The sequence below is a fragment of the Streptomyces sp. NPDC001796 genome (assembly GCF_042892355.1).
Taxonomy (GTDB): domain Bacteria; phylum Actinomycetota; class Actinomycetes; order Streptomycetales; family Streptomycetaceae; genus Streptomyces.
In genome coordinates this window covers 171,699-228,215 of record NZ_JBIAUC010000003.1, presented here as the reverse complement: position 1 = coordinate 228,215, position 56,517 = coordinate 171,699, and the positions used below count along the sequence as shown (strand labels likewise).

The window sequence follows — 56,517 nt, the reverse complement described above, 5'->3', positions numbered from 1 at the left end:
TGCCGGGGCCCGCGGTGAACGTCGTCACCACGATCTCGTCGAAGGACAGCGCGAACGCGAGCAGCCCGCCCGCGAACAGCGCCGAGCGCACCAGCGGGAACGTCACGTCGACGAAGGCGCGGAACGTGTCGGCCCCCAGGTCCATCGCCGCCTCCTCGTAGGAGCCGGAGGTGCGGCGCAGCCGTGCGACCACGTTGTTGAAGACGACGACGATGCAGAAGGTGGCGTGCCCGACGATCACGGTGAACAGACCGAGACCGACGCCGAGCGGCTGAAGGACCGTGTTGAACGCCGAGTTGAGCGCGATGCCGGTGACGATGCCGGGCAGCGCGATCGGCAGGACGACCACGAACGAGATGCTGCCGCGGCCGAAGAAGCGGTGCCGGGCCACCGCGAACGCGATGAGCGTGCCCAGCACCAGGGCGATGGCCGTGGCGCCCAGGCCCGCCTTCACCGAGACCCACAGCGCGCTGCGGGCGCCCGCGTTCTCCCAGGCCACCGACCACCAGTGGAACGTCCACCCGGGCGGGGGCCAGCTCGCGCTGCGGTCCGGGTTGAAGGAGTTGACCAGGACGAGCGCGAGCGGGACGTAGACGACCGCGAAGCCGAGCCCGGCGGCGATGCGCAACGCGATGCGCGCGGAACGGGACAGTTGCATGACAGCGGACCTGTTCTAGAGGCTGCTGAGCGCGCCGGTGCGGCGCATCGCCAGCAGGTACAGCACGATGACCACCACCGGTACCGTGCCCAGCGCGGCGGCCATGGGCAGGTTGAGCTCGATGTTGGAGTAGACGAGATTGCCGATCAGCTGGGTCTTGCCGCCGACGATCTGCACGGTGATGTAGTCGCCGAGGCTGAGCGAGAAGGTGAAGACCGAGCCGGCGGCGACGGACGGCAGCACCATCGGCAGGACGACCGAGCGGAAGGTGCGGCCGGGCCGCGCCCCCAGGTCGGCGGAGGCATCCAGCAGGTTCGCGGGCAGCTGCGCCAGCGCCGTGTGGATGGGCAGGATCATGTACGGCAGCCACAGGTACGTCAGCGTGATGATCGCTGCCGGGAGGCCGAACCCGGGTCCGCTCAGCCCGAACGGTTTCAGCATCCAGTCGGCGAGCCCGCCCTCGGACAGGATCAGCCGCCACGCGTACACCTTGACCAGGTAACTCGCCCACAGCGGGGTGAGGATGGCGACGACCAGCAGCGGTCGCCACCTTGGCTTCGCGACGCGTGCCGTGTAGAAGGCGAGCGGGAAGGCGATCACCGCGCACAGGACGGTGACCGCCAGGGCCACGACGATGCTGCGCCAGATGACCTCGCGAAAGACGGGGGTCGTCAGCAGCGCGTGGAAGTTGTCGGTCGACCAGACCTTCACCACCTCGGAGGTGAAGGAGTCCGTCGTCCAGAAAGCAGAGACGAACAGCACTGCGAGCGAGCCGAGGTAGAGCACGGCCAGCCACAGCAGGGGGGCGGTGAGCAGCAGGGACAGCCGCAGCCGCGGGCGGCGGTGCAGCATCCCGGCGAGCCGCCGGACGGGGGCCCGTCCGGCGGCCTGCGCGGTGGCGGTCATCGTCGTGCCTCAGCCCTTGATCTCGGTCCAGGCCTGGACCCACTTGGCGTACGGCACGCACTTGACGTCGCTGCGGCCGTCGAGGCACTGCTCGATGGGCGTGTTCCAGAAGGCGATGTTCTTCCAGTACGCCGTGTCGGCCGCGTGGAAGGTGGTGCAGAAGGACTTGTCGCTGGTCTGCTCGCACGCCTTGGCGTTGGCGGGGGCCTCACCGAAGTACTCGGCGACCTGCGCGTTGACCTTGGGGGAGATGATCCAGTTCATCCACTGGTAGGCGCAGTTGGGGTGCTTGGCCTTGGAGTAGAGCATCCAGGTGTCGGACCAGCCGGTCGAACCCTCCTTGGGCACGATGGCGTTGACCTTGGCGCCTTCGCTCTTCGCCAGGTTGGCGATGACCTGCCAGGTGGTGCCGACCACGGTGTCCCCGCTCTTGAAGGCGGAGACCTCCTTGAGGTAGTCGCCCCAGTACTCGCCGACGTTCGCGTTCTGCTTCTTCAGCAGGTCGACCGCCGCGTCGAACTGCTTCTGGTCGAGCGCGTACGGGTCCTTGATCTTCAGTTCGGGCTTGGTGGCCTTCAGGTACAGCGCCGCGTCGGCGATGTAGATCGGGGAGTCGTACGCCGTCACGTGCCCCTTGTACTTGGCGGCGTCGTCGAAGACGGCGGACCAGGAGGTCGGCGCGGGCTTGACCTTCTCCGTGTTGTACATGAGCAGGTTGGCGCCGCGGCCGTGCGGGATGCCGTAAGCCTTGCCCTTGACGGAGTTCCACGCCTGCAGCTTCAGGTCGCTGAAGACGTCCTTGTAGTTCGGTACGAGGTCGGTGTTGACCGGGGCGGCGTCACCGGAGGCGATCAGGCGCAGGGAGGCGTCGCCGGAGGCGGAGACGGCGTCGTACTCGCCGGTCTTCATCAGCTTGACCATCTCGTCGGAGCTGGCCGCCACCTTGGAGTGGACCTGACAGCCCGTCTGCTTCTCGAAGTCGCCGACCCAGTTCACCTTGGGGTCGTTGGAGCCGTCCTCGACATAGCCGGCCCAGGCGACGAGGTTGACCTGTCCCTCGTTCTTGCCCAGCTTCGACTGTGCCTTCAGATCGGGCGGGTTGAGGCCGGTGGACGAGGAGGAGCCGCCCGAGCCGGAGCCGGACGAGCCGCAGGCGGTGGCCGCGAGCAGCACCGCGGCACTGGCGGCGACCTGGAGGGTTCGGGTGAGACGCACGACGTTCTCCATACGTGACGGTGACCTGGCGTGGGGGATGGTCAGCGGGCGGCGGGGACCTGGACGGCGTGGCGGCGGTGCCACGTCAGGCGCACCCGGGTGCCTCGGTAGGCGGCGACGTCCTCGGAGGAGGTCTCCAGGTTCTGCTGGAGCGCGGTGAGGCGGCCGCCCGCGTCGAGGTCGACGAGGAAGCGGGTGGCGTCGCCGAGGTAGACCACTTCGGCGACGGTGCCGGTGGCGGTGGAGTGCTCGGGCTCGTCGGCGAGGGACGACTCCTTCAGCACCCGGATCTTCTCGGGCCGGATGCTGTAGGTGCCCGGGGCGCCGGTGACGCGCTCGGCGGCCTCGCCCTGCAAGAGGTTCGAGGTGCCGACGAAGGAGGCGACGAAGGCGGTCGCGGGGCGCTCGTAGATCTCGGCGGGGGTGCCGACCTGTTCGATGCGGCCCTGGTTGAAGACGGCGATGCGGTCGCTCATCGTCAGGGCCTCCTCCTGGTCGTGGGTGACGAACACGAAGGTGATCCCTACCTCGCGCTGGAGGGCCTTGAGCTCGACCTGCATCTGCTCGCGCAGCTTGAGGTCCAGGGCGCCGAGCGGCTCGTCGAGCAGCAGCAGGCGGGGGCGGCCGACGAGGGCGCGGGCGAGTGCGACCCGCTGCCGCTGGCCGCCGGAGAGCTGGCTCGGCCGCCGTTTGCCGAAGCCTTCGAGGCGTACGTCGGCGAGCGCCTTGCGGGCCCGCCGGAGCCGTTCGGCCTTGGACACCTTGCGGACCTTGAGGCCGTAGGCGACGTTCTGCTCGACGGTCATGTGCGGGAAGAGAGCGTAGTCCTGGAAGACGGTGTGGACGTCCCGCTCGAAGGGGGCGAGGCCGGTGACGTCCTGGCCGGCCAGCTCGACGGTGCCGGAGGTGGGACTCTCGAAGCCCGCGATCATGCGCAGGACGGTCGTCTTGCCGGAGCCGGACGGGCCGAGCATCGAGAAGAACTCCCCGTCGGATATCTCCAGGTCGACCCCGGCCACGGCGGTGGTGCCGCCGAACTCCTTCCGCAGACCCTGCAGCCGGATCGCGCTGCCCTCCATGGACGGGAACCTTTCTGAAGCACTCTTCCGTTCTTACCGTGAGCAGTAAAGATATGAAATCATAGTTCAAAGCTCAAGTCCCCCTTAGGGTAAAGGTTGAGTCAACGCACAAGGTGGTGGCCGTGAAGCAGAACAGGGACGGCGCCGCCCGGAGAGCCGTGTTCGCTCCGGTGGACACCCGGGCGCGCGTGGAGACGGTCGTCCGCCGGCTCGGTGACGCCATCGAGCTCGGGCTGCTCGCCGACGGCGAGCAGCTGCCCGGGGAGACGGAGCTGGCGGGGCAGCTCGGTGTGTCCACCGTGACCCTGCGGGAGGCGCTGATGGCGCTGCGGCAGCAGGGGCTGGTCACCACCCGGCGGGGGCGCGGCGGCGGCAGCTTCGTCTCGCTGCCCGCGGACCCGGCCGAGGAGCGGATCAGACAGCGGCTGGCCTGCTGGAGCACGGAGGAGCTGCGCGACCTCGGTGACCACTGGGCGGCCGTCTCCGGCGCCGCCGCCCGGCTCGCGGCCGAGCGCACCGAACCGGCCGACCTTCAGCACCTGCGGCGCACCCTGGAGGAGTTCGCGACGGCCGTGGACGCGGCGGCACGCAGCCGCCTGTACGGCCGGTTCCATGTGGAGCTGGCCGCCGCCGCGCAGTCGGCCCGGCTCACCCGGGAGCAGATCGCGCTCCAGACGGAGGTCGGGGCACTGCTGTGCCTGGTCCTCGGGGACGACGCCTGCCGCGAGGAGGTGGCCGCCCGCCACCGCTCTCTCGTCCGCGCCGTACAGGAGGGGGCCCGGGACGCGGCCAGGGAACTGGCCGAGCGGTGCGTCCAGGAATCGACGGCACGGCTCATCGCCCTGCGCCTGAACCTCTGAAGCCCCGTCGACACCGGCCGCGTGCACGGGAGATCACTCCGTACACGAGGGTCAGGTGCCGTGGGAGGCTGCCACCCCACAGCCGCCGTACGGCAGGACCGCTCATTGCTCCACCACCGATCTCCCACAGGTCTCGGTCCGTCGCCCCAGTCCATGCACTCGGCTGCTCCATGGCCGGCGACGGTATCGGGACGCCGTGTGAGTGCGGCGTGAGCGTCCGCACTCACAGCCGTTTCACCGGCCATGGGGTGAGCTTTCCGACGCTCACCGGCGCAACAGGCCCCGGAGGGAAGGTCAGGAGGTCGAGGGAGGTGCGAAGCGGCAGGGGGGTCACGGGCGTTGAGGCCGTCGGCCGGGAGCGGCATGGCGGGATGACGGTGCCGGTGGGGCGTACGCGGCTGCGTCCATGACGGGCGAGAAGGGCGAGCCCCGGCGCCGTCGGTGACCTGAACACCGACGGGGCCGGGGCTCCGGAGAAGCCCTACGCCGGCAACTCGGGGACCACGCTGAGGTGGTTCGCCGTGCGCCGGACTCGGCGCGGGCGCCGGGCGGCCGGTGCCGGGCGGCGGGCCTCACGCAGCACCAGGGTCAGCCGGGAGTACCCCATGTCCTGCAGGGTCTTGGGGGTCTCCCCCACCACCCGGCAGTCGGTGCCCCAGCGCGGGTCGGGGTGGAGCAACGGCCGTACCGCCCCGTCGTGCTCCACGGCGTGCGGTCCGGCCGCGCGGATCCAGTGCGGCAGGCCGTCCCGGTAGGCGGCCTCCATGATCGGATCCTGCGCGATGTCCCGGCGGATGGACTGCAGCCCGTGGTCGTGCCCGTGCCGCTCCACGGCCGCGGCGAAGTGCGCGAGCATGGGCAGGCACCAGCTCGACTCGTGCTCGCCGAGGATCGTGCCCGCGTCCGGATGGAAGAGCACGAACCGCAGGAAGTTGTCGCAGGGCATGGCCGTCGGATGGGATGCCACCCCGCTGAACAGTGACCTGAAGGCGCTGTTGGCGAGCACCACGTCCCAGCGGTGGTCGAAGACGACGGACGGGAAGGGGACGGCCTCGAGGAGCGTGGCATAGTCCTGCAGATACGCCCGTGCTTCCGGACTCTCGGGGAGGGACCGCGGCTGCGACCGCTGCCCTCCTGCCTGAAACGCCATCGGGAGGTCACCCCTCTTGCCCTTGCGCCCTTCACGTGGCGCCCTGATCCTGGTACCCCGCATCCGGCGTGTCAACTATCGTGGCATTCGGCGTCCGTTGACGGCTGAATCTCGCCACAGTTGTGGCGAGACCTGGATGTCAGTTCGAGGGAACGGCTACTCTCCGGTTGGTTCCGGGCAAGCGAGAACAACGATCTGAGCGAGACGTAGGAGACCTGTCGGTGACGGATGGCTTCGAGGTGCCGGGAGCCGCGGCGCCGGGTCTGCTGCCGGCCGTCGTGGCCCGTGTCACCGCCCTCGCCGACCGGCTGGGCGTGCCGCACGAGCGGATCTTCGACGTCGCTCGGCTGTCCGTCGAGTCCGGCGTCCCGGAGCCGGTGGTGAAGGCCCTGCTGAGCGGAGTGCCCGCCGGGGAGCCGGACCTGCAGGCGCGTTTTCTGCAGCGGCTGGACCTGCTGCGCCGCACCCGGCTCAAACCCAACGGGCGCAAGTACACCCAGCAGGAGATCGCCGACGGCGCGGGCATGTCGCGGCAGCAGGCGGGTGCCCTCATCAATGGCGACCGGCGCCCCACCATGGAGCACTGCGACGCCATCCAGCGCTTCTTCGGCGTGCATGCCGGGTTCCTCACAGCCGAGGACCCGGAGGCGCTCGCGAACGCCCTCCAGCGCTCCGAGCAGGAGCTCCTCCAGCAGCTCGCCGACCGCGAGCGTGCGGCCGAGGCCGCCGACGACCCGCTGGAGCGGCTGTTGCAGGACCACGGCGTCCGCGGCATAGCCTGGCGGGCGGCCCAGCTGCCCACCGACCAGCACCGGGACAAGGTCGCCGAGTGGCTGGACATGCTCCTGGAGAGCGTCAAGCGGCCCGAGTCGTGATCCGGGGGAGAACCGTGGGCATCGGAAGGGAAATGCGCCGCCTGTGCGGCGAGTTGGTCGCGGAGCTGTCGCTCCCGGCGCCGGCGGCACCCGCCGATCTGTACGCCGCGCTGTGCGACGCCATGAGCAGACGCCGCGGCCGTCCCGTCCAGTTCCGCACGGCTCCCTTCCCGCCGGGCACGGCCAGCGGCCTCTGGCTCGACATGGCCGACCAGGACCTCGTCGTCATCGAGGAGCGCACGGCCCCCGACCACCAGTTGGTGATCCTCGGACACGAGCTGTGGCACATGAACGCCGGGCACCACGGCCACCATGTGGAGGGCGCCGCGGTCGCCGCGAGGCTGCTGAGCGACACGGCGGATCTGCGGGCCACCGTGCACAAGGTCGCCGCGCGTACGCACTTCGACCTGGCCGACGAGAAGGACGCCGAGAGCTTCGGGCTGCTGCTGGCGAGCAAGTGCCGTACCTGGCTGGTCGGTTCGTCCCTGCGCGGGCCCGTCAAACGGGACGACCTGGCGGGGCGGATCGAGGCGTCGCTCGGTTACCGCGGACCGCGCGGCTGAGGGGCGCGGACGCCGATTCCATGGACGGTTCCAGCTATTACGTTCCGGCCGCGGCCATGGGCCTCGCGCTCACCTTCAAGGCGCCCGCACTGTCCCGTTCGTGGCGCGATCCGCTGCTCAGGTCGGTGTGCGCGCTGATGGCGCTGGCCGGCCTGGTGTTCTTCTTCGCCGCGCCCCCGACCATCGCGAAGGTCAACGACCTCACCGGCATCACCAATGTCTCGGCACCCCTGGTGTACTGCCTGCTGAGCGCGTTCAGCGCGTCCTGCCTGGTCCTCGTCGTCAACTGGCGCGGCGGCCCGCCGGAGGAGACCCGGCGCACCACCCGGAGGATCATCATCGGGTACGGGGGCGTCGTCGTCGCCCTGGTGACGCTGTTCACGCTCGGCGACGCCCCGGTGGAGCGGCTGGTCGACTTCGACACGTACTACGCGCGCACCCCGTACATCCGCGAGATGATCGTGCTGTACCTGCTGGCGCTCACCGTGGCGGGCGTCGCGATGAACTTCATGTGCGGGCGCTGGGCCCTGCAGGTGCGCGGCTGGCTGCGCGTCGGACTGCTGATCATCGTGACCGGCTATCTGTTCAACCTGGCCTATCTGACGACCAAGTTCACCGCCGTCGTCGCCCGCTGGTACGGCCACGACCTGGACTATCTCAGCAGTGACGCGGCGCCGGTGCTGGCGTCCGCGGGGGCGCAGATCAGCGCGGTCGGCTTCTGTCTTCCGCTGGCCTGCCAGCGCGTGGGGGACAGCTGGAGCACCTGGGCGACCTACCGCCGGCTCGGGCCGCTGTGGCGCGAGCTGCGACCGGTGTCCGCGCACGCGGACCACGGGGTGCGCATCTCCTGGTGGTCGCCGGTCGAACTCCAGGTCACCCAGCGGGAGTCCGACATCCACGACGGCATGCTCGGTCTGTACCCCTACTTCGACCCCGAGGTGCGCTCCCGCGCCTACGACGCCGCCCTGGCGGCCGGCTCCGACCCCGTCCACGCGCAGGCCGAGGCCGACGCGGCGATGGTGGCGGCGGCCGTGCGTGCGAGGGCCGCCGATCCGGAGGGCAGGGTGATCAGCTCGGCGGGATCGGACAGCGCCCCCGCCGCGCCCGTGGAGGTCCCCCGCGACCTCGTGCGGATGTCGGTCGCCCTGCGTCAGTCACCCGTCGTCGCGGCCGCCCGGGGGCCGGCCGGGACCAGGCCAGGAAGCGACTTCCATGAGCGAACCCGCTAGCACCTCCCCGGACGCGAGACCGCGTCGTGCCGTCGTGATCGGCGGTGGCATGGCCGGCATGCTGGCCGCCGCGGCCCTGCGCGCCCACGCCGACGTCACCGTCGTCGAGCGGGATGTGCTGCCCGAGGGCCCCGCACCGCGCAAGGGGCTGCCGCAGGCCCGGCATGTGCACGTGATCTGGTCCGGGGGCGCCCGCGCCATGGAACAGCTGCTGCCGGGGGTGACCGAGGCGTGGCTCGCGGCGGGCGCCCGGCGCGTCCCGCTGCCCACGGGACTCGTGTCGCTGCAGCCGCGGGGCTGGTTCCGCCGCTGGCCCGAGATGCAGTTCATGATCGCGTGCAGCCGTGATCTGCTCGACTGGGTGGTGCGTGAGCGCGTCACCGGGAGCGAGCGGGTGACGGTGGTCCAGCGGACCGAACTGCTGTCCCTGGAAGGCGACGCGTCGCGGGTGACGGGCGTACGGGTACGGACGGCCGACGGCGAGGAGCGGGTGCTGGCGGCCGACCTCGTCGTGGACGCCGCGGGACGCGGTTCGCGCGCGGCGGCCTGGCTGAAGGAACTGGGCGTGCCCGCGGCGCCGCTGGAGGAGGTGGACTCGGGGCTCGTCTACTCCAGCCGGATCTTCCGGGCGCCCCCGGGCACGGAGGAGTTCCCGCTGGTCAACGTGCAGTCGGACGCGACGGTGCCGGTGCCGGGGCGGACCACGACCATCGAGCCGATCGAGGGCGGACGGTGGCTGGTGACGCTGTCGGGCACGCGCGGCGGCGAACCGCCTTCCACCGCCGAGGAGTTCGAGACGTTCGCCCGCGACAGCGTACGGCACCCGGTGGTGGGGGAGCTGATCGCGCACGCGGAGCCGATGTCGGACCCGGTCGTCACCCGCAGCACGGTCAACCGCCGGCGGTTCTACGAGAAGGTCGAGGGCTGGCCCGAGGGGTTCGTGGCGATCGGCGACTCGGTGGCCACGTACAACCCGGTCTACGGGCACGGGCTCTCGGTCGCCGCGCAGGGTGCCGTGGCGCTGGGCGAGCTGGTGGCCCGGCACGGGCCGGCCGCGCCGGGGCTCGCGCGGCGGGTGCAGCGGGCGGTGGCCCGTCCGGTGGCGACGGCCTGGGAGTTCGCCACCAGCACGGACATCCACTACCCGGGCGCGATCGGCAAGGCACCGAGCCTCGCCAACCGCGTCCTCGGCGCGTACGTCAACCGGCTGATGCGCACCGCGACCGGCCGTCCGCTGGTCGCCAAGGCGTTCTTCGACGTGGTCACCCTGTCGAAGCCGATGAGCGAACTGGTCCGGCCGGCGGTCGTGATCGCCGTCCTGCGCGGCCCCCGCCGCCCGCTCCTGACGGCGCCGCCGCTGACCGCGGACGAGTGGAAGGCGGTCACGGGGTCGGCGGAAGGCCCGCAGGACAGCGGGACCCGCGAGAGCGCGGCCTAGTGCCCCTCTCTCACCGTCGCCCCCGTCGCAGCCGATTGCCGGGGCGCCCGCCGCGCCTCCGCCATGGCCCTGCACGCCGCCCAGCAGGACGGCGTGCACTCTCAGCCCGATCGAAGTGGCCCCACGGCCGGGGCGCTCACTTGAGTTCGATCACCAGGCCGAAGTCATTGCCCGGGTGCCAGCCCGTGCTGATCTTCGGGCTGTGGTGGGTGTCGTCGCCCCAGCCGTAGAAGTGCGACCAGGTCACGTCGTCGCCGTACCAGTGGTCGTAGTCCGTCTCCGCGTACGCCTGGACGGCCTTGCCGTCGCGCTTGGTGTCCCACAGGTAAAAGGCGCCGGAGGCGTACGACTTGCCGTTGACCTTCTTCGTGCACTCCATGTACTTCGCGGCGCCGCCGGTGATGTGGATCTCCTTCCAGCCGGAGCACTTGTTGGCCGCGGCCTCCACGTTCGCGGCGGACTGGGCAGAGCGGGCGGACGGTGCGCCGGTCGCTGCCGGGGCGGCGGCGAGGCCACCCACCAGGGCCAGTCCGGCGGCTACGAGGGCGATGCGCTTGCGTGACACCACTGTGGATCCTTTCCGTCGGCCGGCGGACGGTCCCCCGGTGGGTCCCTCGTGGTCCGTCGGCACGACACCACCGTGCCCGGCCGCCCGGTCCCGCCCCAGCGATGTTTGGGCACATGACGTCCATACGGGACCCCACCCCCTGTGACCTGCCGGGATGTCGCCGAGGGTGGGGGAACGGCGGGACGGCTCCGCGGGTCCTGGGGAACGGGCAGAGCGGGTGGCGGTAGCGACCGGACGCCAGGCGGACGGTCGCGCGCAATTCCCTGCACCGCACGGGCCCCGCCGCCTAGGATGCGGTGCCATGACCTGGCGACATTGATCCCGCAGCCATGCCTCCCGAGGGCCGCCTCGGACGCCCTGCTCCCGGCGTCCGAACTGTCCCTGCGGGAAGGCCTCATGACACTCTCACCTGCACGTGTGCCCGCCACCGAGGTCCGGCGGCTGACCACGAAGCTGTACTGCTACGCGTTCCTCGACGACTTCGTCCTGCTCTACCCGGTGTACGCGCTGCTCTTCAGCGACACCGGTCTGTCGCTGTGGCAGATCTCCTCTCTCTTCGCCCTCTGGTCGGCCACCGGCGTACTCCTGGAAATTCCTTCCGGCGCCTGGGCCGACGCCCTCTCCCGTCGGCTGCTGCTGTGGCTCGGCCCGCTCCTCGCCGCCGTCGCCTTCGCCCTGTGGGTGCTCGTCCCGTCGTACGGGGCCTTCGCCCTCGGCTTCGTCCTCTGGGGCGCCGGCGGATCTATGCGTTCCGGGGCGCAGGAGGCGCTCGTGTACGACGAGTTGGGCCGGCTCGGCGCCGCCGAGCGGTACGCCCGCGTCATGGGCCGGGTCCGCGCGGCCGGGCTGGTGGCCGTGATGGCGTCGATGGCGCTCGCCGGCCCGGTGTTCGCCCTGGGCGGCTATCCGGCCGTCGGCGCGGCGAGCGTGCTGTCCTGCCTGCTCGCCGCGGCGACGGCGGCCCGGCTGCCGGAACACCGGGCGCCGGCCGCACGGAGCGGCGACTGGGCCAAGACACTCCGGGCGGGGCTCGCCGAGGCCCGAGCCGACCGGTCCGTACGCGGAGCCCTGCTGCTCGTCCCGGCCGTGGGCGCCGTGTGGGGCGCGCTCGACGAGTACACCCCGCTCCTGGTACGGAGCACCGGCGTGCCCGACGCAGCCGTCCCCTACCTGCTCCTCCTCCTCTGGGCCGGGGGCACGACCGGTGGCCTGTCGGCCGGGGCGTGCGCACGCCTGGGCCGGGCAGGACTCTCCGGGCTCCTCGCGGGCACCGCGCTCGCCCTGGCCGTCGGCGCAGCGTTGCGAACACCGGCCGGCCTCGTCCTCGTGGCCCTCGCCTTCGGTGGCTTCCAACTGGCCACGGTGCTGGCCGACGCCCGGCTCCAGGCGCGTATCGACGACGGGCACCGGGCCACCCTGACCTCGGTGGCAGGCCTTGGCACCGACGTGGCCACGATGGCGGTGTACGGCGCGTACGCGGCGGTCAGCTCGGCCACCACGCACAGCACCGCCTTCGTATGGGCCGCGCTGCCCTACCTTGTGACGGCCGTACTGGTGGCGGCCGGCGGCCGCGCTTCAACCAGATGATCGTCACGTCGCGCTGCGCTCGCCCGCCTCCCGTACGTCTGTGCCCGGCACCCGGTTCCCGGGCCCGCCGGGGCGGCCGGCCCGCAGCAGCGCCCGCCAGTGGTCGCGGCTCCACTCCGCCGGGGGTGTGGCACTGGTGAACTCCTCGACCAGGGCCAGGAAGCGCGCGGGGTCCGTGTGGAACGGGAAGTGGCCCGCGCCCTCGAAGATCTCCAGACGGCTGCCGGGCATCGCCTCGTGCGCCCGGTGGGCGTGCCGCACGGGCACCACACCGTCCCGGTCGCCCCAGATCAGCAGGGTGGGCATGCCCTCGGTCAGGTAACAGCGGTCGAGCATGGTGACCGCCTGGCCGCGCCAGTCCACCACGGCCCGCAGCGTGCGGATGAAGACGCTGCGGGACGTCGCGTCCGGCAGCGCGTCCACCAGGGTCAGCAACTCGGCCGCGTCCTGGCCGAGATCGGTGTCCAGCAGGCGCATCAGGTGGGCGAACAGGCCGACGTTGAGCCGCATACCGGGCAGGCGGAGCGCGGAGAGCAGCAGATGCGCTCCGGGCAGGGAGGCGGCCCGCAGCACCGGGGTGACCTCCCGGCCCACTCCCCCGGCGCCGACCAGAATCAACCGCTCGGTGCGCTCGGGGAACTGGTAGGCGAACTGCATGGCGACGCCGCCGCCCAGCGAGTGCCCCACCAGGGTCGCCGACTCGATGCCAAGAGTGGTGAGCAGATCGCGTACCCCGTTCGCGTACGCGGCCACGGAGTAGTCGGCGCGCGGTCTGTCGGAGGCTCCGTGGCCGAGCAGGTCCGGCGCGAGCACGGTATGCGTGCGGGCCAGGTCGGGGATCAGGTCGGCCCAGGTCGCCGAGGAGTCGCCGATGCCGTGGATGAGGACGAGCGCCGGGCCTTGACCGGCCAGACGGTAGGCGCGCCGGTAACCGTGCACGATCCGGTGGCGCGGGCGCAGTTCCTCCTCGCCCACGGGGCGCAGCCCGGGGGCGTGCCTCGAGCGCCCGCCCGGGACGTCCTCCACCGCCCGCCTCCCTTCCGCCGGCCGCCGCGAAGGCGTGTGAAAGCCCTTGCTCCCCAGCGTAGGGGGCGTGTTCCCCGCTGGATTTCGGCCAGGTTTCGCCTCGGCTAAGCGGGCGAACCCGCAGGGAGACGAACGGGATTGTCAGTGGCGGACGGCAAGCTTGGGAGGTGCGCCCGAGGTGCGCGCGGCGGCCGTCCGCGTACCGCCGGCGCGTGCCGTGCACGAACCGCCGCGCGACGCCCCGTCGCACGGCCGACACCGGGGAGAGCCGACCGATGCCGACCGCCGTCCTCACCGACCGCCAGCGCGCCGCCGTCCAGGCCTATCTGCGTCTCCTGCACACCGTACGAGCCGCCTTCGACGGCCCGCCGGACGCGCCGCGACCACCCGTGGTTCCGACCGCCGCGCTGGCCGAGGCGGACCGGGCCCTGGCGGAGGCGGGGCTCACGGGCACCGAGGAGGAGTTCTTCCGCCTGCTCGGCGACTGGTGCCCCCGATGACCGGATGGACGTCTCGGACGACGACTCAGAAGTGGTGCACGACGACGGCCGTCGCCAGCAGTCCCCCGCGTACGGTCCAGCGACCGTCGAAGGCCTCGACGCGGCGGCCGTCGACCAGCGGGCCCGGCACCAGGAGCCGTGCCCGGAAGCCGCCGGAGGCCTCCTGGGAGGCCCGGGAGCCGGACGGCTGCGAAGCGGGTCGGGAGTCCGGCGAGTCCGTCGCCCGGGGGGTGGCGCCCGGGTCGATCTCCACGTCGGCCTCGAGAAAGTCGAGCCACTTGCCGGTCAGGGGGAACCACGCCTTGTAGACCGACTCCTTGGCGCTGAACAGCAGCCGGTCCCAGTGGACGGAAGGACGGCTGTGGGCAAGGCCCCGCAGCCGGGTCCGCTCGGTGGGCAGTGCCACCGCGTCCAGTACGCCGTCCGGCAGCCGGTCGTGGGGTTCGGCGTCGATGCCGAGCGAGGCGAGTTCGCCGGCCCGGACCAGTGCGGCGGCACAGTAGCCGTCGCAGTGCGTCATGCTGCCGATCAGCCCGTCGGGCCAGCGCGGTGCTCCGCGCTCGCCGGGCAGCACCGGCTGCGGCGGGACTCCGAGCTTCTCCATGGCGTGCCGCGCGCAGGCCCGTACGGCGGTGAACTCCCGGCGCCGCTTGTCCACCGCCCGTGCTATGACCGCTTCTTCCTCGGGGTAGAGGCGGACGCCCTCGCCGAGCGCGTCACGCCCGTGCGCCTCCACGACCGCGACCGGCCCCGGAAGCAGTTCCTCGATCACCTGCTTGGTCCTCCATCGGCAGAATGCGCCGCAGTTCCCCGGGCGGCTGCGGGCGCGGGCCCCATTCACGGGGGTAACCCAGGGACACCTCTTCGAAGCGGACGCCCTCGTGGTGGGTGGTCCGTGGGATGTGCAGATGGCCGTAGACCATGCACGCCACCGGGAAGCGGCGGTGCCAGTCGGTGGTCAGGCGGGTACCGCACCACATGGCGAACTCGGGATAGCGCAGGATGTCCGTCGGGTGCCGGTGAAGCGGGTAGTGGTTCACCAGCACCACGGGGAGATCGCCGGGGATCCCCGTCAGCCTGCGTTCGGTTTCGGCCACCCGGGCCCGGCACCATGCCTCGCGGCTGGGATAGGGGTCGGGATGCAGCAGGCGCTCGTCGATGCACACGATGCCGGTGCCGTGCGCGTAGGCGAGTCCCTCCTCCTTGGTCGTGCATCCCTCGGGCAGGAACGAGTAGTCGTACAGGAGGAACAGCGGGGCGACGACCGCCGGACCGCCCGGCCCCTCCCAGACCGGGTAGGGGTCCTCGGGTGTCGTCACGCCCAGCTCCCGGCACACGGCCACCAGGTGCTCGTACCGCTCGACGCCGCGCAGCGTGACGGTGTCCCCCTGATGGGTCCACAGCTCGTGGTTGCCCGGTGCCCAGATCACCCTGCTGAAGCGGCCGGCGAGCAGTTCCAGTGCCCAGCGGATGTCGGCGACGGTCTCGGCCACGTCACCGGCGACCAGCAGCCAGTCCTCGTCCGACGTGGGCCGCATGCGCTCGACGAGGGCGCGGTTCTCGGCGTACCCGACGTGCAGGTCGCTGATGGCGAGCAGGCGTCCACGGCCGTCCGTCGACTCCACTCTCGCCCCTTTCGAGATCCGAATTGGCTCCACAAGACCACATCGGGCCGCGGACGGACAAGAGCGACCCGCGGCAGGTGCCCGGCCGTGGCCGAAACAGCGTGCACCAGGTGCTCAGCCGTCCCGGAACACACGCCTCGACGCCTGATCAAGAGCCGGGGAAAATCCGTAACACGCGCGTAGCAGTGGTGGCGCCCGGAAGGGCCTATGATCGCCCCAGCACATCCGTCGCGGACGCCGCAGAAGCGTACGCGGGTTCGGTGCACCTCCCTCTCCCCTGGCCGGGCACGGCCTGCTTCGCCCTGCCCGCACAACCGTGAAAGGCGGCCTGCATGGTCTCTCGCGTACGCGTCTGGCTCAACCGCACGTACGCGGAGAACGTGTTCTTCATGGATCAGCTGCGGAGAAATCCCAGCGACCGGGCCGTCGAGATCCACGCCACGCACGGTGACCCGGACTCGCCGGTGCTGGCCGCCGCTGACACCGCCGATCTGGAGCCGGAGGGCCTGTCCCCGGCCGCGTACGTGGAGTACGCCCTCGACCAGTGCGCACGGCGTGGCATCGATGTCTTCGTGCCCCGCCTGCACCAGTCGGCGATCGTGGCGCACCGCGCCGAGTTCGAGGCGGTGGGTACGGCGCTGCTGGCCCCGCCGCCGGAAGCCGTGGCCGTCTTCGAGGACAAGGTGATCGCCTACGAGGCCGTGCAGGCGATCGGTGTGCCCGTGCCACCGTGGTTCCGGGTGCGGTCGGCGGACGAACTCGTCGCCGCGGTGGAGCAGTTGGAGGCCGACGGGCACAAGGCGTGCTTCAAGCCGGCGTCCGGTGCGGGCGGGGTGGGCTTCCGGGTCGTCACGCGCGCCCCCTTCTCACTCGTGCACCTCAGCGGCTTCCCCAGCCCCTACGTGCCGCTGGACCTGGTCGTGGAGACGCTGGAGCAGGCCGACGAGCCGGTCGACTGGCTGGTGATGCCGCGCCTGGAGCAGCCGGAGGTGTCGGTGGACTGCCTCACCGGGCCGGACAACCGGGTGCGGCTGGCCATCGGCCGCACCAAGAACGGGCGTCGGCGCGGCTTCACGCAGCACGAGCAGTGGCTGGAGCCGGCGCGGCGGATCGCGGAGGGGTTCGGGCTGCACTACCTGTCCAACATCCAGTTCCGGATGTTCGGCGAGCGGCCGGTGCTCATGGATGTCAACACACGCCCGGCCGGCGGCCTGCATCAGCTGTCCCTGTGCGGCGTCAACGCGCCCTGGGCGGCTGTGCAGTTGGCGCTCGGGGAGGATCCCGGGGAGATCTCGCCGCCGTTCCTCGGGCAGGACTACACGGTGGTGTCGGGGCCGCGTCCCCTGCGACCGGCGTCGCTGCCGCAGCAGCGGGTCGAGCAGGCGGAGCCGTTGCTGCCGGCGGTTCCTGCGCCCGTCGAGGCAGTCGAAGCAGCGGCGGGGGCACTGCCGCTCTAGTGCCCCGACGGGCGACGTTCGCCCCGTAACGCCCGGCGCCGGCTCAGCGCACTGCGCGCGGGCCGGGTTTTCTCCACTCAGCGGTCTGGACCAATTCCGTCATTCTCCTTGACACGCCGATTGGTCCATACCAACTTGGGTTGCGCATCGTTTCGCATGTCCCTGCCACTCCCGAACACCCCACGTCCTTCAGGGAGATCGCGTGCGCAACCCACTCAGGCGTTCCAGACGCCGACTCCTCGCTCTGCTCGGGTCCGCCGCTCTGGCGGTCGGTGGAGCCATCGCCCTGCCGGGCACGGCCCAGGCGGCCAACATTCTGACCAACCCCGGCTTCGAATCCGGTTCCCTCTCCCCCTGGTCCTGCACCGGGAACCTCGGCTCGGTCGTCTCCTCGCCCGTGCACGGGGGTTCCAAGGCCCTTCAGGGTGCAGTGAGTTCGAGTGACAACGCCCAGTGCAGCCAGACCGTGGCGGTGAACCCGAACACGACGTACACGCTCCAAGGCTGGGTGCGGGGCAGCTACGTCTACCTCGGCGTCGACGGCGGCCCCTCCACGTGGACGACGTCCCCGTCGGCCTACAGCCAGCTGTCGGTGTCCTTCACCACGGGTGCCTCGCAGACCAGTGCCACGATCTACGCTCACGGCTGGTACGCCCAGGGTTCCTACTACGCCGACGACATCACCCTCGACGGCCCCGGCGGAGGCGGCGGCTCGGACACACAGGCGCCGACCGCCCCCAGTGGGCTGACCTCCACGGGCAAGTCGTCGTCGAGCGTGTCGCTGAAGTGGAACGCCTCGACGGACAACGTCGGTGTGACGGCGTACGACGTCTACAGCGGCTCCAGCCAGGTGCTCAGCGTCTCCGGTACGACCGCCACGGTCGGCGGGCTGTCGCCCAGCACCTCCTACACCTTCACCGTGAAGGCGCGGGACGCGGCCGGGAACACCTCCGCGGCCTCCAACTCCGTGACCGTCACCACGGACGCGGGCACCGGCGGCGGCACCGGCTTCAAGCAGGCCGCGCCCTATCTGTACGAGGGCTGGGGCGACCCGCCGAGCCCGACGACGGTGATGAGCGCGACGGGCATCAAGTGGTTCACCATGGCGTTCGTGCTGGACTCCGGAGGCTGCAACCCCGCCTGGGACGGCAGCAGGCCGCTGACCGGCGGGGTCGACCAGAGCGCCATCAACGCCATACGCTCCGCCGGCGGTGACATCGTCCCGTCGTTCGGCGGCTGGCAGGGCAGCAAGCTGGGCGCCAACTGCTCCTCGGCGAGCGCGCTGGCCGGGGCTCTGCAGAAGGTGATCGACGCGTACTCGCTCAAGGCGATCGACATGGACATCGAGAACACCGACGAGTTCGAGAACGAGGCCGTCCAGGCGAAGATCCTCACCGCCCTGAAGACGGTCAAGGCCAACAACCCCGGCCTGAGGACCATCGTCACCTTCGGGACGTCCACCACCGGCCCGACGTACTACGGCAACCGCCTCATAGAGCAGGCGCAGTCGCTCGGGGCCAACATAGACGTCTTCACCATCATGCCCTTCGACTTCGGCGGCGGCTCCGACATGTACGGCAACACCGTGAACGCAGCAGAAGGCCTGAAGGCCAAGCTGAAGTCGACCTTCGGCTGGGACGACGCCACCGCGTACTCCCACATCGGCATATCCGGCATGAACGGCCTGTCCGACCAGCAGGAGAACACGACTCCGGCGATCTGGACCCAGATCAAGGACTGGGCCAACTCGCACCACATCGCCCGCCTCGCCTTCTGGTCGGTCAACCGCGACCGGCCGTGCCCGGGCGGGGGCGTGGTGAGCAACTGCTCCGGCATCAGCCAGAACAACTGGCAGTTCACCTCGATCACGGCGGGCTTCACCGGCTGAGCGAGGAAGCCGGGAACGGGAAAGGGGGGTGCCCGGCACGTCGGGCACCCCCCTGACCGTCAGAAGCGGCCCGAGCCCCGGTACAGCTCCAGCTCGCCGTCCAACTCGACCGCGAGGACGGTGGCGTACGGGTCCAGGTCGGCCGCGGACGGCGGGTCGATCCACAGCACGCCGACCGCCTCGTGCAGTCCGCCGACGACCCGGTGGCCGAGTTCGGTGCCGGTGCCGAGCACCGTGACCTTGCGGACCGGCGTGGCCAGACCCCGGACGCCCGTCTCGGCGCGCGGGATGTCGAACAGGGTCAGGTAGAGGGTGCGGCGGTCGGCGGAGAGGGTGCTGGGGCCGTAGTGGTGACCGGCCGGGAGACCGCGCACCGTTCCGTACACCGCCTCCGCATGCCTGCGGATCCACTCCCCCAGGCCTTCCAGACGCTCCACCTGGGGCTGCGGGATGGTGCCGTCCTCCATCGGGCCGACGTCCAGGAGCAGGTTGCCGCCTGAGCCGATGGTCTCGGTGAAGTAGTGGATCAGCTGGGCCAACGACTTGTGGTTGTGGTCGTGGTGCTGGTACCCCCACGAGTCGTTGATCGTCAGGCACAGCTCCCAGGGTCCGTCCGGCGGCACGATCGGGGCGCCCTGCTCCGGCGTCGCGTAGTCACCCTCGCCGAGCATGCGGGCGTTGAAGACGACGTGCGGGACGTACGACCGGATGAGCGCGGCGAGTTCGGGGATGCGCCACTGCTCCTCGCTGCGGTCCCACTCGCCGTCGAACCACATCAGGTCCGGACGGTATCGGGAGGCCAACTCCTTGATCTGGCCGTCCCGGTAGGCGATGAACCGTTCCCAGGCCTCGAGGTCCTCGTCCTCGGCCGCCACCTCGGAGTAGCGGTTGTCCTCGAGTTCCGGCGGGCGGCCCGGCTTGCGCGTGGAGGCGTAGTCGGGGTGGTTCCAGTCGGAGTGGGAGTAGTAGAGGCCGACCTTGAGCCCCTTCTCGCGCAGGGCCTCGGCGTACGGGCCGATGTAGTCCTTGCCCAGGTTGAGGTCGCCGTACCGCGTGTCCCACAGGGCCACTCCGTCATGGTGACGGCTCGTCAGCCTTGGCGCCGGCGCGGGCGAACAGGTCCGCCCACGCCTTCGGGTCGTAGTTGGCACCGGTGAAACGCTCGAGCTGGGACATGTACCGGTCGTGCGGCACGATGTCGTCGTAGAACGACCAGGACTCCTGGACGCCGTCGACGGCGTAGATGCCCCAGTGCACGAAGATCCCCAACTTGGCGTCGGTGAACCAGGGTTGCATGGCCACGCGTCAGCCCCTCCGCAGACGGAGCGTCACGATCTGGAAGGGCCGCAGGGCGACCGGGACACCACCGTCGACGAGCTCCGCGTCCTCCAGCGGACGCTCCAGCAGGTCCGTCACCTGGGCGCCGGCGAGCGGGAAGCCCGTGCGCAGCACGCCCTCGGCACGGCCGCCGCGCGACTCGTAGAGCCGTACGACGACGTCACCGGACTCGTCGTCGGCGAGCTTCACCGCCTCCACGGTGACGCCCTCGCCGTCCACGGAGACGACCGGCTCCGGCGCGCCCGCCGCCTCGGCCACCCGGAGGGGGAGATTGAGGGCGTAGCCCTCGGCGACCGCGTCATCGATGGTCGCGCCCGGGAGGAGGGAGTACGTGAAACGGTGACGGCCCTGGTCTGCGCCCGGGTCCGGGACGCGCGGGGCGCGGACCAGGCTGAGCCGGACCGTGGTGGTCGTACCGCCGTCATCGCGGACCGTGCGGGAGACGTCATGGCCGTAGGTCGAGTCGTTGATGACCGCGACACCGTAGCCGGGCTCGGCGATGTGCACCCAGCGGTGGCCGGAGACCTCGAAACGGGCCGCCTCCCAGCTGGTGTTGGTGTGGGTGGGCCGCTGGATGTGCCCGAACTGGATCTCCGCGGAGGAGTACGGGGCGCGGATGTCGACCGGGAAGCCGGCCTTGAGGAACTTCTCCGCCTCGTGCCAGTCGATGTCCGTCTCGAAGTCGATGCGGGGACTGCCGGCGCGGAGCGTGATCGTCTGCGTGATCTTCGATCCCTTGCCGAAGCTCCGCTCCACGCGGATCGCGCCGAGCAGCGGGTCCTCCTCGACGACCGTGACGGAGTCGGCGTCCAGCAGATCCGTGTAGCGGTTCCTGTAGTGCTTGTCGACGTCCCAGGCGTCCCAGTAGTTGGGGAGGTCGGTGTGCAGGCGGAGCAGATTGCCCTTGTCGGCGAGGACCTCACGGCCACCGGCCCGCAGGTCGCGTACGGACGCCACCGTGCCGTCCTCCGCCACTTCCACGCGCACGAGGCCGTTGTCGAGCACGCGGCCGCTCACCGTGACCGGCTGCGGCGGGTCGGCGACGGCGACGGGCGCGCTGCCGTTCGCCGGCACCTCGGCGTAGGCCGGTGCGCCCGCGGCCGTGCGGATGACCTCGGCGCGGTCGAAGGGGCTGGTGTTGAAGACACGGGTGCCGCCGGCGCCCAGCGCGGCCACCGCCTCCGCCGTCAGCTCCTCCAGCTCCTGGGCGACGCGGGCGTACTCGGCCTCGGCCTCGCGGTGCACCCAGGCGATCGACGAGCCCGGCAGGATGTCGTGGAACTGGTGCAGCAGGACCGTCTTCCACAGCCGGTCGAGCTTCGCGTACGGGTAGGCGTAGCCCGGCGCGTGCAGCGCGGCCGTCGTCGCCCACAGCTCGGCCTCGCGCAGCCGGTGTTCGCTGCGCCGGTTGCCCTGTTTGGTGCGGGCCTGGGAGGTGTAGGTGGCCCGGTGCAGCTCCAGATACAGCTCTCCCACCCACACCGGGGCGTCCGGGTACTCCTCGCGGGCCTTGGCGAAGAACGCGTCGGGGTGTTCGACCTCGACCCTGGCGGAGCCCTCCAGGTCCTTCAGCCGCCGCGCCCGTTCCATGATCTCGCGGGTGGGGCCGCCGCCGCCGTCGCCCCAGCCGAAGGGGGCCAGCGAGCGCGTCGCGCCGCCCTTCTCCTGGTAGTTGCGCACCGCCCGGGCCATCTCCTCGCCGCTGAAGCGGGCGTTGTAGGTGTCGACCGGCGGGAAGTGGGTGAAGATGCGGGTGCCGTCGATGCCCTCCCACCAGAAGGTGTGGTGGGGGAACCTGTTGGTCTGGTTCCAGGAGATCTTCTGGGTGAGGAACCACTCGTTGCCGGCCAGCCTGGCGAGCTGCGGGTAGGCCGCGGTGTAGCCGAAGGAGTCCGGCAGCCACACGCCCTTCGTCTCGATGCCGAAGTGCTCGATGAAGAACCGCTTGCCGTGGATGAGCTGGCGGGCCAGGGCCTCGCCGCCGGGCAGGTTGCCGTCGGCCTCCACCCACATGCCGCCGACCGGAGCCCACTGTCCCTTCTTCACCGACTCCTGGATGCGGGCCCACACGTGCGGGTAGTTGTCGCGCACCCACTCGTACTGCTGGGCCTGGGAGCACGCGAAGACGAACTCCTCGTACTCGTCGGCCAGGGACGTGACGTTGGAGAAGGTGCGGGAGGTCTTGCGCTTGGTCTCGCGGATCGGCCACAGCCAGGCGGAGTCGATGTGCGCGTGGCCGACGCCGGAGACGATGTGCGCGCTGGCGTGCGCGGGCTTGGCGAGGGCGGGCTGCAGCAGCTCGCGCACGGAGGCGGCCGAGCCGGAGATGTCGTCCAGGTCGAGCAGGTCCATCGCCCGGTCGAGAGCGTGCATGATCTCGTGCCGGCGCGGGTCGTGCTCGCCGAGCTCCAGCATCAGCTCACGCAGCACCTGGATGTCGAGGTCGAGGTGCCAGACGTCCTCGTCGAGGATGGCGATGTCGGCGCGCTGGAAGGTGTAGAGCGGCTTGTCCCCGGCTGTGAGCACGTCGCCGAGCGGGGTGGGGGCCGCGAAGTCGTTCGCGAGGATGTCCGGGTTGGAGGCGGCCTCGACGAGATAGTCGATCTCCTCGCCGCCGACGGCCGGATTGGCGATCGGCACGTACTGGTTGAGCGGGTTGACGGCCTTCAGCGGCCGGCCGTCGGTCAGGTGCACCAGGGCCTCCGCCTGGTTGCCGGGCCAGTCGCCCACGAAGCCGAGGTCGATGACGGCCTCGACGCGCCGGCCGGCCCACTCCGAGGGCACCTGCCCGCGCATGCGGAACCAGGTGGTGCCCCACGGCGGGCCCCAGGGGGTGCCCATCGCGAAGGGCGCGTACGACGCGCCGGCGGCCTCGGCGAACGGGACCGGCTCCCCCGGGGCCTGCCAGGCCTCCACCTCGAGGGGAACCGTGGCGGCGTAGATCGCGGTCTTGATGCGCTGGTCGTGCAGGCGCTGGACGCGCTCCTCGATCCGGCGGCGTTCGTCGTGCATGCGGTGTCTCCAGGGTGAGCGGGAGGCTGGGGAGGGAGGCGAGAGAGGGAGGCGAGACGGGAGAAAGCGCTTGCTCCCAGGGTGCTCACTTAAGGTACGCGAGCCCAGGATGGACCGCCGTGTAGCCCTCGACCAGCCTGCGGGCCACGTTCACGGAATCGACCAGCGGATGCAGGGCGAACGCCTTCACCGCCGTCGCCCGGTCGCCGGACTCGGCGGCGGCGAGCACCTCGCGCTCCACCGCCTTGACCGCGCAGACCAGTCCGGTGGCGTGGCCCGGCAGCGGGTCGACGGCGACCGGGTGTGCTCCGTTCGCGTCGACCAGGCACGGGACCTCGATCACGGCCTCGGTGTCGAGGACGGACAGGGTGCCGCGGTTGCGGACGTTGAGGATCAGGGTCGTGCGCTCGTCCCGCGCGATGGCCCGCATCAGGGCGAGGGCGACTTTCTCGTAGCCGCCGGACAGGTCGTCGGCCTCGCGCTCGCCGGCCCCCGCGGTCTCGCGGTTCTCGGCCATGTAGGTGGCCTCGCGCTCGGCACGGGTGCGTTCCCAGGCCTGTAGGGCGGAGGCGTCCGGCCGCGCGACCTGTTCGTAGAAGTGGGCCTGCTGGTCGCGCAGGAAGGCGCCGCGGGTCTTCTCGGCGTGCTGGTAGGCGCGGACGGCCTCGCGGTTGAAGTAGTAGTAGTGCAGATACTCGTTGGGGATCGCACCCAGCGACTGCAGCCACTCCGTCCCGAAGAGCTTGCCCTCCTCGAAGGAACCGAGCAGGTCGGGGTCGGCGAGCAGGCGCGGGAGTTCGTCGCGGCCGGCTACGCGCAGGCCGCGGACCCAGCCGAGGTGGTTGAGGCCGACGTAGTCGATCCAGGCCTCCCTCGGGTTCACGCCGAGCACACGGGCGATACGGCGGCCGAGGCCGACCGGTGAGTCGCAGATGCCGATGACGCGGTCGCCGAGGTGGCGGGACATGGCCTCCGTGACGAGGCCCGCCGGGTTGGTGAAGTTGATGACCCAGGCGTCGGGGGCGAGCCGGGCCACCCGCCGGGCGATGTCGACGGCCACCGGGACCGTGCGCAGCCCGTAGGCGATGCCCCCGGCGCCGACCGTCTCCTGGCCGAGGACGCCCTCCGCGAGGGCCACGCGCTCGTCGTTCGCCCTGCCCTCGAGCCCGCCGACGCGGATCGCGGAGAAGACGAAGTCGGCGCCGCGCAGGGCTTCGTCGAGATCGGTCGTGGCGGTCACCTCGGGCGCGTCGGGCACCCCCGCGGCCTGCTCGGCCAGGACCCGGGTCACGGCCGAGAGCCGGCCCGCGTCCAGGTCGTGCAGCACGACGCGGGTGACGCGGCCCTCGGCGCGGTCCGTCAGGAGCGCCCCGTACACGAGCGGGACACGGAAGCCGCCACCGCCCAGAATCGTCAGCTTCACGCTTGCACCTTTCCTGCCACGATCACCTCGACGCCCGCCTCGTCCAGCAAGGAGCGGGTCGCCGCGTTCACCGGCGCGTCCGACACCAGCACATCCAGGTCCTCGGGACCGCAGACCTTCGCCATACCCGTGCCCGGGAACTTGGCCGAGTCGGCGAGCAGGACGACCCTGTCGCTCGCCTTGATCATGGCTCGCTTGACCGGTACCTCGACGACCGTCGTGTCCATCACCTGCCCGCCGGGCCGGACCCCGCTGGTGCCGAGGAAGAGCCAGTCCGCGTGGAGCTGGCGCAGGTTGTCCTCGGTCAGGAAGCCGACCAGCGAGCGGTACTCGCGTCGGACCATGCCACCGAGCAGCACCAGCTCGATGCCCTCGTCGTCGGCGAGCTCCTCGTAGACGACGAGGTTGCTGGTGATCACGGTGAGCCGGCGGCCGTGCAGCTGGCGGGCCAGGCGGTAGGCGGTGGTGCCGATGTCGAGCAGCACCGACTGTCCGTCCGTGATCAACTCGGCGGCGTGCGCGGCTATCGCGTCCTTCTCGGACACGCGCACCTCAGCGACCTCGGCGAAGGGCTGGTCGCCCTCCTCGACGACCGCGCCGCCGTGCACCCGCGTGAGCAGACCGTCCTCCTCCAGCTTGACGAGGTCGCGCCGGACGGTGGCCGGGCTCACTCCGAGCTGCTCGGAGAGATCGGTCACTGACGCGGGCCCGCCGGAGCGCAGGACCCGCAGGATGAGTTGGTGTCGTCGTTCTGCCAGCACGTCACGAACACTACTCGTCATCTTCAAGCATTTCTATGCTCACTTCTGCTTGAGTATTGACCAATCTCGTCGAGGAGCGCACGATTCCGTGCACCGAGTTTGAGCAGTTCTGACGAGAGGACCGACGCGGTGGACGACGACCGGCCCGAGGTGCTGTTGACCGGGCTGCTCTTCTACGACCTCGTCCTCACGGGCCTGGGCAAAGCACCGACGCCGGGCGAGGAGATCTGGACGGCGGGCATGGGCTGCGGGCCGGGAGGCATCGCGAACCTCGCGGTGGCCGCCGCCCGCTTCGGCCTGAGGACCTCTCTGGCCACGGTCTTCGGCGACGACTTCTACGGCGCGTACTGCCGGGACGTCATCGGCGACCAGGAACACATCGACCTCTCGCTCTCCCGCACCGCGAGCGGCTGGCCCACCCCCGTCACCGTCTCGCTCGCACTCCCCCAAGCTCTCGGCTGCTCCCACACTCTCGGCTTCGCTCGAGCGGGGGGACCCCCACGAGCAGGGGGGACCCCCATCACCGACCGGGCCGGTCGATGGCTGTCCTACTCGGTCGGCATGACGGTCACCGACGCGATCCACCAGCTCGTGCTGACCGTCCCGGCGTCTGAACATCGTCTTCCTGTCCCACCTCGGCGACCTCACCCAGAACGGCGCCGAGGAGGAGTTCGCCGCCATCAGCGAGGCGTTCGAGATCCTCGACCGGCGGGGCGTCGGCTACAGCGTTCTGGCCGGCAACCACGACATCAAGTCCTCGACGGACGACCAGCGCGGCCCGACGCCGTACCTGGACGCGTTCGGGCCGCAGCGTTTCAGGAGCAAGTCGACGTTCGGGGGCGCCTCCCCGGACGGCTACAACACCTACCACCTGTTCCAGGCGGCCGGGCGCGAGTGGCTGGTGCTGGCGCTGGACTGGCGGCTGTCGGCGAAGGGGTACACCTGGGCGAAGGACGTGCTCGCCCGGCACCCGAAGGCGCCGGTCATCCTCACCACGCACGAACTGGTCGTCGAGGACGACCAGTTGTCGACGTACGGCGGGCAGCTGTGGGACCAGCTGATCGAGGACCACGACCAGATCTTCCTGACACTGAACGGCCACTACTGGCCCGCGGGCCGCGCCACCCGCAAGAACGCGGCGGGCAACGAGGTGCACCTGCACCTGACGAACTACCAGAACCGCTATTTCGGCGGCGCGGCCATGATCCGCCTGTACCACTTCGACCTCGACCGGAACGTCGTCGACGTGGAGACGGTCTCCCCGTGGATCCTCGGGCGGGCCGCGAAGGGCCTCAACGAGCTGGAGCGCCAGGAGATCGAACTGAGCGGTGACGCCGACCGGTTCTCGGTGGAGATCGACTTCGCGGAGCGCTTCTCCGGCTTCGACCCCGTGCCGGCCCGCCCCGCGCGGCCCGTGTCACAGATGCTGATATCGGGCACGGTCGCCTACTGGCGCTTCGGGTCGCCCGTCTCCGGCACCGTCCGCGACCTGTCCGGCCGCGGCAACGACCTCGCCGTGGTCTCCGTGGGCGGCGGCTCGCTCGGCTGGTCGTCGGACCACCACCCCGACCAACCGGGCCACGGCAGCCTGGAGTTCCAGGGCTTCAAGTCACCGCTGAAGGGCGCGTATCTGCGCACGGTGGACGGAGCTCCGCTCAACTCGGCCACGTTCGAGGACGGCTACACCATCGAGGCCTTCTACTGGCTGCCCGCTGACTGGGACCCCGACCACAACGCCTGGTCGGGCATCGTCAGCCGTTCGGGCACGGGCGGCGCGGCCGGGAAGACCGCTGACGACCCCGACGAGCCGCTGGCCACTCTCTCGCTGTCCAACGACCGAGAGCCGCAGTGGGCGATGCGCCCGCTGAACCAGGAGGGCATCGCCACCAACTGGGGCCAGGAGACGCCTCTGGAGACCTGGCGGCACCTCGCGGTCGTCAACGACGGCAGGCACACGACGCTGTACGTCGAGGGCTGCCCGGTCGTCCGCAACCCGAAGGCGGCCGCGGTCGGGATCACCTCCGTCGGGCTGCCGTGGCTGCTCGGCGGCTACGAGTACGCCGGGAAGATCGACCAGATTCTGCACGGCCGCCTCGGCGACGTACGGATCGTCGAACGGGCGCTGCCTGTCACGTCGTTCATGAACCAGCCGGATGCTCGCGCCTAGGGCGTGGGGATGGCGCGCTAGCGGGTGACGGGGCCGACGATCACGGTGTGGTCGTCGGGACCGTCGCCCTTGGCGGGCAGGTTCACCCTGAGCCGCAGGATATGCGGGTGGATCTCACGCGGCAGGGTGATCACCGCGCGGGTGAAGGTCACTCCGCTGCCGCCACCGTAGTTCTGCGGCACGACCAGCAGGAAGGTCGCGCTCCGGCCCGGGGTGAGGACGACGGTGTGCGGCGCCTCGACGCTTCGCCGGGCATGGACGTGTCCGTCCTTGCCGACCAGGTCCACGTCCGGGAAGCCGTGCAGGGTGCAGGGGGCGGGGCCGGAGTTGGTCAGCCTCACGGGAATGTTCGAGTACGGGCCCTTGCCGTACGCGTCGCCCTTGGCGAAGGTCAGATGGGTGGTCCCGCACCGGGCGGGCACCCTCGCGGTGGTGCGCGGTCCCGCGGACGCCGTGGGCGAGCCGGACCCCGTGGTGGAGCCGGACGCCGTGGCCGATCCGGACGCGCTGCTCGTGCCGCCGGTCGCGGTGCCGGAGGTGGCCGTCGCCGAGGTGCCGCCGCCTGCCGGACCGCTGCCGGAGCCCTGGGAGGCCCCTGACGTGGACGCGGTGGCGGACGGAACGGAGCTCACCCCGCTGTGCTTGCCGTCGTCGCCGTTGCAGGCGGTGAGCCCGAGTCCCGCCGCGAGCACCACGGCGGCGGCCGGAACCTTGCGGAACTGCTGGACGCGCATGGGCTTCCCCCTGGTCTGGAAGCGGGACCCGGCACGCGGGCCCTGCATGCCAGTTAGACGGGGGAAGAGGGGGCGAGGTTGCGGCGGGCGCGGGGAGGACTCCCGTGCGCATTGTCACCCGCCGCCGGAGGAACCCGGCCAGGGCTTCCGACGTGCGTCGCGCGGCCCTGCCCATGTCCCTGTCGCTGCCCCTGCTCATACCGAACGCGCGTTCCTCAGAACGCATGCCCGAGGCAGAACCCCCTGCCTCAGGCGTAGAACCGCGACAGGCTCTGCAGGACCGCCGCGGGCTTCCCGCCGCCCTCGATCTCTATCGTGCCGTCGACGGCGATCTGCACCCCGCCCGGCACGTCCTCCACCGAGGCGAGCTTCGCGACCAGCCGGATGCGGGAGCCGACCTTCACCGGTGCCGGGAAACGCACTTTGTTCAGGCCGTAGTTGACCTTCGTCGACACGCCCTCGACCTCCAGCAGCTCGGTGAAGAGCGGGATGAAGAGGGAGAGGGTCAGATAGCCGTGCGCGATGGGCGCGCCGAACGGGCCGTCCTTCGCCTTCTCCGGATCGACGTGGATCCACTGGTGGTCGCCCGTGGCATCGGCGAAGGTGTTGATCCGCTCCTGGGTGACCTCGATCCACTCGCTGGTGCCGAGGTCGCTGCCGGCCAGCTTCTTGAGTTCGTCGAGGCCGTTGACGGTGATGCTCATCTGTGGTCCTTTGCCTGGGAGTCGGTGCCGTACCGGGAGCGGACCCGGGACTTGAGGAGCTTTCCGGAGGCGGTGCGCGGGAGGGCGTCCGCGATCACCACCGACTTGGGGATCTTGTACTTGGCCAGCCGGCCGGAGAGTGAGGCGATCACCTCGTCCGGATCGAGCGTGGCGCCCTCGCGGGGGACGACGACCGCGCGCGGTACCTCGCCCCACTTCTCGTCGGGCACGCCGATGACGGCGCACTCGACGATGTCGGGGTGCGCGAGGAGCCGGTCCTCGATCTCGGCGGGGTAGATGTTCTCGCCACCCGAGATGATCATGTCCTTGATGCGGTCGACGATGTAGACGTACCCGTCCTCGTCCACACGGGCGGCGTCCCCGCTGCGGAACCAGCCGTCGGCGAACACGGCCGCGGTCTCCTCCGGCAGCCCCCAGTAGCCGGACATGACGTGCGGGCCGCGCACCACGACCTCGCCCGTCTCGCCGACGTCGACCGGTGCGAGGTCGGGCCGCACCACCCGTACGTCGCTGAAGAAGTGCGGCACACCGGCCGAACCCGCCTTGCCGACCGCGTGCTCGGCGTCCAGGAAGAGCGTGCCGGGCGCGGCCTCCGTCATGCCGTAGCCCTGGAGGAAGGTGAGCCCGCGCTGCTGGTACTTCGCGATCAGCGGGGTCGGCACCGGGGAGCCGCCGCAGGTGAGGATGCGGAGGCTGGACAGGTCGGCCCCGTCCCAGCGCGGATGCCGGGCCACCTGGTCGAACATGGTCGGCACCCCGAACATGAAGCTGATCCGGTGGCGTTCGATCAGGTCGAAGGTGGCCTCCGGGTCGAAGGACTCGACCAGGACGCAGGTGCCGCCCTTGAGCAGGACAGGCAGGGTGAGCATGTTCAGCCCGGCCGTGTGGAACAAGGGGGCGGAGACCAGGGCGCGTTCCTCGGCGATCAGGTCGTGGTCGACGAGGACGTTGAACGCGTTCCAGACCAGGTTGCCGTGGGTGAGCATGGCGCCCTTCGGCCGGCCCGTGGTCCCCGAGGTGTACATGATGATGCAGGTGTCGTCGAGGGGGACGGGCTGGTCGATCGGCTCGTCGCTCGCGGCGGCCAGCAACTCCTCGTACTCGGCGCCCACTTCCACGTACGCCCGCACGTCGGTGCTGCCTGGCAGCCCGGCGACGAGCGCGGCCAGCGAGGGCGCGTGGACGAGGGCCTTGGCGCCCGAGTCGGCGAGCTGGTAGGCGATCTCGGGTCCGGCGAGGCGGATGTTGAGCGGGACGAAGACCGCGCCGAGGGTGCCCGCCGCGAACAGCGTCTCCAGGTAGGCGGGGTGGTTGGGGCCGAGGTAGGCGATCCGGTCGCCGCGGCGGACACCGCGGGCGCGCAGGGCGTGCGCGAGGCGGGTGGTGCGTTCGTACAGCTCCGCGTAGGTGACGCTCCGGTCGCCGTGGATCAGGGCGGTGCGGTGCGGGGTCTTGCGGGCCCGGCGTGCGGGCCACGAACCCAGTCCCTCGTTGCGCATCTCACGGCCCCTTTACGCTTTCGTCAGCCCGAGCAGTCGGGCGGCGTTCTCCTTGAGGATCTTCGGCCTCACCTCGTCCTTGATCGACAACTTCTCGAAGTCGGCGAGCCAGCGGTCGGGGGTGAGGACGGGGAAGTCCGAGCCGAAGAGCACCTTGTCCTTGAGCAAGGTGTTGGCGTACTGCACGAGCTGCGGCGGGAAGTACTTCGGCGACCAGCCGGAGAGGTCGATGTGCACGCCGGGTTTGTGCGTGGCGACCGCGAGGGCCTCGTCCTGCCAGGGGAACGACGGGTGCGCCAGGATGATCTTCAGATGGGGGAAGTCGGCGGCGACGTCGTCCACGTGCAGCGGATTGGAGTACTTGAGCCTGATCCCGCCCCCGCCGGGTACGCCGGCGCCGATCCCGGTCTGGCCGGTGTGGAACAGGGCGATGGCGCCGCTCTCCTCGATGACCTCGTACAGGTCGTACGCCACCGAGCGGTCGTTGGGGAAGAAGCCCTGGATGCTGGGGTGGAACTTGAAGCCCTTCACCCCGTACTCCTCGACCAGGCGCCGGGCCTGCTTCACGCCGGCCTTGCCGCGGAAGGGATCGATGGAGGCGAACGGGATGAGCACGTCCGGGTTCGCGGCGGCGGCCTCGGCGACCTCCTCGTTGGGCACGGGCTCGGCGCCGGTGGCGGACTCGGCGTCGACCGTGAAGATCACGGCGGCCATCTTCCGCTCGCGGTAGTACGCGGCCGTCTCCTCCAGGGTCGGCTTCCGCTTGCCCTCCACCTTGAAGTAGGCGGAGGAGGCGTCGTGCAGGTCGTCGTCCAGCGAGGAGTGCCCCTTGGAGGAGACCTCGGCGTGGGTGTGGACGTCGATCGCGACGAGTTCGTTCAGGTCCATCACGCCTCCGGGAACTTCGGCGCGGGGATGCCGACGGTCTGCGGTTCGGCGCCGACCGAGGTGGCCCACACGTCGGCGAGGGTGTCCGGGGACCAGCCGCCGTCCGCGTAAGCCGTTCTGATCTCCTGCGGATGCGACCAGAGTGCCACCTTGTCACCGCCGATGCCGATGCACTGGCCGGTCACGCCGCGCGCCGCCTCGGAGGCGAGGAAGGGCACGAGGGCGGCGCAGTCCTCGGGGGTGCCGAAGCCCTCGCCCTTGCGGAGGAAGTCCGGCAGCGGCTCGCCGTTCCTCATCGCCTCGATGTAGGGGGCGAAGGCCGGGATGGTCTCGGTCATGGCGGTGGCGGCGACCGGAACGATCGCGTTGACGGTGACGTTCGCGCGGGCCAGCTCCATCGACCAGGTGCGGGCCATGGCGGCGATGCCGGCCTTGGCGGCGGCGTAGTTGGTCTGGCCGAAGTTGCCGCGCTGGCCGGCCGGGGAGCCGACCAGGATCAGGGTTCCGCCCTCACCCTGTTCGCGCATCCGGACGGCGGCGGCGCGGGCGCAGGTGAAGGTGCCGCGCAGATGGGTGCTGATCACCGCGTCGAAGTCGTCGTCGGTCATCTTCCACAGCACCTTGTCGCGCAGGATGCCGGCGTTGGTGACCAGGATGTCCAGTCGGCCGAACTCCTCCACGGCGCGGGCCACCAGCCGGTCGGCGGCCTCGCTGGTGCCGACCGCGACGACCTCGGCCACGGCCTTGCCGCCCGCCTCGGTGATGGACTTCACGGCCTGCTCGGCGACGGCCTCGTCGACGTCGTTCACGACCACGGCGGCGCCGTGGGCGGCCAGTGCGTGGGCGTAGGCCAGGCCGAGGCCACGGCCGCTTCCGGTGACGACGGCCACCTTGCCGGTCAGATCGATGCTGGGCACGAGCGGGTCCCTTCCAGACGGGTCGGCCACCGGGGCGCGCTGCGGCAGGCGCCTGCGGGCCGCGGTGGCGTGCGGCTTCGAGATCGAAGCTAAGGACAATCATTGTTGTCGTCAATAGTTGTTGCCGACCGGTCCGTGCGGCATGCTGTGGGCAGCAGTCCGTACCGCCTCCGTCCGGAGGCCCGGCCCAGGGAGCCCGTCATCACCGGCCAGCAGCACGTCCCGACCTCCGCCGCCCCCATCGACGCCCGGGAGCCGTGGATGCGCGGGCTGCACGCGGACACCGGCTATCTGCTGTACCGGCTCGGGCTGCGCTCGGGTCAGTTGTTCAACGCCTTCCTCCAGGAGTCCGGCCTGCGGCTGCGCCACTACGCCCTGCTGCGCTTCCTCGCCACCTCCGAGGGCGCCCTCCAGCGGGAGCTGAGCACCTCCCTCGGCTACGACCCGAGCGCGATCGTCGGCCTGGTCGACGACCTGGAGAAGCTGGGCTTCGCCGAGCGCCGCCCCTCCCCGGACGACCGGCGCAGCCGTATCGTCGTGCTGACCGAGGCCGGCCGGGCCTTCCTGCGCGACACCGACGAGGCCGGGCTCAGAGTCACGGGCGAACTGCTCCGGCCGCTCGAAGCCGACGAGCGGGAGGTCCTGCACGCGCTGCTGCTCAGAGTCGCCGAGACCGGGCTCGGGTGACCCGGCACCGATGACCACCGACGCCCTGCCCCCGCAGACGGTGCGCTCCGCGCCGGACCGGCTGCTCGCCGTGCTCGCGGCCTTCGACCACGCGCATCCGGCGCTCTGCCTCACCGACATCAGCCGCCGGGCCGGGCTCACCCTCACCACCACGCACCGGCTGGTGGGGGCGCTGACCGAGTGGGGCGCCCTCGAGCGGGACGCGGACGGCGTCTACCACGTGGGCCTGAGGCTGTGGGAGGTCGCCGCGCTCGCCCCGCGCGGGCTGGCGCTGCGTCAGGTGGCCTTGCCGTACCTGGAGGACCTGTACGAGGCGACGCACGAGAACGTGCAACTGGCGGTGCGCGACGGCACGGACGTCGTGTACATCGAGTGGCTCTCGGGGCGCTCCGCCGTCGGCGTGCACATCCGGGTGGGCGCCCGCTGGCCGCTGCACGCCACCGGGGTGGGGCTGGCGCTGCTGGCCCACAGCGAGCAGGCCTTCCAGGAGGAGTACTGCGAGGGACCGCTGGCCGGGTTCACCCCGTACACCCTCACGGATCCGGTGCGGCTGCGCCGCGAACTGGCCGAGGTACGGCGCTCGGGCGCCGCGGTGAGCAGCCGTCAGGTCACCGACGACGCCCTGTCGGTGGCGGCCCCGGTACGCGGCCGCGACGGCAGGGTGACCGCAGCGGTGTCGGTCGTGGTCCCGTACGCGACGGCCCAGGTACCGGCGCTTGTCCCGGCGGTGCGGCTCGCCGCGCGGGGGATCTCACGAGCGCTGGGGTGGCAGCCGGCGGCACGCTGACGCCTGACCGCACGGAGCGGGCGAGGCGTTGCGCGAGGCGCCGGGGCATACGGCTTGCGGCCGGGCTGCGCCGGCAACGGCAGGCGCGCACCGCGCAGTAGATGACCTCAACGGCGTTCCGAACAGGCATGATCCCACCCTCTGGCGTCAACGGCTCCCGCACTCTGACCGGGCCCTCTGACAGCGGGCACCGCGGCCTTGTCCGGCCTGGCGAACACAGATACCTCTTCCTTCACCGCCTGAACTCCCCACCCCCGGAGGGACTTTCTCTGCTTCATCTCTTGACGACCGCGGTGGCAGCGAGCACATTGAGCGCGCAACTCCCGCTTGAGAGCGCTCTCAAACACTGCCGAGCAGGCACCCGCACATCCACTCCCCGTACCGAGAGGCACCCCCCATGAGCGATTCCCCCGGCATACCCCGCAGACGGCGCAGTGTGAGGCGGGCGTTCGTCGCCGTCCTCGGCGCGATGGGCCTCGCCGTGGCCGCCGCCGCGGTCGCGACGCCGTCCGCGAACGCCTCCGCCCCCGCTCCCCCGTCGGGCTGGAGCCAGGTCTTCCTCGACGACTTCAACGGCGCGGCCGGATCCGGCGTCAACACGTCCAACTGGCAGTACGACACCGGGACGTCGTATCCGGGCGGCCCCGCCAACTGGGGCACCGGCGAGGTCGAGACGATGACCTCCAGCACGAACAACGTCTCGCTGGACGGCAACGGCAACCTGCTCATCACCCCGCGCCGCGACGCCTCCGGCCACTGGACCTCGGGCCGCATCGAGACCACCCGCACCGACTTCCAGCCGCCGGCCGGCGGCAAGCTGCGCGTCGAGGCCAGGCTGCAGATGCCGAACGTGACCGGCACCGCCGCCGAGGGCTACTGGCCCGCGTTCTGGATGCTGGGCGCGCCCTACCGGGGGAACTACCAGAACTGGCCCGGTGTCGGCGAGTTGGACATCATGGAGAACGTCCAGGGCCTGAACAAGACGTGGGCCACGATGCACTGCGGCACCAACCCGGGCGGCCCGTGCAACGAGACCAGCGGCATCGGCAACTCCACGCCCTGCCCGAACACGACGTGCCAGTCCGGCTTCCACACCTACACCATGGAGTGGGACCGCTCGGCGAGCCCGGAAGCGATCCGCTTCTACGTCGACGGCGTCAACTACCACACGGTCACCGCCAACCAGGTCGACGCGACGACCTGGACCAACGCCACGAACCACGGGTTCTTCGTCATCCTCAACGTGGCGATGGGCGGCGCCTTCCCGGACGCGCTCGGCGGCGGCCTGGACAACGACACGCAGCCCGGCCATCCGATGGTGGTCGACTATGTGCAGGTCCTCCAGTCCTCGGGTGGTGGGAGCGGTACCACACCCCCGCCGTCGGGCAACCGGGACGCCTACAGCGCGATCCAGGCCGAGTCGTACGACAGCCAGTCCGGCGTGGCCACCGAGACGACCTCGGACACGGGCGGCGGCCAGGACATCGGCTCGCTGGCGAACGGCGACTGGGCCCTGTACAAGGGCGTCGACTTCGGCTCCACGGCCGCGAAGCAGTTCTACGGCCGGGTCGCGAGCGGCGCGGCGGGCGGAGTGAGCGGACTGGTCGAGGTGCGCCTCGACAGCCGCAGCAACGCACCGATCGGCAGTTTCGCGGTGGCCAACATAGGCGGCTGGCAGAGCTGGAGGACGGTCCCGGCCAACATCGCCTCCGTGACCGGCACGCATGACGTCTATCTGACCTTCACCAGCGGTCAGCCGAGCGACTTCGTCAACGTGAACTGGTTCGACTTCGGGCACTGACCCCCTCAGTCCGGGAAAGGGGCCCCACGCGCGCGTGGGGCCCCTTTCCATGCACGGGACTCAGCGCAGCTCCGCCCGGAACGCCGCCGGCGTCGTGTCCGTGTGCTGGTGGAAGAACTTGGAGAAGTTCGCCGCGTCGGGGAATCCCACGGCGGCGCCGACGCGGCCTATCGGCAGGTCCGTGTGCGCCAGCAGGCGCTTGGCCTCGAGGGTCACGCGCCTGTCGATGAAGCCCTTGGGCGTCTGACCGGTGGCGGCGCGGACGGCGCGGACCAGGGTGCGGCGCGAGTAGCCGAGGGCGTCGGCGTAGGCGCTGACGCTGTGGTTGGTCGCGAAGTCCTTCTCGACCGCGTCGCGGAAGCGGGTGAAGGTGGTGTCGATCTGGCCGCGGGCCGCCTCCGCGGAGCTGGTCGCGAGGTGCGCGAGGCGTACCAGGAACGCGGTCAGCGAGTGCCGCAGCACCTCGGTGTGCAGAGCGAGCGGCAGCGTGGTGGTGTCCTCGTACTCGCGCCGGAGCTGGGCGAGGGCCGCCCGGAGCGCGGCGAGCTGGGCGGCGTCGGGGTGCAGCAGGGGCGGCAGATCGTAGCGGTAAAGGCCCGTGGCCTCCACCGTGGCACGGGGCAGGAAGCCGGGTTGCATGGTGAGCACGGTGCCGCGGTACTCGCTCGCCCGGGAGAAGCGGTGGACCTGCCCGGGGCGGATCCACAGAAGGTCGCCGTCGGTCATCTCGTACTCGGCGAAATCCACCATGTGCGTCACGGGGCCGCCAGTGAAGAGCATCAGGACATGGAAATCGATGCGGTGGACACGGTCCAGCGGCGCGTCGTCGTGCCAGGTGCGACCGGGCTCCATGGGGCCCACCTGCATACCGACGCCGCAGACGCTCCGGTCGACCGGGAACGCGTATGTCCTGATCCCGTCTCCGTCTTGCACGGTTCTGTCCGCCATGTCCTTCTCGTGCCGCCTCGGTACCGCTGCCGATGTCCCACTTTCACCGAAGGCTGACACAGGCGCACCTTCCCCGGCAAAAGTCAGACTTTTAGGTTTGAATGCGTTCCACCAGCGATTCCGCATCCAGTGAGGACTCTTTGAAGATGAGTGCGCAGAGCACCGACGGATTCGAATGGACCGAGCTCGACCGGCGTGCCGTCGACACCGCCCGCGTTCTGGCGGCCGACGCCGTGCAGAAGGTCGGCAACGGCCACCCGGGCACCGCGATGAGCCTGGCCCCGGCCGCGTACACGATCTTTCAAAAGGTGATGCGCCATGATCCGGCGGATCCGGAGTGGACGGGCCGTGACCGTTTCGTCCTCTCCCCCGGCCACACCTCGCTGACCCTCTACACACAACTCTTCCTGGCCGGCTACGAGCTGGAGCTGGACGACCTGAAGGCGTTCCGCACGCACGGTTCGAAGACGCCCGGTCACCCCGAGTACGGGCACACGGCCGGTGTCGAGACCACCACGGGCCCGCTCGGCCAGGGTGCCGCGAACGCGGTGGGCATGGCGATGGCCGCCCGCTACGAGCGCGGTCTGTTCGACCCTGAGGCCCCCGCGGGCGAGTCCCCCTTCGACCACACGATCTGGGCCATCGTCTCCGACGGCGACCTGGAGGAGGGCGTCTCCGCCGAGGCCTCCTCGATGGCCGGCCACCAGAAGCTCGGCAACCTCGTCTTCCTCTACGACGACAACCACATCTCCATCGAGGGCGACACCGCGACGGCGTTCTCCGAGGACGTCCTGAAGCGGTACGAGGCCTACGGCTGGCACACCCAGCGCATCGAGCCCGCCGAGAACGGCGACATCGACGTCCACGCGCTGTACGCGGCGCTGAAGGCGGCGCAGGCCGAGACCGAGCGCCCCTCGATCATCGCGATGCGCACGATCATCGCCTGGCCGGCTCCGAACGCGCAGAACACCGAGGCCGCCCACGGCTCGGCGCTCGGCGCGGACGAGGTCGCCGCCACCAAGCGCGTCCTCGGCTTCGACCCTGAGAAGTCCTTCGAGGTGGCCCCCGAGGTTCTCGCCCACACCCGCGAGGCCCTGGACCGGGGCGCCGAGGCGCACGCCGCCTGGGACAAGCGGATCGCCGAGTGGCGCGGTGCCCAGCCCGAGCGCGCGAAGCTGTACGACCGTGTCGTGGCCGGTCAGCTCCCCGACGGCTGGGAGCAGGCGCTCCCGGAGTTCGAGGAGGGCGCGTCCGTCGCCACGCGTGCCGCCTCCGGCAAGGTGCTGCAGGCGCTCGGTGCGGTCATCCCCGAGCTGTGGGGCGGTTCCGCCGACCTCGCCGGGTCGAACAACACGACCATCGACAAGACGTCGTCCTTCCTGCCGAAGGGCAATCCACTGCCGGAGGCGAGCCCGTACGGCCGCACGATCCACTTCGGCATCCGCGAGTTCTCCATGGCCGCGGAGATGAACGGCATCGCGCTGCACGGCAACACCCGTATCTACGGCGGCACGTTCCTCGTGTTCTCCGACTACATGCGCAACGCGGTCCGCATGTCCGCCCTCATGCAGCTGCCGGTGACGTACGTGTGGACGCACGACTCCGTCGGCCTCGGTGAGGACGGACCCACCCACCAGCCGGTCGAGCACCTCGCGTCCCTGCGGGCGATCCCGGGTCTGAACATCGTCCGCCCGGCCGACGCCAACGAGACCGCCATGGCCTGGGCCGAGATCCTCAAGCGGCACTCCACCAACCCCGCCCCGCACGGCCTCGCGCTCACCCGCCAGGGCGTGCCGACGTACGCCCCGAACCCCGAGGCGGTCAAGGGCGGTTACGTCCTGAAGGAGTCCTCCACCGGGACCCCGGACGTCATCCTGATCGCCACCGGTTCCGAGGTGCAGCTCGCCGTCGCCGCGCGGGAGCGGCTGGAGGCCGAGGGTGTGGGCACCCGGGTGGTGTCGATGCCGTCCGTGGAGTGGTTCGAGGAGCAGCCCGCCGAGTACCGCGAGCGTGTCCTCCCGCCGTCCGTGAAGGCCAGGGTGGCCGTCGAGGCCGGTATCGGCCTGACCTGGTACCGGTTCGTCGGCGACGCCGGACGCATCGTGTCCCTGGAGCACTTCGGCGCCTCCGCCGACGCCAAGACCCTGTTCGCCGAGTTCGGCTTCACCCCCGAGAACGTGGCCGCCGCCGCCCGGGAATCCCTTGCCGCCGTCCGCGGTTGATCCGATCGCCAGAAGGAAGATGATCACAGTGACCGAAGCAACCGCAGCCGCGGAGCCCCTGAAGCGCCTGTCCGAGGCGGGCGTGTCGATCTGGCTGGACGACCTGTCCCGCAAGCGGATCGCGTCCGGCAACCTCGCCGAACTCATCGAGACCGAACACGTGGTGGGCGTCACCACCAACCCGTCCATCTTCCAGGCCGCCATCGGCTCCGGAGAGGGGTACGAGGAGCAGCTGGCCGACCTGGCCGTGCGCGGTGTGACGGTCGAGGAGGCCGTCCGCATGATGACCACCGCCGACGTCCGGGCCGCCGCCGACATCCTGCGGCCCGTGTACGACGCGACGGACGGCCGCGACGGCCGGGTCTCCATCGAGGTCGACCCGCGGCTCGCCCACAACACGGCGGCGACCGTCGCCGAGGCCAGGCAGCTGGCCTGGCTCGTCGACCGCCCCAACGTGATGATCAAGATTCCGGCGACCGAGGCGGGCCTGCCGGCCATCACGGAGGTCATCGGCCAGGGCATCAGCGTCAACGTGACGCTGATCTTCTCCCTGGAGCGCTACCGCCAGGTGATGGACGCCTACCTCGCGGGCCTGGAGAAGGCCCGGGCGGCCGGGCTCGACCTGTCCGCCATCCACTCCGTCGCCTCCTTCTTCGTCTCGCGCGTCGACACCGAGATCGACAAGCGCCTGACGAAGCTCGGCACCGACGAGGCCCTCGCCCTGAAGGGCCGGGCTGCGCTCGCGAACGCCCGACTCGCCTACGAGGCTTATGAGAAGGCGTTCGCCTCCGAGCGGTGGAGCGCGCTGGAGACCGCGGGAGCGAACAGGCAGCGCCCCCTGTGGGCCTCCACCGGTGTGAAGGACCCGGCGTACAAGGACACCCTGTACGTCGACGAACTGGTCGCGCCGGGCACGGTCAACACCATGCCGGAAGCCACCCTGAAGGCCACCGCCGACCACGGCGACATCCAGGGCGACACGGTGACCGGCGGCTACGAGCAGGCCCGCGCCGACCTCGCGGCCGTGGAGCGGCTCGGGATCTCCTACGACGAGGTCGTGCAGCAGCTCGAGGACGAGGGCGTCGAGAAGTTCGAGACGGCCTGGCAGGACCTGCTGGACGCCGTGACGAAGTCCCTGAACAGCAAGGGAGTGGACACGGAATGAGCGACGAGACCATGGCACAGGGCGCGGCTCCGGCCGAGAGCACGTCGGTGCTCGAAGCCGCCCTCACCCCTCCCGACAGCGGTTCGTCCGCCTGGGACAACCCGCTGCGCGACCCCCGGGACCGCCGTCTGCCCCGTATCGCGGGCCCTTCCGGGCTGGTCATCTTCGGTGTCACCGGTGACCTGTCCCGCAAGAAGCTGATGCCGGCGGTCTACGACCTGGCCAACCGCGGTCTGCTGCCGCCGGGCTTCTCGCTCGTCGGGTTCGCCCGGCGCGACTGGGCGGACCAGGACTTCGCGCAGGTGGTGCACGACGCGGTGCGCGAGCACGCCCGTACGCCCTTCCGCGAGGAGGTCTGGCAGCAGCTCGCCGAGGGCATGCGGTTCATCCCCGGTGACTTCGACGACGACACGGCCTTCAAGCAGCTGAAGTCCGCCGTCGACGAGCTGGACGCCTCCCGGGGCACCAGCGGCAACTACGCCTTCTACCTGTCGGTGCCGCCGAAGTTCTTCCCGAAGGTCGTGAAGCAGCTGAAGAAGCACGGCCTCGCCGACGCTCCCGAGGGCTCCTGGCGGCGCGCGGTCATCGAGAAGCCCTTCGGCCACGACCTGGCGAGCGCCCGCGAGCTGAACCGGATCGTGCACGAGGTGTTCGAGCCGGACCAGGTGTTCCGCATCGACCACTACCTGGGCAAGGAGACCGTCCAGAACATCCTGGCGCTGCGCTTCGCCAACCAGATGTACGAGCCGATCTGGAACCGGTCCTTCGTGGACCATGTGCAGATCACGATGGCCGAGGACATCGGCATCGGCGGCCGGGCCGGCTACTACGACGGCATCGGCGCCGCCCGCGACGTGATCCAGAACCACCTGCTCCAGCTGATGGCCCTGACGGCCATGGAGGAGCCCATCGCCTTCGACGCGGGATCGCTGGTCACCGAGAAGATGAAGGTCCTGAAGTCGGTGAAGCTGCCGGAGGACCTCGGGGCGCACACCGTGCGCGGACAGTACGCGGCCGCGTGGCAGGGCGGCGAGAAGGTGCGCGGCTACCTCCAGGAGGAGGGCATCGACCCCGCGTCCACCACGGACACCTACGCGGCGATCAAGCTGGAGGTCGACAACCGCCGCTGGGCGGGCGTGCCGTTCTACCTCAGGACGGGCAAGCGCCTGGGCCGCCGGGTGACCGAGATCGCGGTCGTCTTCCAGCGGGCCCCGCACTCCCCCTTCGACACCACGGCCACCGAGGAACTGGGCCAGAACGCGATCGTCATCCGGGTGCAGCCCGATGAGGGGATGACCGTTCGCTTCGGTTCGAAGGTGCCGGGTACCTCGATGGAGATCCGGGACGTCACGATGGACTTCGCCTACGGCGAGTCGTTCACCGAGTCCAGCCCGGAGGCGTACGAACGGCTGATCCTGGACGTACTGCTCGGCGACGCCAACCTCTTCCCCCGTACGGAGGAAGTGGAGGAGTCCTGGAGGATCCTCGACCCGATCGAGGAGTACTGGGCGACGCACGGCAAGCCCGCGCAGTACGCCTCGGGCAGCTGGGGTCCCGGGGAAGCCGACGAGATGCTCGCACGAGACGGACGGAGCTGGCGCAGGCCATGAAGATCGACCTGACCGACACCACGGCAAGCAAGATCAACAAGGCGCTGGTGCAGGGCCGACGCGCCCTCGGCACCCCCGCCGTGGGCATGGTCCTGACCATGGTCATCGTGACCGACGAGGAGAACGCCTACGACTCGATGAGGGCGGCCGAGGACGCCTCGCACGAGCACCCCTCGCGGACCCTGGTGGTCATCAAGCGTCAGGCCCGCACCCCGCGCGACCGCACCCGGTCGCACCTGGACGCCGAGGTCCGGGTGGGCGCCGACGCCGGCACCGGAGAGACGGTCGTGCTGCGGCTGTACGGCGAGGTCTCCGACCACGCCGACTCGGTGGTCCTGCCGCTGCTGCTGCCGGACGCGCCCGTCGTCGTGTGGTGGCCGGTGGACGCGCCGGACAACCCGGCCAAGGACCCGCTGGGCGCCCTCGCGCAGCGCCGCATCACCGACCTGTACGCCGTCGAGGACCCGCAGCGCGTGCTGCGGGCCCGGGTCGCCTCGTACGCGCCGGGTGACACGGACCTCGCCTGGACCCGGCTGACGCCGTGGCGCTCGATGCTGGCCGCCGCGCTCGACCAGGCCCGTACGAAGGTGATCTCCGCGGCCGTGGAGGCCGAGGCGGAGAACCCCGCCGCCGAGCTGCTGGCCCGCTGGCTGGAGGCCCGCCTGAAGGTGTCCGTGGACCGGGTCGTCACCGCGGGACCGGTCGTCACGGCCGTCCGGCTCGGCACCGACAAGGGCGAGATCGTCATCGACCGTCCCGAGGGCCCGCTGGCCACGCTCACCCTGCCGGGTCAGCCCTCGCGCACCCTGGCGCTGAAGGTACGCCCGACCTCCGAACTGATCGCCGAGGAGCTGCGCCGCCTCGACGCGGACGAGATGTACGCCATCGCCCTGCGCGGCGGCGACGGTGCCAAGGAGGGTGCCGCTCATGTCTGACAGCCCCAGGCTCACCCGGCGGCCCGAGTGGGCCGAACTGGAGGACCACCGCGCCCAGTGGCACGCCCACCTGCGGGAGCTGTTCGACCAGGACCCCGGGCGTGCGGAACGCTATGTCGTGCGCGTCGGTGATCTGCGCATCGACTACTCCAAGCACCTGATCACCGACGAGACCCTGGCGCTGCTCCAGGAACTGGCCACCGCCACCGACGTGTTCGGGTTGCGCGACGCCATGTTCCGCGGCGAGAAGATCAACACCACGGAGCGCCGGGCCGTGCTGCACACCGCGCTGCGCGCCCCGCGTGATGCGGTGATCGAGGTCGACGGCGAGAACGTGGTGCCCAAGGTGCACGCGGTGCTCGACCAGATGACCGACTTCGCCGACCGGGTCCGCTCCGGCGAGTGGACCGGCCACACGGGCAAGCGCATCAAGAACGTCGTCAACATCGGCATCGGCGGCTCCGACCTGGGCCCCGCGATGGCGTACGAGGCGCTGCGCGCCTACACCGCACGGGAGTTGACGTTCCGTTTCGTCTCGAACGTGGACGGTGCCGACCTGCACGAGGCGGTGCGGGACCTGGACCCGGCGGAGACGCTGTTCATCGTCGCGTCGAAGACGTTCACCACGATCGAGACGATCACGAACGCGACCTCGGCCCGGTCCTGGCTGCTCGCGGCGTTCGACGGGGACGAGAAGGCGGTCGCCAAGCACTTCGTCGCCCTGTCGACGAACGCCGGGAAGGTCACCGAGTTCGGCATCGACCCGGACAACATGTTCGAGTTCTGGGACTGGGTCGGCGGCCGGTACTCCTACGACTCGGCCATCGGACTGTCGCTGATGATCGCGATCGGTCCGGAGCGGTTCCGGGAGATGCTGGACGGCTTCCGCATCGTCGACGAGCACTTCCGCAATGCCCCGGCCGAGGCCAACGCGCCGCTGATCCTGGGTCTGCTGGGCGTCTGGTACGGCAACTTCTTCGACGCCCAGTCGCACGCGGTGCTGCCGTACTCGCACTACCTTTCCAAGTTCACCGCCTACCTGCAGCAGCTGGACATGGAGTCCAACGGCAAGTCGGTGGACCGCGACGGGCACCCGGTGCAGTGGCAGACCGGCCCGGTGGTGTGGGGCACCCCGGGCACCAACGGGCAGCACGCCTACTACCAGCTCATCCACCAGGGCACCAAGCTGATCCCGGCCGACCTCATCGGCTTCGCGAACCCCGTCGCCGAGCTGAGCGACGAGCTCAAGGCGCAGCACGACCTGCTGATGGCCAACCTGTTCGCGCAGGGCCAGGCGCTCGCCTTCGGCAAGACGGAGCAGGAGGTGCGCGCGGAGGGCGTGCCCGAGGAGCAGGTGCCGCACCGCACCTTCAAGGGCAACCACCCCACCACCACGATCCTGGCCACCGAGCCGACCCCGTCGGTCCTCGGCCAGCTCATCGCTCTCTACGAGCACAAGGTGTTCGTGCAGGGCGCGATCTGGAACATCGACTCCTTCGACCAGTGGGGCGTCGAACTCGGAAAGGTGCTCGCCAAGCGCGTCGAGCCCGCCCTGACTCAGGGCGTCGATGTCCCCGGCCTCGACCCGTCCACCGCCGCCCTCGTGGCCGCCTACCGCACGCTCAAGAACGCTCAGGAAGAAGTGAACTGACATGCAGCTCGGACTCATCGGTCTCGGCAAGATGGGCGGCAACATGCGCGAGCGGATCCGCCGCGCGGGCCACACCGTCGTCGGCTACGACCGCAACCCCGAGGTCTCCGACGTCAAGAGCCTGGACGAGCTCGTCGAGAAGCTCGAGGCCCCCCGCGTGGTCTGGGTGATGGTCCCGGCAGGCGCGCCCACCCAGTCCGTCGTCGACGAACTCGCCGCGCTGCTCTCCCCCGGCGACATCGTGGTGGACGGCGGCAACTCCCGCTGGACGGACGACGAGAAGCACGCCGCCGAACTCGGCATCAAGGGCATCGGCTTCATCGACGCGGGCGTCTCCGGCGGTGTGTGGGGCCTGCAGAACGGCTACGCGCTGATGGTCGGCGGCAACAAGGAGCACGTCGACCGGCTCCAGCCGATCTTCGACGCGCTCAAGCCGGAGGGACCGTACGGCTACGTCCACGCGGGCAGGGTCGGTGCCGGCCACTTCTCGAAGATGGTCCACAACGGCATCGAGTACGCCATGATGCAGGCCTACGCCGAGGGCTGGGAACTGCTGGAGAAGATCAAGTCCGTGGACAACGTCCGCGAGGTCTTCCGCTCCTGGCAGGAGGGCACCGTCATCCGCTCCTGGCTGCTCGACCTCGCGGTCAACGCGCTCGACGAGGACGAGCACCTGGACAAGCTTCGCGGCTACGCCGAGGACTCCGGCGAGGGCCGCTGGACCGTCGAGGCCGCCATCGACAACGCCGTCCCGCTCCCGGCGATCACGGCGTCCCTCTTCGCCCGGTTCGCCTCGCGGCAGGACGACTCCCCCCAGATGAAGATGATTGCCGCGCTGCGCAACCAGTTCGGCGGCCACGCGGTCGAGTCCGCGAAGGAGTAACGAGCCGTGGGCGACCTCCTGCTGGTCCGCCACGGCGAAACCGAGTGGAGCGTCACGGGGCAGCACACCAGCTTCACCGACCTCCCGCTCACCCAGCGGGGCGAGGAACAGGCCAAGTCCCTCGCCCCGCTGCTCGCCGGACGCACCTTCGCGCGCATCCTCACCAGCCCCCTCGGCCGCGCGATACGCACCGCCGAACTCGCCGGGCTCTCCGGCGCAGTCCCCGACCCGGATCTGCACGAGTGGGACTACGGCGGCTACGAGGGCATCACCACCGTCGAGATCCACCGCACCCGCCCCGACTGGTACCTGTGGACCGACGGCGTCCCGCAGGGGCCGCCCGGGCACCCCGGTGAGTCGCCGGACGAGGTCGGGGCACGTGCGGACCGGGTACTGGCCCGCATCGGGCCCGACCTCGCCGAGGGCGACGTGATCCTCGTGGCCCACGCCCACTTCCTGCGCGTCCTCACCGCGCGGCACCTCGGCCTCACGGCCGCCGAGGGGCGGCTGTTCCAGCTCGCCACGGGCACGCTCAGCCGGCTCTCCACCGAGCACGGCCGACCCGTGATCGCGGAGTGGAACACGGCCGGAACTTCCGCGACTCCCCGTCAGTTCTCCTCTGGGTTGCTGTAGAGATCTTTCAGGGACGAGGGCCCGCCCGCCGGGGGCGGGCCCTTCTCCACGACGTAGGGAGTCCACATGGCTCTGTGGGACCGCATCAAGGAATCCGCCTCGACGATGCAGACGCAGCTCGTGGCGAAGAAGAACGACCTGAAGAGCGGCGCGTTCCGCGACGCGAGCATGGCGATGTGCGCGCTCGTCGCGGCGGCCGACGGGACTGTCGATCCGTCCGAGCGGCAGCGCGTGGCGCAGCTCATCGCCACCAACGAGGTGCTGCAGAACTTCCCGGCCGACGACCTGCGCCGCCGCTTCGAGGACAACCTGAACAAGCTGACCGCCGACTTCGACTTCGGCAAGGTCAGCGTGTTGCAGGAGATCGGCAAGGCGAAGAAGAAGCCGGCCGAGGCGCGGGCCGTCATCCAGATCGGCATCGTCATCGGCGGCGCCGACGGCGACTTCGACAAGGACGAGCAGGCGGTGGTCCGGGAGGCGTGCTTCGCACTCGACCTCCCGCCGCACGAGTTCGACCTGTAGACCGGTAACGCCCTTCGTCACCGCACCGGTCGGCTCGCGTGCTGCGCCGCCAGCCGCACCGGTGCGTTCCGGGCGCCGTACCCCCGGTAGCCGCCGTCCCGCTGGACCAGTTCGAAGAAGACGCGGCCCACGGTGTGCGTGTAGCAGTGCAGGAAGGCGCCGTCCGCGTCGCGGTCGTAGAGAATGCCGAGGTCGCGGTACGTCTCCAGCTCGCCGTCGGCGAACTCGTACCGGGCGGCCAGGTCGTCGTAGTAGTTCGCGGGCACCTCGAGGAGCCGGCCGCCCGCCTCGCGGAAGCGGCGGGCCGCCGAGATCACGTCCCCGGTGGCGAGCGCGATGTGCTGGGCCCGGGCGCCGTCGTCTCTCGGGGCGGGCCCGATGCTCAGGGCGATGCGCACGCTGCCGTCGGCGTTGGTGACCGCGCGGCTGCGGTGCAGTCCGTAGGGGTCTGCGACGTCGACGCTTTCCTGGGCGTGCAGCCCGAGCACGCTGCGGTGGAAGAGGGCCGCCTCGTCGAACTGGTGCCAGGGCTGGGTGAGGGCGAGATGGTCGACGCGGTCGATGCCGGAGGCCGGGACTTCGTGCGGGACCTCCTCGAAGTCCCCGCGCCAGTCGGGGAGTCCGGCCCGTCCGGTGGCGCAGAAGAACAGCTCCGTGCCGTCGGGCGCGGACACCGCCTCCAGCGGCGCGTCCTGCGGGGCGCGGCGGCGTGGCAGGACCGGGGCGAGCAGCGCCTCGGCGCGCCGGGCCGCTCCTTCCGGGTCCGGGGACTCCAGGCCGATGGCGGCGAGGGCGGTGCCGTCACGGCGTGCGGCCGGGCCGGTGTTGACGAGGACGCGGGCGGCGCCCTGCTCCCACAGGTCGACGGGTTTCGTCCGGTGCCGGGCCGTGCGGGCGAAGCCGAGCGCGCCGAGGACCGCGGAGACCGGGTCGACGTCCGGGGTGACGAGTTCCGCGAAGGCGACACCGGTCGGCACCACCGGCGGGGGCGGGGCCGCGAGTCCGGTCGCCTCCTGGAGGACGAGCAGCGAGCGGCGGGCGTCCACGGCGGTGGGGGCGGCCTCGGCCTGGCGGAAGACGTCGTTGAAGACCTCCAGGGACAGCGGACCGCTGTAGCCGGCGCGCAGCACATGGGCGAGGAACCCGGCAAGGTCGAAGCCGCCCTGGCCGGGGAAGCAGCGGTAGTGGCGGCTCCACTGCAGGACGTCCATCGCCATCAGCGGGGCGTCGGCCAGTTGCAGGAAGAAGATCTTCTCTCCGGGGATGTCCTCGATGCCCTTCGGGTCACTGCCCCGGGCGAGGATGTGGAAGCTGTCCAGGCAGACGCCGAGCGCCGGGTGGTCCGCGGCCTCGACGACGCGCCACGCGTGGTCGTACGTGCTCACGTGCCGGCCCCAGGCGAGTGCCTCGTAGGCGACGCGGATCCCGAACTCCTGGGCGAGGTCGGCGAGTCGGCGCAGATGCCAGGCGGCGAGAGCGTCGTCGTCCTCGGCATGCAGGGAGACGCTGGAGCAGACCAGGACCGTGTCCGCGCCGAGCCGGTTCATCAGCTGGAACTTGTGCCGGGCCCGGCGCAGATTGGTCTCGAACTCCTGCGCAGGCACGGCCTCGATGTCGCGCATCGGCTGGTAGAGGTCGATGCTCAGGCCGAGGTCGGCGCAGCGGGCCCGGATATCCTCGGGGCTCAGCGGGCTGGCGAGCAGGTCGTTCTCGAAGATCTCGATCCCGTCGAACCCGGCGCGGGCCGCGGCGGTGAGCTTCTCGGTGAGGGATCCGCCGATCGAGACGGTGGCGATGGAGGTACGCACCAGGGGTCCTTCCCTACTGACGGGCGGCCGTGGCCCCGGCCAGTTCGGTGATGTCCGTGAGCATGCGCGCGCTGTCCGGTTCCCGCCCGGTGAAAAGGCGGAACGCGTCGGCGGCCTGGAAGACGGCCATGCCGCCGCCGTCGATCGTGGCGCAGCCGAGTGTGCGAGCGGTGCGCAGCAGTTCGGTCTCCAGCGGGCGGTAGACCACCTCGGCGACCCAGAGGCCGGGGTGCAGCAGCCGGGCCGGGAGCGGCAGCCCGGGGTGGGCGGCCATGCCGGTGGGGGTCGCGTGCACAAGGCCGTCGGCGCCCGTCAGGACCGCCGGCAGCGCGTCCAGGGGGGCTCCGGCCGCGCGCTCGGCGCCGAAGTGCCGGCTCAGGGAGGCGGCGAGGTCCGCGGCGCGCTCGGGCAGGGCGTCGACGACGGTGACGTGACCGGCGCCGAGCGTCAGCAGGGCGTGCGCGACGGCCGCGCCCGCGCCACCCGCGCCGAGCTGCACCACGCGGTCCAGCGGGGCGTCGGGCAGCCCGCGGGCGAAGGAGGCGGCGAAGCCGGTGACGTCCGTGTTGTGGCCGACGGCCCGGCCGTCCTCGAAGACGACGGTGTTCACGGCACCGAGCGCCTCGGCCTGCGGGGCGAGCGCGTCGAGGTGCGGGATGACCAGCTGCTTGCACGGGTGGGTGACGTTGAGCCCGTCGAAGCCCAGGTCTCGGGCGGCCCGGACGAGATCGCCCACGGCCGCCGGACCGGCGCCGAGACGGTCCAGGTCGATCAGCCGGTACAGGTAGCGCAGGCCCTGCCGGTCGGCCTCCCTCTCGTGCAGGGCGGGACTGAGCGAGGGACCGATGCCCGAGCCGATGAGACCGACGAGATAAGAGTCCTGGGACACCGGCGTCCTCCTGGCAGTAATGTACGAACTAGTACGTTAGTCATAGCAGCAGTCACCGGCCGGCGGAAGCCCTTGGGGGAACGGGGTGCGACCGGGCTTCTACAATCACGGGCACGCGAACGAGTCGGACAGCCCTTCCCTCGCCCCAAGGAACCCCATGACGAGCGTCGACGAACCGGCACGACCGAACGGCCGCATCCGCGACGCCGCCCGCACGAAGGCCGAGATCCTCGACGTGGCCACCCAGGAGTTCGCCCGCGCCGGGTACGACGGGGCCCGGGTCGACGAGATCGCCGCACGCACCCGCACCACCAAGCGGATGATCTACTACTACTTCGGTGGCAAGGAGCAGCTGTTCACGGCCGTCCTGGAGCGGGCGTACGGGGTGATCCGCCAGGCCGAGCAGGAACTGGACGTCGAGCATCTGGACCCGGTCGCGGCCATCCGCCGGCTCGCCGAGGTCACCTTCGACCACCACGAGCAGCACCCCGACTTCATCCGCCTGGTGAGCATCGAGAACATCCACGACGCCCAGCACATCGCCGCCTCCGAGGAGCTCGGCACGATCGGCTCGCCGGCCCTTGAGGTGACCGGTCGCATCCTCGAGGCGGGCCGGAAGTCCGGGCTGTTCACGGCCGATGTCGACGCAGTCGACCTGCACGCGCTGATCAGCTCGTTCTGCTTCTTCCGGGTCGCCAACCGGCACACCTTCGGCGCCCTCTTCGGCCGGGACCTGGTCGCCGCCGACCAGCGGGAACACTACCGCCGGATGCTCGGGGACATGGTGATCGCGTATCTGACGGCGGACCGCACGGAGGACTGACCGCCGCACCGGCGGTCCGGACACGACCTCTTGACACCGGGGAAACACGGGCGCAACATCCCACCCACCGCTACTAACTACCCAGTGGGTTAATTAGCCGAATCCGGCGCCTCTCCCCATCCGCTCACTCCGCCCGTCTCGTCTACGGTGGAGTCCCTCGAAGGAGCCCGTCGTGTCCGTCCCCGCCCCGCCCGACGACGCCGCCGCCCCGCCCGGCCAGCCGAGGAAGGCCGCGACGGCCGCCTGGATCGGCAGCGCCCTGGAGTACTACGACTTCTTCATCTACGGCAGCGCTGCCGCGCTGATCTTCCCGAAGGTCTTCTTCGACGCCTCCGACCCGGCCACCGCGACCCTGCTGTCGCTGGCCACCTTCGGTGTCGCGTACGCCGCCCGTCCGCTCGGCGCGCTGTTCCTCGGCCACTACGGCGACCGGGCCGGGCGTAAGAAGATCATGGTGTTCACGCTGGTCCTGATGGGCCTGTCGACGTTCCTCATCGGCTGTCTGCCCACCCGCGCCGAGGTCGGCACCCTCGCCCCCGTCCTGCTGGTGCTGTGCCGCGTCCTGCAGGGAATCTCGGCGGCGGGCGAGCAGGCGAGCGCCAGTTCCATGAGCCTGGAGCACGCGCCCCCGCACCGGCGCGGGTTCTTCACCAGTTTCACGCTCAGCGGCACCCAGGGCGGCCAGCTCATCGCCACGCTCGTCTTCCTGCCGGTCGCCGCGCTCCCGGAGAGGCAGTTGCTGTCCTGGGGCTGGCGCGTCCCGTTCTGGCTGAGCGTCGCGGTCGCCGTCGTCGGCTATGTCATCCGCCGCAGGCTCGCGGAGACACCGGCCTTCGCCCGGCAGGCCGGCGCCGAGGGGCCGGCCCGGCTGCCGCTGGCGGTGCTGCTGCGCGAACACTGGGCGGACGTGCTGCGGGTGATCGCGGGCGCCCTCATCGCCTCGGTGAGCACCATCTTCACGGTCTGGGCGCTGGCGTACGCGACGAGCGACGCGGTGGGCGTGTCCCGCTCCTCCATGCTGTGGGTGAGCGCGCTCGCCAACCTCGTCGCGCTTGCCGCGATCCCGCTGTGGGCGGCGCTGTCCGACCGCGTCGGCCGCCGCCCGGTGTACCTCATCGGTGCCGTGGGCAGCGCGGTGACGATGTTCCTGTACCTGTGGGCGATCTCCAGCGGGTCCTATCCGCTGATCCTGCTGACGGGCATCGTCGCCTTCGGTGTCCTCTACAGCGCCGCGAACGGCGTGTGGCCCTCCTTCTACGGTGAGATGTTCTCCACCCGGGTCCGGATGTCGGGCATGGCGATCGGCACACAGATCGGCTTCGCGGTCGCCGGGTTCGCGGTGACGTTCGCCGCCGAGATCGCCGGGCCGGACGGCACCGACTGGTCGTCGGTGGCCCTGTTCACCGCGGCCCTGTGCGTCCCGCCGATCGTGGCCGCGCTCACCGCCCGCGAGACGCACAAGGTGCCGACGGAACGGCTCGGCGAGCGCCCGGCGGGCGAGGCGACGAGCCGGGAGACGGTCACGGCCTGAGCCCCGCGCATCCGAGTCCTGGACCGCGCCGGCGGTTCGGGGACTCGGACGTGCCGCCCTCGCCACTCCTGCGGCGACCGCCCGCGCACGCACCGCACCCCCGCGCCCGCCCGGACCCGGGCCGCACACCGTGCGCCCGCCGTCCGAGTGGCCCGCACCCCGGGTGATCCGCCCGTCATCCGCGCGCCCTAGCCTGGCCGCATGCCCCGTCGTCCGTCCCGTCGTCCCGTACGTGCCCTCACCCTGGCCGCCTCCGTCCTGGCCACGCGGGCACGCCCGTCCGGGCCGTCGGCCGAGCCGTCCTGCGCACCCGTACCGGCTCCGGCCGGGCGCCCGATCCGGCCCGTGCCCGGACGTGTGCTGCACCTGGTCACGGACGGGCTGCCGCACCAGAGCACGGGCCACTGCCTGCGCACCCAGGCGCTCGCCCGGGCGCAGTCGGAGGCGGGGCTCGATCCGCACGTGGTGACGCGCATCGGATTCCCGGTCACCCACGGTGTGTTCGACGCTCGCTCGCTGGATCTGCTGGACGGAGTTCCCCAGCACCGGCTCCTGCCCCGGTGGCTGCCCCACGGCGACGGGCCGCTCCTCGCGCGCAACGCCGAACTGGCGGCGCGGCTCGTCGAGCGACTGCGGCCCTCGGTGCTCCACGCGGCGGGCGACCACGACAACGGCCGTGTGGCGCTCGCCCTGCGCGAGACGTACGGGCTGCCCGTGGTCTACGAGGTGCGCACCCTTCCGGCGGAACCCCGGCCGGCGCGGCCCCCCGGGCGTGCTGGCGCCGACGAACCGCTCCTCGCCCCGGACCCGTCGGAGACGTACTGCCTGCGCGAGGCCGACGCCGTGCTGGCTCCGAGCGAGGCGCTGAAGGCCGAGATCGTCGCGCGCGGGGTGCCCGAGGAGCGGGTACGCGTCGTCCCGGACGTCGTTGATCCCGTCTTCCTTCAGCCCCCGCCCGACGGCAGCGCTCTGCGCGCCCGGTTCGGCATCGTCGCCCGCGACCGCACCTGGTCGCAGATCGCCGCCGCGACCCGCTCGGTGTACCAGTCACTCGGATGCCTGTGAGACGTCCGACTCCGTATCCGGCCTCCTCACCCGGCCCGGCATAGAGCGCGGCACCGAACTGTTGGCACAGCTGAGGGACGTGGTGCAGGCGGCACCCTGATCCCCCGGCCGTGGCTCCCCCAGGTGCCGTGTCCCCCCCACCAAGCCGCCACCGTCCGGAGCAGGAATGAGCGCTGCCACCCCCACTACATCCGCGACCAGGTTCGTCCAGGTCTGGCGCCGGGCAGCGCCGCACCCGCTCTTCCTGGTCATCCCCCTGATCTTGATCATCTCCATCCCGGCGGCCGACGCGTTCCTGCCGCCGGACATCCACCTCGCCCCTCTCCTGGTCGTCGCCACCGCGGTGACCGCCATCGGTGCCGGTCCTCGACCCACGGCGCTGACCGGTGCCCTCGCGGTACTCGCGCTGATCGCCGCGGGGGCGGAGCGGCGGACCCTGGTCACCGAGAGTGTGCTGGTCGAGCTCGCCTCACTCGCCGCGCTGTCCGCCCTCCTGGTCGCCTTCACCCAGCTGCGGGACCGGCACCGTCGGGAACTCATCAGGGCGCGCACGGTCTCGGACACCGCTCAGCGTGTCGTCCTGCGCCCGCTCCCGGAGCGGTCCGGGCCGGTGTCCCTCGCCTCGGAGTACCAGAGTGCCGAGGCCGACACCTACATCGGCGGGGATCTGTACGCAGCGGCCCGCACCGCCGACTCCACTCGCCTGATCATGGGGGACGTCCGCGGCAAGGGCCTCGCGTCCATCAGCGACACGGCGATCGTGCTGGGCGCCTTCCGCGCGGCGGCCCACCGGCAGATCCCGCTGACGGAACTGGTCGCCTACGTCGAGGACGCCGTCCGCTGGGGTCTGGCGGAATTCTCGGAATGCGAGCCCGACGCCGCGGAGCGCTTCGTGACCGCCGTGGTGCTCGACATCCCGGACGACGAGCCGGTGGTCCACATGATCAGCTGCGGCCATCCGCCGCCGCTGCTGCTGCGCCGGGCGACCGGGACCGCCACCGCGCTCCATGTGACCGAACCCGCCCCACCGCTCGGCCTCGGCGCCATGTCCGACAACACGTACACGGCGGCGACCTTCCCCTTCCACGAGGGGGACAGGATCCTTCTGTACACCGACGGCGTCACCGAGACCCGCGACAGCGAGGGCACGTTCTACCCGCTTGCCGAACGCGTCGTGCGGTGGACCGACCAGGCCCCCGGGCCGCTCCTGAAGGAGATCACCACCGACCTGCGGGCTTACGCGGGCGGCCTGCTCAACGACGACATGGCCATGATGCTCGTACAGCGGCGCCCGGAGACCGCCTAGGACTGCCCGGAGGTGCCGTTGTCGACGCTCGCGTCGAGCAGCGGTCCGAGCTCCCGCACCACGGTCGTCAGGGCCCGGTCGTCCCGTTCGGCGCGGGCGATCAGCAGGGCGCCCTCCAGGGCGCTGATCATGAGCGTCGCGAGCGGTTCCGCCCGGGCCGCCGGGACTCCCATGTCCGTCAGCGCCGCGGCGACCGGGCGCGTCCAGTGGGCGAACGCCGCCGCGGCCGCCGCGCGCGTGGAGTCGGTGGACTGCGCGCAGCCCACGGCCGCCGCGGCCACCGGACAGCCGCCCTCGAAACCGGTTCTGGCGTATTCGTCCGTCCACTGTCGGACCATCTGGGCGAACAGCCCGCTGGGTGTCGGCTCGGCCATCGACGCCAGGAAGCGGGCGATCCGCTTGGCGGCGTACCGGCCGGCCCACTCCACCGCCTCGTTGACGAGCTGTTCCTTGCCGCCGGGGAAGTAGTGCTGCAGCGAGCCGCGTGGCGCCCGCGCGTGCGCGGCGACATCGCGCATGCCGGTCGCGGTGACGCCGTCGCGCCGGATCAGCTGGGCCGCGCTGAAGACCATCCGCTCGCGTGGTCCGCGCTCGGACACCGCCATCGTGACCTCCGTCTCGACACTTCGGCCCCCACCCTATGACCGGTGTCATAGGGCCCGCTACTATGACCGCTGTCATAACCCGTGACGACGCCTCGCAGGGAGGGCGGTCCCCATGGACGTCGGCTTCATCGGTCTCGGGGTCATGGGTCAGCCGATGGCGCTCCGGCTGGCCCGGGCCGGCACCCCGCTCCTGGTCTGGAACCGCACGGCCGCCCGCACCGATCCGCTGCGCGCGGCCGGCGCCGGGGTGGCGGCGGATCCCGCCGAGGTGTTCGCGCGGACGGACGTCGTGATCCTCATGCTGGCCGACGACCTCGCGATCGACGCCACCCTGGGCCGAGGCACGCCGGACTTCGCGGCCCGCGTCGCCGGACGCGTCGTGGTCCACATGGGTACGACGTCGCCCGGATACTCGCGCGCCCTCGAGGCCGATGTGCGCGCGGCGGGCGGACGCTATGTCGAGGCACCGGTCTCCGGGTCCAGGGTGCCCGCGCAGGACGGACAGCTGGTGGCGATGCTGGCCGGGGACGAGTCGGCCGTGGAGGTCGTACGGCCACTGCTGGCACCCCTGTGCCGGGAGACGTTCGTCTGCGGTGCCGCGCCGAACGCCCTGCTGATGAAGCTCTCGGTCAACCTGTTCCTGATCTCGCTGGTGACCGGGCTGTCGGAGGCGTACCACTTCGCGGACCGGCACGGTCTGGACCGGCGGCTCTTCCTGGACGTCCTGGACGCGGGCCCGATGGCCAGCGCGGTGTCCCGGATGAAGGCGCCGAAGCTGTACGCCCGCGACTTCGCGGTGCAGGCGGCGGCCCACGACGTCCTGAAGAACAACCGGCTGATCGCCGAGGCCGCCCGCAAGGCGGGGGTCGCCTCCCCGCTGCTCGACGTCTGCCACGCCCTGTTCGAGGAGACCGTCACGCTGGGCCACGGCCACGAGGACATGGTGGCCGTCCTGCGCGCGATCGAGTCCCGTACCGACGACGGCGTCCGGGGTTAGCCCAGGTTCGCCCCCTCGGGGATGCCGTACGCGCGCTCGACGTGCAGGCGCAGCACGAGGCGGCGGTCGCGGACCATGGCGGCGCGGTACTCGTCCCAGTCGGGGTGCTCGCCCAGGACGTCGCGGTAGAGCCGGATGAGCTCCTCGACCGTCGCGTCGTACGGGTCCTTCGCGACGGGCGAGAGCTCGGCGGTGCCCTCGACGACCGTGTACGCCCGCCGGTCGGCGCTCGTGACGTGGTAGGAGGCCCTGGAGTCCCGGCGGAGATTGCGGGTCTTGGCGCGGTCGTCGGTGATCGAGACCCGGATGACCCGCTCACCGGGGTCATAGGCATGGCTGACATTCGACAGCTGGGGCCGACCGTCCCGTTTGAGGGTGACCAGCACCCCACCGCGGCCTTCGGAGAGCAGAGCGAGCAGAGCGTCCTGTGTCCCGTCCTGAGTCATACCCGGGTCAACTCCCGGGACCGAGCCGCGCATTCCCGAGGGGACACCGTCCACGTACGTCCGGTGGACACCCTCTGCGCCGGGGCGGCGCGGCGATCGGGGTGGCACTCGGCATCAGCTGGGTAGTGAGCAGTCACCTGCCGCAGGAGGATGCCGGCCTCACCCCGGGGCGGACCGCTCCGCCGAGGAGGGACCGGCCCCGGTTCTGCGGCGGAGCGTGAAAGGTTGGACCCGGGAGCCCGGGACCGCACCGGGAGAGACCGGAGGAGAACGATGGGACACCTGCGGCAGGAGGTCGAGCCGGAGGAGGTCGGCCTCGACCCGAAGGCGCTGGCCCGCCTCGACCAGCACTTCGCACACCAGGTGGACGACGGCCGGCTGCCCGGCTACCTGGTGGCCCTCTCCCGGCACGGCCGCATAGCCCACCTCGCCACGTACGGACACCGCGACGTCGCCGAGGGGCTCGCGGTGGAGCCCGACACCTTGTGGCGGATGTACTCGATGACCAAGCCGGTCACGTCCGTCGCCGCGCTGATCCTGATGGAGGAGGGCCGCTTCGGGCTGGACACGCCCGTCGCCGACTTCCTGCCGGCGTTCGCCGAGCCACGGGTGTACGTCGACGGCACCGGCCCCGCCGTCCGGACCCGCCCCGCACAGCGGCCCATCCTGGTCCGCCATCTGCTCACGCACACGGCCGGCCTGACGTTCGGCTTCTACCGCACCCATCCCGTGGACGCGCTGTACCGGGAGGCGGGCATCGACTCGTCCGTGGTGCCCGGCACGGACCTCGCCCAGACCTGCGAGGTGTACGCGCGGCTGCCGCTGCAGTTCGAGCCGGGCACGCAGTGGAACTACTCGGTGGCGACCAACGTCCTGGGGCGGCTCGTGGAGGTCGCCTCGGGCCAGGACCTGGACGCCTTCCTCGCCGACCGGGTCTTCGGGCCGCTGGGCATGGAGGACGCGGGCCTGCACGTCACCGAGGACCGGGCGCCGCGCCTCGCGGAGCTGTACGGCGAGACGGAGAGCGGCGGCATCACCCCGATTCCGGGCCTGCCGCTGCACGGACGGCCCCGGCTCCTGTCGGGCAGCGGGGGCATGGTGGCGTCGGCGTACGA

At 71.1% G+C, this 56,517-nt stretch carries 48 protein-coding genes and 3 pseudogenes (2 of these 51 running past the window's edge); 28 read left to right on the top strand and 23 right to left on the bottom strand.

Going from position 1 to position 56,517, the window contains the following annotated elements:
- The 4 genes in view from ACFYZE_RS07715 to ACFYZE_RS07700 are tightly spaced (at most 41 nt apart) and all read right to left on the bottom strand, a layout consistent with a single transcriptional unit that may run on beyond the window.
- A protein-coding gene (locus ACFYZE_RS07715; protein WP_388989929.1) for an ABC transporter permease crosses the window boundary here: on the bottom strand, positions 1–658 show its 5' portion. 158 nt of this gene lie to the left of the window's left edge; the window shows 658 of its 816 coding nt (coding positions 1–658); the start codon lies at positions 656–658; its stop codon lies off the left edge, out of view.
- 15 nt (positions 659–673) lie between these two features.
- The gene (locus ACFYZE_RS07710) at positions 674–1,564 is read right to left on the bottom strand and encodes an ABC transporter permease (protein ID WP_388989927.1); all 891 of its coding nucleotides are present in this window, start codon (positions 1,562–1,564) and stop codon (positions 674–676) included.
- Positions 1,565–1,573: 9 nt separating this feature from the next.
- The gene (locus ACFYZE_RS07705) at positions 1,574–2,779 is read right to left on the bottom strand and encodes an ABC transporter substrate-binding protein (protein WP_388989925.1); all 1,206 of its coding nucleotides are present in this window, start codon (positions 2,777–2,779) and stop codon (positions 1,574–1,576) included.
- Between the two features lie 41 nt (positions 2,780–2,820).
- Positions 2,821–3,858 (bottom strand): ABC transporter ATP-binding protein, encoded by a 1,038-nt coding sequence (locus ACFYZE_RS07700; RefSeq protein WP_388989923.1) that lies wholly within the window; start codon positions 3,856–3,858, stop codon positions 2,821–2,823.
- Positions 3,859–3,980: 122 nt separating this feature from the next.
- Between ACFYZE_RS07700 and ACFYZE_RS07695 the strand changes: the two genes are divergently transcribed.
- Complete coding sequence (locus ACFYZE_RS07695) at positions 3,981–4,718, top strand: FadR/GntR family transcriptional regulator (RefSeq protein ID WP_388989921.1); 738 nt, start codon at positions 3,981–3,983, stop codon at positions 4,716–4,718.
- Positions 4,719–5,199: 481 nt separating this feature from the next.
- Here the strand turns inward: ACFYZE_RS07695 and ACFYZE_RS07690 are convergent, their stop codons facing one another.
- The gene (locus ACFYZE_RS07690) at positions 5,200–5,868 is read right to left on the bottom strand and encodes a hypothetical protein (protein ID WP_388989919.1); all 669 of its coding nucleotides are present in this window, start codon (positions 5,866–5,868) and stop codon (positions 5,200–5,202) included.
- A gap of 221 nt (positions 5,869–6,089) precedes the next feature.
- Here ACFYZE_RS07690 and ACFYZE_RS07685 point away from each other — a divergent pair, with 221 nt between their 5' ends.
- The 4 genes from ACFYZE_RS07685 to ACFYZE_RS07670 are packed head-to-tail and all read left to right on the top strand — an operon-like array spanning position 6,090 to position 9,973.
- Positions 6,090–6,743, top strand: a complete 654-nt coding sequence (locus ACFYZE_RS07685) for a helix-turn-helix domain-containing protein (protein ID WP_388989917.1) — start codon at positions 6,090–6,092, stop codon at positions 6,741–6,743.
- Positions 6,744–6,775: 32 nt separating this feature from the next.
- Positions 6,776–7,306: a toxin-antitoxin system, toxin component gene (locus ACFYZE_RS07680; protein ID WP_388990565.1), complete on the top strand. Its 531-nt coding sequence runs from the start codon at positions 6,776–6,778 to the stop codon at positions 7,304–7,306.
- A gap of 20 nt (positions 7,307–7,326) precedes the next feature.
- Complete coding sequence (locus tag ACFYZE_RS07675) at positions 7,327–8,535, top strand: MAB_1171c family putative transporter (protein ID WP_388989915.1); 1,209 nt, start codon at positions 7,327–7,329, stop codon at positions 8,533–8,535.
- Positions 8,519–9,973: an FAD-dependent oxidoreductase gene (locus ACFYZE_RS07670; protein WP_388989913.1), complete on the top strand. Its 1,455-nt coding sequence runs from the start codon at positions 8,519–8,521 to the stop codon at positions 9,971–9,973. The genes ACFYZE_RS07675 and ACFYZE_RS07670 overlap by 17 nt, the downstream gene beginning before the upstream one ends.
- Positions 9,974–10,109: 136 nt before the next feature.
- Here the strand turns inward: ACFYZE_RS07670 and ACFYZE_RS07665 are convergent, their stop codons facing one another.
- Positions 10,110–10,538: a hypothetical protein gene (locus tag ACFYZE_RS07665; RefSeq protein ID WP_388989912.1), complete on the bottom strand. Its 429-nt coding sequence runs from the start codon at positions 10,536–10,538 to the stop codon at positions 10,110–10,112.
- Positions 10,539–10,937: 399 nt separating this feature from the next.
- Here ACFYZE_RS07665 and ACFYZE_RS07660 point away from each other — a divergent pair, with 399 nt between their 5' ends.
- Positions 10,938–12,128, top strand: a complete 1,191-nt coding sequence (locus ACFYZE_RS07660) for an MFS transporter (RefSeq protein ID WP_388989910.1) — start codon at positions 10,938–10,940, stop codon at positions 12,126–12,128.
- Positions 12,129–12,131: 3 nt separating this feature from the next.
- On the opposite strand, the gene ACFYZE_RS07655 is transcribed toward ACFYZE_RS07660, so the two are convergent.
- Positions 12,132–13,154, bottom strand: a complete 1,023-nt coding sequence (locus ACFYZE_RS07655; protein WP_388989908.1) for an alpha/beta fold hydrolase — start codon at positions 13,152–13,154, stop codon at positions 12,132–12,134.
- A 275-nt stretch (positions 13,155–13,429) separates the two neighbouring features.
- Here ACFYZE_RS07655 and ACFYZE_RS07650 point away from each other — a divergent pair, with 275 nt between their 5' ends.
- The gene (locus ACFYZE_RS07650; protein ID WP_388989906.1) at positions 13,430–13,654 is read left to right on the top strand and encodes a hypothetical protein; all 225 of its coding nucleotides are present in this window, start codon (positions 13,430–13,432) and stop codon (positions 13,652–13,654) included.
- A 25-nt stretch (positions 13,655–13,679) separates the two neighbouring features.
- On the opposite strand, the gene ACFYZE_RS07645 is transcribed toward ACFYZE_RS07650, so the two are convergent.
- Together ACFYZE_RS07645 and ACFYZE_RS07640 are read right to left on the bottom strand one after the other, a co-directional pair.
- A complete protein-coding gene (locus tag ACFYZE_RS07645; protein ID WP_388989904.1) occupies positions 13,680–14,426 on the bottom strand; it encodes a 4'-phosphopantetheinyl transferase in 747 nt (248 codons plus the stop codon).
- Positions 14,371–15,279 (bottom strand): metallophosphoesterase family protein, encoded by a 909-nt coding sequence (locus ACFYZE_RS07640; protein ID WP_388989902.1) that lies wholly within the window; start codon positions 15,277–15,279, stop codon positions 14,371–14,373. The genes ACFYZE_RS07645 and ACFYZE_RS07640 overlap by 56 nt, the downstream gene beginning before the upstream one ends.
- Before the next feature lie 332 nt (positions 15,280–15,611).
- Here ACFYZE_RS07640 and ACFYZE_RS07635 point away from each other — a divergent pair, with 332 nt between their 5' ends.
- The gene (locus tag ACFYZE_RS07635; protein ID WP_388989900.1) at positions 15,612–16,736 is read left to right on the top strand and encodes an ATP-grasp domain-containing protein; all 1,125 of its coding nucleotides are present in this window, start codon (positions 15,612–15,614) and stop codon (positions 16,734–16,736) included.
- A 202-nt stretch (positions 16,737–16,938) separates the two neighbouring features.
- Positions 16,939–18,624, top strand: coding sequence for a carbohydrate binding domain-containing protein (locus ACFYZE_RS07630; RefSeq protein WP_388989898.1), 1,686 nt, complete (start codon positions 16,939–16,941; stop codon positions 18,622–18,624).
- A gap of 59 nt (positions 18,625–18,683) precedes the next feature.
- On the opposite strand, the pseudogene ACFYZE_RS07625 reads toward ACFYZE_RS07630, so the two are convergent.
- From ACFYZE_RS07625 to ACFYZE_RS07610, 4 genes and pseudogenes are all read right to left on the bottom strand, one after another.
- Positions 18,684–19,926 (bottom strand): annotated as a pseudogene (locus tag ACFYZE_RS07625) (alpha-L-fucosidase).
- A 3-nt stretch (positions 19,927–19,929) separates the two neighbouring features.
- Positions 19,930–22,974 carry an alpha-mannosidase gene (locus ACFYZE_RS07620; protein WP_388989896.1) on the bottom strand — a complete coding sequence of 1,015 codons (3,045 nt, stop codon included), beginning with the start codon at positions 22,972–22,974 and terminating at the stop codon, positions 19,930–19,932.
- Between the two features lie 85 nt (positions 22,975–23,059).
- Positions 23,060–24,397 (bottom strand): 6-phospho-beta-glucosidase, encoded by a 1,338-nt coding sequence (locus tag ACFYZE_RS07615; RefSeq protein WP_388989894.1) that lies wholly within the window; start codon positions 24,395–24,397, stop codon positions 23,060–23,062.
- Positions 24,394–25,158 (bottom strand): DeoR/GlpR family DNA-binding transcription regulator, encoded by a 765-nt coding sequence (locus ACFYZE_RS07610; protein ID WP_388989892.1) that lies wholly within the window; start codon positions 25,156–25,158, stop codon positions 24,394–24,396. Before ACFYZE_RS07610 ends, ACFYZE_RS07615 begins: the two co-directional genes overlap by 4 nt.
- A 129-nt stretch (positions 25,159–25,287) precedes the next feature.
- Between ACFYZE_RS07610 and ACFYZE_RS07605 the strand changes: the two are divergent.
- A pseudogene (locus ACFYZE_RS07605) lies at positions 25,288–25,599 on the top strand (carbohydrate kinase family protein); the annotation flags it as partial.
- A 172-nt stretch (positions 25,600–25,771) separates the two neighbouring features.
- Positions 25,772–27,325: pseudogene (locus ACFYZE_RS07600) on the top strand (LamG-like jellyroll fold domain-containing protein); the annotation flags it as partial.
- 17 nt (positions 27,326–27,342) lie between these two features.
- On the opposite strand, the gene ACFYZE_RS07595 reads toward ACFYZE_RS07600, so the two are convergent.
- The 5 genes from ACFYZE_RS07595 to ACFYZE_RS07575 all read right to left on the bottom strand — a co-directional run bounded on the left by ACFYZE_RS07595 (position 27,343) and on the right by ACFYZE_RS07575 (position 32,088).
- Positions 27,343–28,059: a DUF4232 domain-containing protein gene (locus ACFYZE_RS07595; protein WP_388989890.1), complete on the bottom strand. Its 717-nt coding sequence runs from the start codon at positions 28,057–28,059 to the stop codon at positions 27,343–27,345.
- Between the two features lie 248 nt (positions 28,060–28,307).
- Positions 28,308–28,763, bottom strand: coding sequence for a MaoC family dehydratase (locus ACFYZE_RS07590; protein ID WP_388989888.1), 456 nt, complete (start codon positions 28,761–28,763; stop codon positions 28,308–28,310).
- On the bottom strand, positions 28,760–30,283 hold the full coding sequence (gene menE, locus ACFYZE_RS07585; RefSeq protein WP_388989886.1) for an o-succinylbenzoate--CoA ligase: 1,524 nt from the start codon (positions 30,281–30,283) through the stop codon (positions 28,760–28,762). The genes ACFYZE_RS07590 and menE overlap by 4 nt, the downstream gene beginning before the upstream one ends.
- 12 nt (positions 30,284–30,295) lie before the next feature.
- Positions 30,296–31,171, bottom strand: coding sequence for an amidohydrolase family protein (locus tag ACFYZE_RS07580; protein WP_388989884.1), 876 nt, complete (start codon positions 31,169–31,171; stop codon positions 30,296–30,298).
- A complete protein-coding gene (locus ACFYZE_RS07575) occupies positions 31,171–32,088 on the bottom strand; it encodes an SDR family NAD(P)-dependent oxidoreductase (RefSeq protein ID WP_388989882.1) in 918 nt (305 codons plus the stop codon). The genes ACFYZE_RS07580 and ACFYZE_RS07575 overlap by 1 nt, the downstream gene beginning before the upstream one ends.
- A gap of 261 nt (positions 32,089–32,349) precedes the next feature.
- Here ACFYZE_RS07575 and ACFYZE_RS07570 point away from each other — a divergent pair, with 261 nt between their 5' ends.
- From ACFYZE_RS07570 to ACFYZE_RS07560, 3 genes are all read left to right on the top strand, one after another.
- The gene (locus ACFYZE_RS07570; protein WP_388990563.1) at positions 32,350–32,775 is read left to right on the top strand and encodes a MarR family winged helix-turn-helix transcriptional regulator; all 426 of its coding nucleotides are present in this window, start codon (positions 32,350–32,352) and stop codon (positions 32,773–32,775) included.
- A gap of 10 nt (positions 32,776–32,785) precedes the next feature.
- Positions 32,786–33,562 carry an IclR family transcriptional regulator gene (locus ACFYZE_RS07565; RefSeq protein WP_388989880.1) on the top strand — a complete coding sequence of 259 codons (777 nt, stop codon included), beginning with the start codon at positions 32,786–32,788 and terminating at the stop codon, positions 33,560–33,562.
- A gap of 397 nt (positions 33,563–33,959) precedes the next feature.
- Positions 33,960–35,363: a glycoside hydrolase family 16 protein gene (locus ACFYZE_RS07560; RefSeq protein WP_388989878.1), complete on the top strand. Its 1,404-nt coding sequence runs from the start codon at positions 33,960–33,962 to the stop codon at positions 35,361–35,363.
- Between the two features lie 60 nt (positions 35,364–35,423).
- Here ACFYZE_RS07560 and ACFYZE_RS07555 read toward each other — a convergent pair whose 3' ends face one another.
- Positions 35,424–36,311 (bottom strand): helix-turn-helix domain-containing protein, encoded by an 888-nt coding sequence (locus tag ACFYZE_RS07555; protein WP_388989876.1) that lies wholly within the window; start codon positions 36,309–36,311, stop codon positions 35,424–35,426.
- 146 nt (positions 36,312–36,457) lie between these two features.
- On the opposite strand from ACFYZE_RS07555, the gene tkt reads away from it, so the two are divergent.
- From tkt to ACFYZE_RS07515, 8 genes are all read left to right on the top strand, one after another.
- Positions 36,458–38,533, top strand: a complete 2,076-nt coding sequence (gene tkt, locus ACFYZE_RS07550) for a transketolase (protein WP_388989874.1) — start codon at positions 36,458–36,460, stop codon at positions 38,531–38,533.
- A gap of 19 nt (positions 38,534–38,552) precedes the next feature.
- The gene (gene tal / locus ACFYZE_RS07545; RefSeq protein ID WP_388989872.1) at positions 38,553–39,698 is read left to right on the top strand and encodes a transaldolase; all 1,146 of its coding nucleotides are present in this window, start codon (positions 38,553–38,555) and stop codon (positions 39,696–39,698) included.
- Entirely contained in the window at positions 39,695–41,308 is a 1,614-nt protein-coding gene (gene zwf / locus ACFYZE_RS07540) for a glucose-6-phosphate dehydrogenase (protein WP_388989870.1), read from the top strand. The genes tal and zwf overlap by 4 nt, the downstream gene beginning before the upstream one ends.
- On the top strand, positions 41,305–42,243 hold the full coding sequence (gene opcA, locus ACFYZE_RS07535; protein WP_388989868.1) for a glucose-6-phosphate dehydrogenase assembly protein OpcA: 939 nt from the start codon (positions 41,305–41,307) through the stop codon (positions 42,241–42,243). Before zwf ends, opcA begins: the two co-directional genes overlap by 4 nt.
- Complete coding sequence (gene pgi / locus ACFYZE_RS07530; protein ID WP_388989866.1) at positions 42,236–43,894, top strand: glucose-6-phosphate isomerase; 1,659 nt, start codon at positions 42,236–42,238, stop codon at positions 43,892–43,894. Before opcA ends, pgi begins: the two co-directional genes overlap by 8 nt.
- A 1-nt stretch (position 43,895) precedes the next feature.
- The gene (gnd, locus tag ACFYZE_RS07525) at positions 43,896–44,777 is read left to right on the top strand and encodes a phosphogluconate dehydrogenase (NAD(+)-dependent, decarboxylating) (protein WP_388989864.1); all 882 of its coding nucleotides are present in this window, start codon (positions 43,896–43,898) and stop codon (positions 44,775–44,777) included.
- 6 nt (positions 44,778–44,783) lie between these two features.
- A complete protein-coding gene (locus ACFYZE_RS07520; protein ID WP_388989862.1) occupies positions 44,784–45,410 on the top strand; it encodes a histidine phosphatase family protein in 627 nt (208 codons plus the stop codon).
- Positions 45,411–45,476: 66 nt separating this feature from the next.
- The gene (locus ACFYZE_RS07515) at positions 45,477–45,932 is read left to right on the top strand and encodes a tellurite resistance TerB family protein (protein ID WP_388989860.1); all 456 of its coding nucleotides are present in this window, start codon (positions 45,477–45,479) and stop codon (positions 45,930–45,932) included.
- Positions 45,933–45,949: 17 nt separating this feature from the next.
- Here ACFYZE_RS07515 and ACFYZE_RS07510 read toward each other — a convergent pair whose 3' ends face one another.
- Positions 45,950–47,740 (bottom strand): bifunctional sugar phosphate isomerase/epimerase/4-hydroxyphenylpyruvate dioxygenase family protein, encoded by a 1,791-nt coding sequence (locus ACFYZE_RS07510; RefSeq protein ID WP_388989858.1) that lies wholly within the window; start codon positions 47,738–47,740, stop codon positions 45,950–45,952.
- A 13-nt stretch (positions 47,741–47,753) separates the two neighbouring features.
- The gene (locus tag ACFYZE_RS07505; protein WP_388989856.1) at positions 47,754–48,629 is read right to left on the bottom strand and encodes a shikimate dehydrogenase; all 876 of its coding nucleotides are present in this window, start codon (positions 48,627–48,629) and stop codon (positions 47,754–47,756) included.
- A gap of 157 nt (positions 48,630–48,786) precedes the next feature.
- Here ACFYZE_RS07505 and ACFYZE_RS07500 point away from each other — a divergent pair, with 157 nt between their 5' ends.
- The 4 genes from ACFYZE_RS07500 to ACFYZE_RS07485 all read left to right on the top strand — a co-directional run bounded on the left by ACFYZE_RS07500 (position 48,787) and on the right by ACFYZE_RS07485 (position 53,354).
- Positions 48,787–49,452 (top strand): TetR/AcrR family transcriptional regulator, encoded by a 666-nt coding sequence (locus tag ACFYZE_RS07500; protein ID WP_388989854.1) that lies wholly within the window; start codon positions 48,787–48,789, stop codon positions 49,450–49,452.
- Between the two features lie 172 nt (positions 49,453–49,624).
- The gene (locus tag ACFYZE_RS07495) at positions 49,625–50,983 is read left to right on the top strand and encodes an MFS transporter (protein WP_388989852.1); all 1,359 of its coding nucleotides are present in this window, start codon (positions 49,625–49,627) and stop codon (positions 50,981–50,983) included.
- Positions 50,984–51,184: 201 nt separating this feature from the next.
- A complete protein-coding gene (locus ACFYZE_RS07490; protein ID WP_388989850.1) occupies positions 51,185–52,048 on the top strand; it encodes a glycosyltransferase in 864 nt (287 codons plus the stop codon).
- Positions 52,049–52,214: 166 nt separating this feature from the next.
- The gene (locus tag ACFYZE_RS07485; RefSeq protein ID WP_388989848.1) at positions 52,215–53,354 is read left to right on the top strand and encodes a PP2C family protein-serine/threonine phosphatase; all 1,140 of its coding nucleotides are present in this window, start codon (positions 52,215–52,217) and stop codon (positions 53,352–53,354) included.
- Here ACFYZE_RS07485 and ACFYZE_RS07480 read toward each other — a convergent pair.
- Entirely contained in the window at positions 53,351–53,959 is a 609-nt protein-coding gene (locus ACFYZE_RS07480) for a TetR/AcrR family transcriptional regulator (protein ID WP_388989846.1), read from the bottom strand. The two genes, ACFYZE_RS07485 and ACFYZE_RS07480, sit on opposite strands and share 4 nt — an antisense overlap.
- 112 nt (positions 53,960–54,071) lie before the next feature.
- Here ACFYZE_RS07480 and ACFYZE_RS07475 point away from each other — a divergent pair, with 112 nt between their 5' ends.
- Positions 54,072–54,956, top strand: coding sequence for an NAD(P)-dependent oxidoreductase (locus ACFYZE_RS07475; protein WP_388989844.1), 885 nt, complete (start codon positions 54,072–54,074; stop codon positions 54,954–54,956).
- Here the strand turns inward: ACFYZE_RS07475 and ACFYZE_RS07470 are convergent.
- A complete protein-coding gene (locus ACFYZE_RS07470; protein WP_388989842.1) occupies positions 54,953–55,402 on the bottom strand; it encodes a PPOX class F420-dependent oxidoreductase in 450 nt (149 codons plus the stop codon). The genes ACFYZE_RS07475 and ACFYZE_RS07470 overlap by 4 nt on opposite strands.
- 273 nt (positions 55,403–55,675) lie before the next feature.
- Between ACFYZE_RS07470 and ACFYZE_RS07465 the strand changes: the two genes are divergently transcribed.
- Positions 55,676–56,517, top strand: the 5' portion of a protein-coding gene (locus ACFYZE_RS07465) for a serine hydrolase domain-containing protein (protein ID WP_388989841.1). It continues 415 nt past the right edge of the window; only the first 842 of its 1,257 coding nucleotides appear in the window; its start codon is at positions 55,676–55,678; the stop codon falls past the right edge of the window.

What these genes read in the sequence shown, in the direction of transcription:
- ACFYZE_RS07710 (WP_388989927.1), bottom strand. Translation starts at nt 1,564, where the DNA reads ATGACCGCCACCGCGCAGGCCGCCGGACGGGCCCCCGTCCGGCGGCTC.
- ACFYZE_RS07700 (WP_388989923.1), bottom strand. Translation starts at nt 3,858, where the DNA reads ATGGAGGGCAGCGCGATCCGGCTGCAGGGTCTGCGGAAGGAGTTCGGC.
- ACFYZE_RS07690 (WP_388989919.1), bottom strand. Translation starts at nt 5,868, where the DNA reads ATGGCGTTTCAGGCAGGAGGGCAGCGGTCGCAGCCGCGGTCCCTCCCC.
- ACFYZE_RS07680 (WP_388990565.1), top strand. Translation starts at nt 6,776, where the DNA reads ATGCGCCGCCTGTGCGGCGAGTTGGTCGCGGAGCTGTCGCTCCCGGCG.
- ACFYZE_RS07675 (WP_388989915.1), top strand. Translation starts at nt 7,327, where the DNA reads ATGGACGGTTCCAGCTATTACGTTCCGGCCGCGGCCATGGGCCTCGCG.
- ACFYZE_RS07670 (WP_388989913.1), top strand. Translation starts at nt 8,519, where the DNA reads ATGAGCGAACCCGCTAGCACCTCCCCGGACGCGAGACCGCGTCGTGCC.
- ACFYZE_RS07660 (WP_388989910.1), top strand. Translation starts at nt 10,938, where the DNA reads ATGACACTCTCACCTGCACGTGTGCCCGCCACCGAGGTCCGGCGGCTG.
- ACFYZE_RS07650 (WP_388989906.1), top strand. Translation starts at nt 13,430, where the DNA reads ATGCCGACCGCCGTCCTCACCGACCGCCAGCGCGCCGCCGTCCAGGCC.
- ACFYZE_RS07635 (WP_388989900.1), top strand. Translation starts at nt 15,612, where the DNA reads ATGGTCTCTCGCGTACGCGTCTGGCTCAACCGCACGTACGCGGAGAAC.
- ACFYZE_RS07620 (WP_388989896.1), bottom strand. Translation starts at nt 22,974, where the DNA reads ATGCACGACGAACGCCGCCGGATCGAGGAGCGCGTCCAGCGCCTGCAC.
- ACFYZE_RS07595 (WP_388989890.1), bottom strand. Translation starts at nt 28,059, where the DNA reads ATGCGCGTCCAGCAGTTCCGCAAGGTTCCGGCCGCCGCCGTGGTGCTC.
- ACFYZE_RS07590 (WP_388989888.1), bottom strand. Translation starts at nt 28,763, where the DNA reads ATGAGCATCACCGTCAACGGCCTCGACGAACTCAAGAAGCTGGCCGGC.
- menE (WP_388989886.1), bottom strand. Translation starts at nt 30,283, where the DNA reads ATGCGCAACGAGGGACTGGGTTCGTGGCCCGCACGCCGGGCCCGCAAG.
- ACFYZE_RS07580 (WP_388989884.1), bottom strand. Translation starts at nt 31,171, where the DNA reads ATGGACCTGAACGAACTCGTCGCGATCGACGTCCACACCCACGCCGAG.
- ACFYZE_RS07570 (WP_388990563.1), top strand. Translation starts at nt 32,350, where the DNA reads ATGCGCGGGCTGCACGCGGACACCGGCTATCTGCTGTACCGGCTCGGG.
- ACFYZE_RS07565 (WP_388989880.1), top strand. Translation starts at nt 32,786, where the DNA reads ATGACCACCGACGCCCTGCCCCCGCAGACGGTGCGCTCCGCGCCGGAC.
- ACFYZE_RS07560 (WP_388989878.1), top strand. Translation starts at nt 33,960, where the DNA reads ATGAGCGATTCCCCCGGCATACCCCGCAGACGGCGCAGTGTGAGGCGG.
- ACFYZE_RS07555 (WP_388989876.1), bottom strand. Translation starts at nt 36,311, where the DNA reads ATGGCGGACAGAACCGTGCAAGACGGAGACGGGATCAGGACATACGCG.
- tkt (WP_388989874.1), top strand. Translation starts at nt 36,458, where the DNA reads ATGAGTGCGCAGAGCACCGACGGATTCGAATGGACCGAGCTCGACCGG.
- tal (WP_388989872.1), top strand. Translation starts at nt 38,553, where the DNA reads ATGATCACAGTGACCGAAGCAACCGCAGCCGCGGAGCCCCTGAAGCGC.
- zwf (WP_388989870.1), top strand. Translation starts at nt 39,695, where the DNA reads ATGAGCGACGAGACCATGGCACAGGGCGCGGCTCCGGCCGAGAGCACG.
- opcA (WP_388989868.1), top strand. Translation starts at nt 41,305, where the DNA reads ATGAAGATCGACCTGACCGACACCACGGCAAGCAAGATCAACAAGGCG.
- pgi (WP_388989866.1), top strand. Translation starts at nt 42,236, where the DNA reads ATGTCTGACAGCCCCAGGCTCACCCGGCGGCCCGAGTGGGCCGAACTG.
- gnd (WP_388989864.1), top strand. Translation starts at nt 43,896, where the DNA reads ATGCAGCTCGGACTCATCGGTCTCGGCAAGATGGGCGGCAACATGCGC.
- ACFYZE_RS07515 (WP_388989860.1), top strand. Translation starts at nt 45,477, where the DNA reads ATGGCTCTGTGGGACCGCATCAAGGAATCCGCCTCGACGATGCAGACG.
- ACFYZE_RS07500 (WP_388989854.1), top strand. Translation starts at nt 48,787, where the DNA reads ATGACGAGCGTCGACGAACCGGCACGACCGAACGGCCGCATCCGCGAC.
- ACFYZE_RS07490 (WP_388989850.1), top strand. Translation starts at nt 51,185, where the DNA reads ATGCCCCGTCGTCCGTCCCGTCGTCCCGTACGTGCCCTCACCCTGGCC.
- ACFYZE_RS07485 (WP_388989848.1), top strand. Translation starts at nt 52,215, where the DNA reads ATGAGCGCTGCCACCCCCACTACATCCGCGACCAGGTTCGTCCAGGTC.
- ACFYZE_RS07480 (WP_388989846.1), bottom strand. Translation starts at nt 53,959, where the DNA reads ATGGCGGTGTCCGAGCGCGGACCACGCGAGCGGATGGTCTTCAGCGCG.
- ACFYZE_RS07475 (WP_388989844.1), top strand. Translation starts at nt 54,072, where the DNA reads ATGGACGTCGGCTTCATCGGTCTCGGGGTCATGGGTCAGCCGATGGCG.
- ACFYZE_RS07470 (WP_388989842.1), bottom strand. Translation starts at nt 55,402, where the DNA reads ATGACTCAGGACGGGACACAGGACGCTCTGCTCGCTCTGCTCTCCGAA.